This is a genomic window from Mesorhizobium sp. YL-MeA3-2017 (assembly GCF_030814575.1).
Taxonomy (GTDB): domain Bacteria; phylum Pseudomonadota; class Alphaproteobacteria; order Rhizobiales; family Rhizobiaceae; genus Mesorhizobium; species Mesorhizobium terrae.
The window spans coordinates 230434-287678 of the sequence record NZ_JAUSVH010000002.1 but is presented as its reverse complement, the minus strand read 5'-3'; the positions used below and the strand labels follow the sequence as shown (position 1 = coordinate 287678).

Here is a 57245-nt window from a genome sequence, read left to right as displayed (position 1 = left end):
CAGGCGCTGGAGAAGGTCGGCGGCATCGCCGAGGACCTGACCTGGGAGGTCTATCGCGACACGCTGATCGAGCAGGCCGAGCAGGGCGTCGACTACTTCACCATCCATGCCGGCGTGCGCCTTCACTACATCCCGCTGACCGTCGACCGCGTCACCGGCATTGTCTCCCGCGGCGGCTCGATCATGGCCAAATGGTGCCTGCACCACCACAAGGAGAGCTTTCTCTACGAGCATTTCGACGAGATCTGCGACATCGCCAGAGCCTATGACGTCTCCTTCTCGCTCGGCGACGGCCTTCGTCCGGGCTCGATCGCCGATGCCAACGACGCGGCGCAATTTGCCGAACTGGAAACGCTTGGTGAGTTGACGAAGATCGCCTGGGCCAAGGACTGCCAGGTGATGATCGAGGGCCCCGGCCATGTGCCGATGCATAAGATCAAGGAGAACATGGACAAGCAGCTCGCGGTCTGTGGCGAAGCGCCTTTCTATACGCTCGGGCCGCTGACCACGGACATCGCGCCGGGCTACGATCACATCACAAGCGGCATCGGCGCCGCCATGATCGGCTGGTTCGGCACGGCGATGCTTTGCTATGTCACGCCGAAGGAGCATCTCGGCCTGCCGGATCGCGACGACGTCAAGACCGGCGTCATCACCTACAGGATCGCCGCTCATGCCGCGGACCTCGCCAAGGGGCATCCGGCGGCCAAGGTCAGGGACGACGCGCTGTCGCGGGCCCGCTTCGAGTTCAGGTGGGAGGATCAGTTCAACCTCTCGCTCGATCCTCAGACGGCGCGCGCCTTCCATGACGAAACGCTTCCGAAGGAGGCGCACAAGGTGGCGCATTTCTGCTCCATGTGCGGCCCCAAGTTCTGCTCGATGCGGATCTCGCACGACATCCGCGCTGAAGCGCAGAAGGAAGGGCTCGCGGCCATGGCGGCGAAATATCGGGACGGGGGTGACCTCTACATGCCCGTCGATGGCACTGCAGAGCGCATGGACACGCCATGAAGGTGCTCATTCGCGGCGCGGGCGTTGCCGGGTTGACGCTCGCGCACGAGCTGGCAACGCGCGGCGCCACGGTGACGGTGGTCGAGAAACGCGAGGAGATCGCCGGCAATGCCTCCTGGCAGGCCGGCGGCATGCTCGCGCCCTGGTGCGAGCGGGAGAGCGCCGAAGAGGTGGTTCTCACGCTCGGGCTCGGCGCGGCCGACTGGTGGGATGCGGCATTGCCCGGCCATGTCTCGCGCAACGGTACGCTCGTTCTTGCGCCGGCCCGCGATGTCGGCGAGCTGGACCGGTTCGGCCGCCGCACGTCCGGCTTCAAACAGCTCGACACCAGCGGGATTGCAGCACTCGAGCCAGCGCTTGGGGGCCGGTTCGGGCGCGGGCTGTACTTTGCCCAGGAAGCGCATCTCGACCCGCGCAAGGCATTGCTTGCCCTTCGCGATAAGCTGCTCGATATGGGCGCGCGCCTCGAGTTCGGCGGCTGCGCGGCGTCCGCACCCGCGGATGTCGAAGTGGACTGCACCGGCATGGCCGACAGGCGCGCCGAGCTGCGCGGCGTGCGGGGCGAGATGCTCATCCTGCGAACAGATGAGATCTCGCTGGCCCGCCCGGTGCGCCTGCTTCATCCACGCATCCCGGCCTATGTCGTGCCGCGCGGGGAAAACCTGTTCATGGTCGGCGCGACAATGATCGAATGCGATGCAGCAGGCCCGATCACCGCGCGCTCGACCATGGAACTGCTGGGTGCGGCCTACGCGCTGCATCCGGCCTTCGGCGAAGCCGAACTGGTCGAAACAGGCGTAGGCGTGCGTCCCGCCTTCGCCGACAACCTGACGCGGGTCGAGCGCGACGGGCAGCACCTTAGCATCAACGGCCTTTATCGCCACGGTTTTCTGCTCTCGCCGGCCATGGCCCAACAGGCAGCCGACATGATCCTTACGAAATCCCGCAGCAAAGGAGTTTGCTCTTGAAGCTCATCGTTAACAGCCAGAGCCACGAGGTTGCGGCCGAGACGCTTGCCGCGCTGATGATCGAACTCGATTTTGAAGGTGGCTGGCTCGCCACGGCGCTGAACGGCGAGGTCGTTCCGGCCAGGGAACGCGACCGCTGCAGGCTTACAGAGGGGGATCGCATCGAGATCCTCTCGCCGATGCAGGGAGGTTGATCCGATGCTTGAACTCTACGGACAAAAACTGTCATCCCGCCTTCTGCTTGGCACCGCGCTTTACCCCTCGCCTGCCGTGATGGCCGAAGCCGTGAAGGCATCCGGCACCGAGATCGTCACCGTGTCGCTGCGCCGCGAGAGCGCCGGCGGCAAATCCGGCGGCCAGTTCTGGTCGATGATCCAGTCGCTTGGCGTTCGCGTCCTGCCCAACACCGCCGGCTGTCACTCGGTCAAGGAAGCGGTCACAACGGCGCGAATGGCGCGCGAGGTGTTCGGCACGGACTGGATCAAGCTCGAGGTGATAGGCAACAGCGATACGCTGCAACCAGATGTCTTCGGCTTGGTCGAAGCCGCAAGGACCCTCGCCGCCGAAGGCTTCGCGGTCTTCCCCTACACGACCGATGACCTCATCGTCGCCGAGCGACTGCTCGACGCCGGCTGCAGGCTGTTGATGCCCTGGTGCGCGCCGATCGGCTCCGCACGCGGCCCGCAGAACTCCGATGCGCTGCGAACCCTGCGCGGCCATTTCCCCGACATCCCCCTGATCGTGGACGCCGGCATCGGCAGGCCGTCGCATGCCGCCACCGTGACGGAGTTCGGCTACGATGCGGTGCTCCTCAACACCGCCGTCGCCAAGGCAGGCGATCCCGTCGCCATGGCCGCGGCCTTCGGCAAGGCGGTCGAAGCAGGCCGCGAGGCCTATCGCGCAGGCTTGCTCGAGCCGCGCGACATGGCTGTGCCCTCAACCCCCGTCATCGGAATGGCGGCATTCTCATGAAGCTCGATCCATTCTACCTGATCGTCGATTCCGCCGCCTGGATCGAGCGCCTGGTGCCGCTCGGCGTGAAGCTGGTGCAATTGCGCGTCAAGGACCAGGACGAAGCTTCGTTGCGAGAGCACATTCGTGCTTCGAAGGCGGTGTGCGGTCGGTATGGCTGCCAGCTCATCGTCAACGATTACTGGCGCCTCGCGATCGAGGAGGATTGCGATTTCGTCCATCTCGGTCAGGAAGATCTCGCCGAAGCCGATGTGAAGGCCATCCGCAAGGCCGGCCTGCGGCTCGGCCTGAGCACCCACGACGACGTCGAACTGGAAACCGCGCTTCACGCCGAACCGGACTATGTCGCGCTCGGCCCGATCTACCCGACCGTCCTCAAGCAGATGAAATGGGCCCCGCAGGGACTGGACCGCATCGCCGTCTGGAAGCGACGTCTCGGCGACCTTCCCCTCGTCGCCATTGGCGGGCTTACCGTGGAGCGCATTGCCGGTGTCTTTGCTCAAGGGGCCGACAGCGCCGCGGTCGTGACCGACATCACCCGCAATGCGCACCCCGAGGCACGTGCACTGGAATGGCTGGCGGCAACGGCGCAATGGCGATGAGCCCGCATGTGCTGATCGTCGCCGGCTCGGATTCGAGCGGCGGCGCCGGAATAGCCCGCGATGTGGAGACCGTCTCCGCCTTTGGACTGCGCAGTTGCCTCGCCGTCACGGCCGTTACCGTCCAGACGCACGCGGCCGTCGAGCACATCGAGCATATGCCGCCGCAGCTAATCGCCGCCCAGATGCGTGCTGCCTTTGCCGCGAACATGGTCGCGGCGGTCAAGATCGGCATGCTGGGGACGACGGCTGCGATGGAGGCGGTCGGCTCTGTCCTGACGAGCTACCCCAATGTGCCGGTGGTCCTTGACCCGGTAATGGCCTCCTCCTCGGGGCGAGTGCTGCTGCAGCACGACGCGATAGATGCGTTGATGAGCGACCTGATGCCGGTCTGTAGGCTAGTGACACCTAATCTCATCGAACTCGCCATGCTGACCGGACTGACACCGGCGCTGGATGAAGGCGGCGCCCGCCTTCAAGGGGAGGCGCTGTCGACGATGCTACGGACTGGGGTGTTGGCGAAAGGCGGGCATGCGCGAGAAGGCCTGCCCGCCGTGGATCTGCTTCTGCAACCCGACTGCCCGGTCCTGCGGTTTGAGGCACCCCGTTTGGGCGGAGAGGAAAGGGGGACCGGTTGCATGCTCTCCAGCGCCATATCCGCTTGCCTCGCGTTGAACGCGACGCTTGAAGCAAGTGTAGCTGCAGCCAAACAATACGTCTTCGATACCCTGTCCATGTCAACTCAATGGACGAGGCGTTCCGACTCCGGTTGAGCCCGACAATCTGCGCTCCCTTGCAGGCCTCTCCCATCCGGCGACTTTGCACAAGGCTCACATGCGAGGAGACGTTCTCGGTGGCCCATGTTTATCAGGGCAATTTTACTTGCACGCGTGCCAAACGACAGCTTTTGCCAAGCACCGAAACTATCAATCGCGGCGGGGCGAGTGCGCGCACGAGCAAAGCTGCTGATCAACCGATCTGCCCCGACAATTTCCAAACGCTTTGCCGAAGACGCCTCGTCTGGCGCCCTATATAGCCAATTCGCCTCCGTCGATGCGGAATGTGGATCCTGTCACGAACGCCGCGTCGCTCGAGGCAAGATAGGTGAACAATCCCGCTACTTCGGCAGGGGCACCCATGCGCTGCAGCGGCACCGCGTTCTTGAGGAACTCTGCCCTGACGTCGGTTGCCTTGCGCCCGATCATCGCGCTCATTACCTCAAGATCGTTGGCATTCATCACGGTGTCTATCTGCCCAGGAGCCACGGCGTTGGCGGTTATCCCGTATTCGGCGAGTTCAACGCTCAACGCTCGCATCAATGCCATGACGGCACCCTTGCTGGCGGCGTAGGCCGTCGATGGGGCATGCGCCTCGCCACGAAGGCCGGCGATCGAGGCGGTAGCAAGAAGCCGCCCCCCCTTGCCCGCTTCAATCATTGCGCGGGCCGCAGCCTGCAGTGTCATCATCACACCGACCAGATTAACGTCGATGACGCGCGTCCAGGAAGCGCGGGTCCCATCGACAAAACGCTCAATCTGCCCAACACCCGCATTGGCCACGCAAATATCGACGCCGCCGAAGTCCTTGGCCAGTTCGACGGCCTTGGCCAGGTCGTGCTCGTTGGTGACATCGCCCTTCACCCATTTCAGGCGTGGATCCTGAAGCGTTTGATCGATTATGCGATCAAGCGCCACGACCTTTGCGCCCTCGCGCAAGAAGCGCTCCACCGTCGCGCGACCAATCCCGTTGCCGGCACCGGTTATGATTGCGACCTTGTCACTGAGAATTCCCATGTCTTCCTCTTGGCATTGTGCCGAGCAGCTGCGGCAGGTGGTTGTCTTGCGGTGCGGCGTAGAAAGGGTGCTAGTTGCTTGACGGTTCCTGATCGTCATCCTCGACGAAGATGACATCCTCGGGGAGCCAGCTCATGAAGATGCGAGCACCCGCCGGCGGCGGTGCAAACGCATGAGGTCCGGCCGAGACCTGGATATTGAGGCCGTGATCGGTGAGCACATGGATGTCAAATTGCGAACCCGTGAAGACACAACGCTGTATGACGCCTGCCAGTTGATTTGCTGCGGCTGGAGCTTCCTGTTCGGAGATGGTTGCCCGTGCACGCGGCAGTACCGCAGCCATGCGGGGACTGCCGGCAAGCCAGGACGGCGCCGGTCCTTCGAGCGTGAGGTGAGGCGCTTCCAGGCGAAGCCGGTTGCCTGAGCGCTTCACCTGGCCTTCAACAACGGTGCCAACGTTGATGAACCTGGCAACATGCGTCGTGCGCGGACTGCGATAGAGGTCTTGCGGGGTGTCGATCTGCACGATGCGCCCGCGATCCATGATCGCGATGCGATCGGCGATGGCGCAGGCCTCCTCCTGGTCGTGGGTGACGTGGATGAATGTCGTTGCGGTTTCCTGCTTGAGGGCAACCAACTCGTCCTGCATCTGCCTGCGCAATTTCAGATCGAGCGCGCCGAGGGGCTCATCAAGCAAAAGCACGGACGGACGCGTTGCCAGTGCGCGCGCCAGCGCCGCGCGCTGCTGCTGGCCGCCTGACAATTCGGCGATCCTGCGTTTCTCCATTCCGGGGAGGCCAACCAGGTTCAGCACCTCTCGGGCACGCTGCTCGCGTTCTTTTCGACCGCGTCCGGCCATTTTGAGACCGAACTCGACATTCGTGCCGAGGCGCATGTGTGGAAACAGCGCGTAGCTTTGGAAAACCGTGTTGGTCGGGCGCTCATAGGGCGCCCTTCTGGTGACGTCCTGGCCGTCGATGGTGATCGAACCGCGGTCGGGCTCGACAAAGCCGCCGATGATGCGCAGGATCGTTGTCTTGCCGCAGCCGCTCGGGCCGAGCAACGCGAAGAGCTCTCCCCGCTCGACTTCGAACGAAACACCCCTCCCCTCATCGCCCAACGCAGGTCCTAGCTGCCCTGGATATCGCTTGGCCAGATCGGTGCACTGCAAGGCGGATGACATCACAAGGCTTCCTCTTTGCTTGAAGCAGGCTCAGGCAGCCGCATCTCAAGCGGCGTGATCGAGAGAGAACGGGCCGGCGGCACTGCTTTTGTCTTTGCGCTGCCCGATGTTGGATACGAATGCACCAACGACGAGCAGGATGAAGGAGACCGTGAGCAGCATGACGGCAACGGCGACGATCGCCGGTGTCACGCTGAACCGCAGTTGCCCGAAGATGTAGAGAGGCAACGTGCTGTCGGAGCCGGTCACGAGGGCCGTCAGGATGAATTCGTCGATCGATAGCGCAAAGGTGATGAGGGCGGCAGCCACAATACCTGGCAGCGCTTGCGGCACCGACACCAACAGGAACGCTTTTGTGGGCGTCGCGCCCAGATCCATGGCTGCGAGTTCAAAGTTGGGATCCAGTCCTTCGAGCCGGATCAGGACGAGAAGCGTGACAATGGGCAGACTGAGCACGGTGTGGCCAGCGACGATGGTCCACAGCCCGCGTTCGACCCCAAGCGCGTTTAGTCCGATGATAATGGCAAGACCCAGCAGCATTGGCGGAAGGAAGATCGGCAGGGAAACGATCGCCATGCTGATCTGGCGCCAACGGCCAGGGCTACGCGCAAGCTGGACAGCGGCCACAGTTCCAAGGACCAGGCTGATCCCGACGGCGGTTGTCGCGACGATCAGGCTGTTCTTCATGCTCTCGATCATCAGCGGATCCTGGAAGACGGCGACGAACCATTGGGTGGTGAACCCCAGGAAAGGAAAGCCGATGCTCGGGTTGGCGTTGAAAGCAAAGATGAACAGCAGCACGATCGGCGCGTAGAGAAAGCCAAGGAACAGGAGCGAATAGGCCCGCAGAAATGGCGCGCGTGCCGGCGTGAAAGCCCGAGAAAACGTCCCGACCTGGGCTGCCCCGCCTGTTGCCCAACGCAGCAACAAAAGCAGGCCGAAGACTACGGTCATCAGGATCAAGGCAAGTGCGGATCCAAGACCCCACTGGACCGATGAGCCAAACTGCAGTTGGATGATGTTGGAATAGAGGTAGCCGTCGGTGCCACCGATCAACTGCGGCGTCACATAGTCGCCCAGGATTATAATGGCGCCGAACACGAAGCCACCCAAAATACCAGTCCGTGCGATTGGCAGCGTCACGTGCAGGAGCCCTTGCCAAGGCCTGGCGCCGAGATCGGCCGCCGCTTCCAGAACGGTGGGGTTGGATCGTTCGAGCGCGATGAATGTGGTCAGGAATGCCAGCGGAAAAAGCAGGTAGACGAACGTGATGACGATCCCGGCCTTGTTCAGCCCAAAGATCCACAGTGGCTGGTCAATCAGACCGATTTGCATAAGCCCCTGGTTGATCAGACCGGTGTCGCCAAGCAGGTTCATCCAGGCGAAGACGCGGATCAGATAGCTGGTGAAGAACTGCAAGACTGCGAACAAGACCCAAATCAGTCGCTGGTGCGGGGGGACCTTGGTTGCGACGAAATAGGCAAAGGGAAACGTGACGCAGACCGTCACCGCCGATGCTAGCCCGGCAAACAACAGGCTAAGCAGGAGCACGCGCCAATAAACTGCGGCTGCGAAGAACCGGGCGTAGTTGCTCAGCGTCCATTGCGGTACGATTTGCTGATCAACTGTCGGCCAAAGGGAATAAACCGCCAGCACCGCCATCGGCAAAAAGACGCCGATGACGATCACCGCGACCGCTGGGAGGCTCAGCAGCGGACTTTCCAGTCCGCGTCGCATCCACTTGCGCCGGCGAGGCGCCGGGGGGACCTTGGCTGACTTCATTGGCACAAGATCCGCCGGGATATCGTGAGGCACCGAGAACACACTCAGCCTCCGACAACCTCGACATAGGCCTGCGTCCATTCGGACGGATTGGCCGGCGGTCCCTGAAACAGCAATTTCTGCACAGCATCGGGCTTGTCCGCGCCACGATCGAGTAGTTGCTGCGCGCCATCGCCGCCCTGGGCCAGAGTCCGCTCGGTCGCGGTCTTGCTGCACTGCGGGAATCCGTAGGTTGCGTAGAGGTATGTCTGAATCTCCGGGCTGTTCCAGACTTCAATGAATTTGAGCGCGCCCTTTCGATTCTTGGCGCCCTTGACCACCATGGGGCCGTCAATCCAGCCAAGACTGCCTTCTTCGGGGATGACGGCCTTGACCACTTCCTTGCCTGCAGCACGGTTGAGACGGGCTGCCAATGCAAGGCTGGATGTCTCGCCGATGAAGGCCTTGCCGGTGCGCAGGGCATCCATCAGGACCTCATCGCTAGGCGCGATCTGGAACGGCTTCAGCTTTGCCAGATGCTGGGCGGCCGCCTGAAGCTTGTCGCCTGTCATCGCGTAGATCTCGTTTCGCGGCACACCCAGGCTCAGTCCGCTGATCGCCAAGAAATCTTCCGGCCCATCGCGCATGATCACCTTGCCTCGTGGAAGCTTGGCGTCCCAAAGGGCATTCCAGGAAAATGGCTCGGAGGGCTTGAATTGCTCCAGGTTCCAGATGAGGCCTTCGGTGTCCCACATGTTGGGGAACAACATCAGCCTGTTGGGTTCGACCACGTAGGGAAACGACGTATCCTCGCGGAAGACGGGCCAAAGCTGGTCCCAGCCCGGGATCTCCTTGATATCGAGAGCCTCGATGAGCCCAGCCTTGTAATAGGTTGGCGAGAAGCCGCAATTGGCGAAGACAATATCGTAGGATCCCGCGCCGCCTGCCTTGACCTTAGTGAACATGTCCTGATCGGTCGCGGCCGGGACGCCGCGTACGTTGACGCCGGCCTTCTTCATGATGGCCACGATTTCCGGCGTGATGTAACTCGTCCAGCCAAGGACGACCACGTCCTCTTCGGCGGCGCGCACGGGAGAAGACGCCAGAGCAGTCATTCCCAGCGCGACGCTGGCCGTGCCGGCCAGAAAGCCACGGCGCGTCATTTCCGGCTGCGAGAAATTGATCGACCCATTGTAGGACTGCGGTTTCATGGCTTTCCCCTTGGCGTTGTTGCTTATTGTTCCGCTGTCGTTCCCCGCTGTGCTCAGCAGCTTCGTGGAACGTTCCACGACTATCCCGCTCCCTTTGGTAAGGTGTCAAGAGCGATTTTGCAAAAATGTTATCTAACGTTTGGTAGGCGCTTGCGCGGTTGACCGGCGCACAACAAGGCGAGGTGGCAAGAAGATGCTTGCCGGCGGCTTTCCGCCGGCTACGGCGGAAGGCCCATCGATGGCGGCGTCGACCACCAGCCTTGCCAGATCCTTCATCGGTTGCGCGATAGTCGTCAGCGCTATGCGGCTGTGGCTGGCGATGGTTATGTCATCGAAACCGACAAGCGACAGGCTCTCCGGTATCCGGATCCCGAGCGCGTCGGCGGCAGAGATGATCTCGAGCGCGACGCGGTCGAGCGCGGCGACCAGCGCGGTTGGACGGTTTCTTCTTCCCAAGAACTGCTTGAGGATTTCCTGGTAGTTGGGACTGGGCTCGCTGTTGCGAGCACCGACCTCGCGCAACAGATGCGCCTCCTCCACGCCAAGTCCGGCCACCCGCATGCCATGCTGGTACCCCTTGAACCGCGCCGCTTCCACGTTTGGGTCGTTTCCCAGCATGGCGCTCACGAACCCGATCTTCTTGTGACCCAGCGCCGCCAGATGCTCAACCGCCAGGCTGGTGCCGGCACTATCATCCACGGCGATGGACAGTTCCTTGGCCATCCGTATGCCGACGAACACCTTGCGAATCTCAGGGCCGACGAGCTCAAGCGCCTTTTTCCCAGGTGCGGACAAAAACATCATCGCAGCCACCCGATGCTCGACGAGGCTTCTCACCCGGCTGCTCTGGTGCTCCAATTGGCTGCCCGTGACCACCAGCAAAATGCTATGCATCCGCTTGGCGGCGTATGCTTCGATATATGTGGCAAGTTCGGCGTGGAAAGGGTTGGTCAGATCGTCCACCACCACGCCGAGCACCTTCGATCGCTGGCGCATGTATCTGGCGCCGGCGTTAGGCCTGTAGCCCAGTTCGTCGATCGCATCGAGGACGCGCTTGCGGATGGTTTCGTCAACGGTTCTTTTGCCCTGCAGCACGTTCGATACCGAGGACTTTGAAACTCCGGCGTAGGAAGCGACATCGATAATCGTGGGTGGCCTGCGCATTTTTTTGAAACAACCTTCTTCAGTATTGGCGCGATCCAGAGACCGCACGCGCCAGATTCCGATGTCACGATATCGGCAATCCAGACGATGTCGGCAAGCGCCCAACTCACGCCTCAGGCAAGGCTCGGGATTTCAGGGCCGCCACCTTTGCGCTGCCTGCAGCCGGTCGGCCGTACACCCCGTTCTGATAAATTTGCCTGATCTGGCCATATCACCGATGAGAATTTGACACCGCATGTTCACGGCCCGACGCTGGGGCGTCAAGGCGCGTGCAGATCGGATCAACGTCTTCATGCCTGATGGGAACTGGCTGACAGCGCTCGCCGGCCTCGGCTGCACCGGCAAGGAGTGCGATGCAGCGCTATCGCGACCGGCAGGAGGTTTGCCGGTGTCGCGCATGCTCGTTCTTGAGACCCATTGCTCCAGTTCCTGCATCGCGGTCCGCCAGCAAGCCTAGCTCCGACGGCCCTCCAGGTGTCCTGCCGCATGCAGTTGGGCGCTTGACAAGAATCTAACATTTGATCTTATATTAATGAGCGTTAATTAGGGGAACCGACATGACGGCGCATAGCCATAGCAGCCAAGTAACCAGGTTCGGTCGTGCCCTCATCCATCGGGCAGCACTGGCGACAGCAATGCTGTCGGCTACGTCCGCGATGTCTTGGGCCGATCCGGTCACGATCGGCTTCGCCACCGCTCAGTCAGGATGGATGCTTGCCTATGATGGCGATGCCAGGAACATGGCACAGTTGTGGGTAGAGGATCGCAACAAGGCCGGCGGCTTGCTCGGCCAGCCGATCAAAACGGTGTTGGCCGATACCAAATCGGATCGCGTCGAGGGCGCGCGCGCGGGCCAGTCGGTCGTCGATCAGGGCGCGAATATCGTCATCGTGTCGTGTGACTATGACCAGGGCTCGCCCGCGGCGGGCGCGGCCCAAAGGGCAAACCTGATTTCGGTCTTCCTTTGCGCGGAGGATCCCAAGGCCGGTGTGCAGGGCGTGGGCCCGAATTCATTCACCACTTCGGCGGCAGCCCATGTGCAAGGCGCGGTCGCGCTGCACTGGGCGGCTGAGAATCTCGGCGTCAAGCACCCCTACGTCCTGCTCGATACCGTGGCCGAGTACGACAAGTCGCTGTGCGCCGGCTTCCGCTGGGCGGCATCCCAGACCGACGGTGTCAAGATTGTCGGCGAAGATACCTTCAAGAACGACGACCCTTCAATTCAGTCGCAGATCACCCGCATCACTGCTTCGACCGACCAGCCTGACGCCATCATGCTGTGCAGCTTCACGCCAGGCGGCGCGAGCGCGATCCGGCAGATCCGGGCGGCGGGCATAAAGGCACCCATCCTGTCCGGCAGCGCCATGGACGGGACTTACTGGACTGATGCCGTTCCGGGTTTGAGCGACTTCTACGTCCCGGTCGCTGCTTCGGTGCATGGCGATGATCCCCGCCCCGAGGTTCAGGCCCTCAACGAGCGTTACAAGGCCCGCTACGGCACGCTCCCCGCGACGACCTATGCCTACCCGATCTACGCTTTCCTGGACCTTTGGGCGCGCGCGGTCGAAAAGGCCGGAACGGCTGACTCCGCCAAGGTCACCGACATCCTGAACACAATGCATGACGAACAGACCTTCATCGGGCCGCGCAGCTTCACGCCGGACCTGCACATCCAGCAGAACGCCAAGATGCAGATCCTTCAGTACAAGGACGGCAAGGTCAAAGTCATAAGCGACTACGCGCTTCCCCAGCCGGTGCCGCTCGACGTGCTTTTCGGCCAGAACTGACCTCCCTTTCTGGTCGGCGGGCCCCGGCAAGGCGGACGTCGGGGCCCGAACGATTTTTGATGGGTACGCGCGAGCAAGAGACACATGGCATACGTTATTTCGCTTGATACCGGCGGAACATTCACCGACGTGGTGGTTGTCGGCCCAGACGGCGCGCCTGTGATCGGCAAGGCGCTGACTACCCACGACCGGATCTTTTCCGGCATGCGGGAGGCGATTGCCGCCGCAGCCGCTGAGAAATCTCTTTCATTGGAGCAGTTGCTCGCCGAAACGACCCTGCTGGTCTACGGGACGACACGCGCCACCAATGCAATCGTGACGAAACGCGCTGCAAAAACTGCATTCGTCACAACCGCCGGCTTCCCGGACATCCTGGTTTTGAAGGAAGCCGGCAAATTTGACCCGCACGATTTCCGTACGCCTTATCCCGACCCCTACATCGCGCGCCGCCACACTTTCGAGGTGCGCGAGCGAATGAGCTCGGAAGCAACGGTCACCATACCCTTCGACGAAAGCCAGGCCCGGGCGGTAGTCGCCGAAATCGTGGCAAGGAAATTCGAGGCCGTGGCGGTCTGCTTCCTATGGTCGGTTGCAAATGGCGAGCATGAGCGGCGCTTCGGGCAGCTCCTGGACGAGCTTGCCCCCGGCCTGCCCTATACGTTGTCGCATGAGCTGATCCCCATCGTGCGGGAATACCGTCGCGCCTCGGCGACCGCGATAGATGCTTCGCTGAAGCCGTTGATGCAAAGCCACCTGCGGGGACTTGAGTCCGATCTTCGCAATGCCGGCTACAAAGGCGAAATCCTCGTTTCCACGACATCCGGTGGGTGCACGAACATTGACGCGATGGTCGCCAAGCCCATCTACACGATCGGCTCGGGTCCGGCGATGGCGCCGATTTCCGCCAGGGCATACGCGGCACAGGAACGGTTCGGAGACAATGTCATCGTGTGCGACACCGGTGGCACGACCTTCGACGTCGGCTTGGTGCGTGACGGAAGGCTGACGTTTACCCGCGAGACATGGCTTGGCCCGCAATACACCGGCGATCTGATGGGCATTTCGGCCGTCGACATGCGATCGGTCGGCGCCGGCGGTGGTTCGATCGCCTGGATCGACGAAGGCGGACTGATGCATGTGGGTCCGCAGTCGGCAGGATCAGAGCCCGGCCCGGCCTGCTATGGCCGCGGCGGCCTGTTGCCGACTGTCTCGGACGCTGCCGCGGTCCTGGGCTATTTCGATCCGAGCTACTTTCTTGGTGGGCGCATGAAGCTTGATGTCGCTGCGGCACGTCGCGCCCTCGAGACGATCTCGTCGCGCATCGGATTGAGCGTCGAGGAATGTTCCTTCCGTATCCTGACGCTTGCCAGCGAGCTGATGATCCGCGCCATCGGGGACATCACGATCAACGAGGGCCTCGATCCGCGTGAAAGCGCGATCGTGGCCGGCGGTGGCGCGGCGGGCATGAACATCATGCTGATTGCAAAAGAGCTTGGCTGCAAGAGAGTGATCCTGCCCAAGACCGCTTCGGCGCTCTCTGCTGCCGGTATGCAGTATGCCAACATCGTGGCCGAAGAGACCGCAAGCCTGGTCACCTCGACGGAAAATTTCGACCTGCCCGGTGTCGCTCGCGTCCTCGATTCCCTGACCACGAAATTGCTCCTGTTTGCGCAAGGCCTGGCGCAGAACAGGCCCCATCACGCGATCGAGTATATCGCGGAAGCCCGTTACGCTGGCCAGGTATGGGAGCTCGATACGCCGATCCCGTCGGGCCATCTCAAGGACCTGGCAGCCGTTATTGAACTGCAGGAGGAGTTTCACAGGACCCATGAACGCGTCTTCGCCGTCCGCGACGAGGGCAGCGCTGTCGAGTTCATTAACTGGAAAGCGCGGCTGAGCATTCCGCTGGCCGATCCTCCCTCGCCGATTGCCGATGTCGACATCGTCGATGCAGAGACGGCCAGCAAGGAGCCCGTTCCGAGACGGGACTGCTATTTCGGTGATGCGGCGTCGGTGGCCACTCCCATCTACAAGGCACGTAGCATCATGCCCGGCATGCGCATAGCCGGCCCGGCGATCGTTGAAGAGCCGACCACGACTCTGGTGGTGTATCCAGGCATGTCGGTGACGCTCAGCGCCGCTGGCAACTACCTGCTTGAGATTTGAGGGGCGGCTGAGATGGCAAGCACAGAAAAGACTTCATTCGATCCGTTCCTCACGGCGATCATTGCCAACCGGATGGACGCCATCATCCGCGAGATGACCAACACCATGCTGCGTGCGGCGCGTTCGGCCGTTATCAACAGCGCTCGCGATTTCAGCTGCTCCATCGTCACTGCCGACAACCAGTTGCTGGCGTCAGCAGAGGGGCTGCCGATCCACATTTTTGGCAGCGACCTTCTCACCTCGGCAATGCAGCAATTCCATCCAGGCGATATCCGGGAAGGCGACTGCTATCTGCACAATGACCCCTATAGCGGAAACAGTCACGCTGCCGACCACGCCTTCCTGGTGCCAGTGTTCGTCGAAGGCGAGCACATGTTCACGGCGGTCGCCAAGGCGCACCAGGCCGATATCGGCAATGCCTTGCCGACCACCTACATGGCCGGTGCCCAAGACCAGTATGCCGAGGGGGCCTTGATCTTTCCCGCGGTCCGCATTCAGCGCGACTATAAGACCAACGACGATATCGTGCGCATGTGCCGGGCCCGCATTAGGGTTCCCAACCAGTGGCATGGCGACTTTATCGCCGGCATCGGCTCTGCCCGCATCGCCGAACGCCGCCTGAAGGAACTGTGCACGAAATATGGCAAGGAGACGATCCGCGCCTTCATCGCCAACTGGCTCGACTATTCCGAAGAGTTGATGGTCAAGGCACTACGGTCGATGCCCGCGACGCGGCTTTCCAGCTCGGGCAGGCTCGACCCACTCTTGGAACTGTTGCCCAAAGGAGTGCCCCTAAACGTCTCGCTTGAGATCGATCCAGCCAACGCGATTGTGGATATCGACCTGCGAGACAACATCGATTCCGTTCCGGTCGGTCTCAATCTCAGCCTTGCCAGCGCCTCGGCTGCGGCCGTGGCAGGGGTGTTCAACTCGCTCAGCTTCTCGGTGCCCCGCAACGCCGGTTCATTTCGCCGCATCAAGTTGCAGTTTCGCGAAGGCTCCGTGATCGGAAAGCCGAAATTCCCGCACAGTTGCTCGGTTTCGACCACCAATCTTGCCGACAGGCTCATCAACACGGTGCAGGCCGCCTTTGCCGAGGTCAGTCCACAATGGGGGCTGGCGGAAGGCGGGGTCGGGGTCGGGCTAGGCTATGCCGTGGTTTCCGGAAACGACCACCGCTTCGGTGGCGAGCCCTATGTCAACCAGTTGGTTCTTGGTTCCGCGGGAGGGCCTGGCAGCCCGGTCGCGGACGGCTGGCCGACCTACGGCATCCCTGTCGTGGCAGGACTGATGTATCGAGACTCCGTTGAGATTGACGAACTCAAGCACCCGCTCCAGGTTCTATGCATTCGGCTGCGGACAGGGACGGCCGGTGCTGGCCAGTTCCGGGGCGGGGCGGCGCTGGAGATGGCCGTGACGCCGAAGGAACTCCCCATCCAGTTCATTTGGGCCTGCGATGGAGGGGAGACACCGCCAAAAGGTGTCCGCGGCGGCCAGGACGCCACGCGTGCGGCGCATTGGATCATTCGCGCGGATGGAACTGAGGAGTTGCTTCCAAGCCTCGTCATCATCAGCCTTCAAAAGGGCGAGATACTGAAGGGCTGCCATACGTCCGGTGGAGGCTATGGCAGGCCCCATGATCGTGACCCGGCACTGGTGCTCAAGGACGTCGTTGAACGCTACGAAACCCTCGAACGTGCGAAAGCCATCTACGGAGTGGCCTTGACCGGATCGATGTCGGACGAAACGCTGAGCGTCGATGTCGAGGCGACGGCAGCGCTCAGGAGGGCCTGTTGAGTGCATCTGGCGCGTTTTCGCAACAGCCTCTTCCATCCGGAGGCCGCTGTGAGCGTCTCTGACGGGATCAGACTTGCGACCGAAGCGGTGTCGGTGAGCTTTGAGGGGCTTCGGGCCCTTTCAGACGTGACGCTTTCGATCGGCAAGGGGGAAATCATCGGCCTGATCGGCCCCAACGGCGCCGGCAAGACGACACTGGTCAATTGCCTCACCGGTTTCCAGAAGCCTTCGGCAGGCCGCGTTACGCTCGGCATTCGCGACACCGCCCAGTGGAAGACAGCAAAGTTTCGCCAAGCCGGTATCGCGCGAACCTTCCAGGGCGGAAGGCTCTTCCGTGACATGACCGTGCAGCAGAACGTCGAGGTCACTGCGGTTGCCCTGGGCCTTTCACGCCGCGCCGCGGCCCACGAGGCCGCGTTGCTTCTGGACTGGATGGGCATCGGGCATTTGCGTGGTCAACTTGCAAGCACCCTTCCCTACACGGACGAGCGCAGGGTCGCCATTGCTCGCGGGCTCGTTCGTTCACCCGATTTCCTGCTGCTGGACGAACCGGCTGCGGGCATGTCGGATCACGAGTGCGAGGAGCTGATGTCGCTTGTGCGTTCTATTCCCAAGGATCATGGGTGCGGGGTTTTGTTGATCGAGCACAACGTCGCCGTGGTGCTGGGTCTGTGCGCTCGCATCCATGTCCTGGATGGAGGTCGCACGCTCGCCGAAGGCACGCCGGCGGATGTTCGCAGCAACAAGTCCGTGATCAGCGCCTATCTCGGCGCGGAGGCGGAATGATGGGCCAGGACCATATCCTGAGTGTCACGGATCTGCGCATTCAATATGGGCGTGTTCAGGTCTTACATGGCGTGTCCTTTGATGTGCCTGCCGGTGCGCTCCTCGCAATCGTGGGGCCAAACGGCGCTGGTAAGTCCTCCACGCTTTCGGCCATCGCAGGAGGAGTGGCCGGCGCCGGCGATGTCCGTTTCGACGGTCGATCAATCCTGGGCCTCAAACCTGAAGCGATCGCGCGCTCGGGGCTGAGCTTCGTGCCCGAAGGCCGTCATGTCTTTGGCAGCCTGAGTGTGGAGGAGAACCTGCGGATCGGCACATTCATGCGTGGCGACCGCCAGCGGTTGGAACAGGATCTCCAGCTTGTCTTGACCTATTTTCCGAAGCTGAAGGAGCGCATCCGCCAGGCAGGCGGAAAACTGTCCGGGGGCGAGCAGCAGATGCTGGTGATCGGGCGCGCGCTCATGACCCGACCCAAACTCATGCTCATTGACGAACCGAGCCTGGGCCTAGCCCCCCGTATTGTTGAGGAGGTCTACGCCATCTTGCAGAGATTGCGGTCCCAGGAAGGCGTCAGCATTCTTGTCAACGAGCAGAGCTCGCGCCGGGTGATGAGCTTCGCCGACGAAATCATCGTTCTGCGCGATGGTAGGGTGCAGTTGAAGGGCCAACCTTCCGACCTGGCGAAGAGCCATGCCTTGCATGACGCCTATTTCGGCACGGGAACGTTTGATCGCGATTCCGGGGAGGCAATTCCCTGACCTACTTTACCCAGACACTCATCGACGCGCTCAGCCTTGGAAGCCTCTACGCGCTTGCGGCCCTGGGGATCGGCCTGCTGTTCGGCATTATGCGGCTGATCAACTTTGCCCATGGCGAGTTCGTCACCATGTCGGCTTACGCGCTCATTGTCCCTTCGGCTGATGTTACCGCGAAGCTGTTCATCGGTGCCTGGAACTGGCCTGTGTTGATCTTGGCGATCCTGTCATTCGGAATTGCGATAGCACTCATTTCAAACTTGCTGGTCTTTCGACGTCTGCGCAATGCCGCGCCGCAGAACCTGATGGTGGTGTCCTTCGCGCTCGGCTACATCATCCAAAATATGCTGATGATGATCTACGGCGCGCGCCCAAAGGCCATTGGCCTGTGGTCGTCCCTGACGCAAGCTACCGAGATTGGCGGGATCCGCATCCCCCTCCTTCAGCCGGTGACGATTGGGGTGACCTTGCTGCTCCTGCTTGCGATCCTCCTTTTCATGCGCAGGACGTCCTACGGCATCCAGATGCGAGCCGCTGCCGAAGATTTCCGCATGGCCCGCTATCTGGGGGTACGCGCGGATTTCGTCATTGGGCTGTCCTTCGCGTTGAGCGGGCTTCTGGCGGGCGTCGTCGGCTTGCTCTACGTCGTGCAGACGGGTCTGTTGGCGCCCACCATGGGCGTCAACATCGTGACCTTCGCTTTTATCGCGACGGTGATAGGCGGCATGGGCAGCCTGCCTGGGGCAGTGCTGGGCGGGCTGCTTGTCGGGATCGCCACTTCACTGCTGCAGGCCTACCTGCCGGACAGCATCCGCACCTTCCGCGACGCCTTCGTCTTTCTGTTCGTGATCGTGCTGCTGCTGGTTCGCCCCTCCGGGATCATCCGCCTGAAGCAGTTTGAAGAAAGGGTCTGAGATGCAAGCTCGAGGCCAGCTCCCGGCGTTGATCGGGTCCAACGAACCGCGGGCCATCTGGGTTCAACTGCAGACGCCGGCGGTGCTTGTGATAATGCTGGGACTGATCGCGTTGGTGAGCAGCCACTTTGGCGGTTTATCGCAAACGCTGACCGAGATGATGGTCCGCGTGGTCCTCGTTGTCGGCCTTTACGTCTTCGTCGGCAATTCGGGCATCTTGTCGTTCGGTCATATCAGCTTCATGTCGATCGGCGCTTATGCCTTCGTGTGGTTGAGCTGCTGCACCTTGCCCATGCTGAAGCCCATGAACCTGCGCGGCCTGCCGGCATTCCTGCAGCACATCGCGTTGCCATCGCCAGTCGGCCTGCTCGGTGCGGCAGCGCTCGCCGGCGCGGTGGCAATCGTGGTTGGGGCCATCTTGATGAGGTTGTCGGGAACGGCAGCCTCCATTGCGACCTTCGCCTTCCTGGCTGGACAATACGCCTTCTACATGAACTGGAATGGCGTGACAGGCGGTACCGCGCTGCTGTCGAACTTGCCGGTTTTTGTCGGGCCCGCTGTCGGTACCGGCCTGGCGGCGTTGACCATCCTGGTTGCTTGGCTTCATCAGGAGTCGCGATACGGCTTCATGCTTCGAGCGGCGCGAGATGACCAAACGGCTGCGAAAGGATCCGGCGTCAACGTCTGGTTTGTTCGTACGGTGGCATTCGGCCTCAGCGGCCTGATCGTCGGGGTCGGCGGAGCGATGCATGCCGGCTTCCTGGGCATCGTAACGGTCGATGCGTTCTACCTGCCACTTACCTTCCTCACCTTGGCGATGTTGATAGTGGGCGGGTCAGGGAGTCTGTCGGGGGCGGTGATAGGCGTTGTGGCCCTCACCGCGGTGACCGAAATATTGAGGCGTTTCGAGGCCGGAGTTCCTGTCGGGAATATGGTATTGAGCCTGCCGGCCGGCCTTCAGGAAGTGGGGCTCGGCTTGATTATAATTCTTGTCATGATGTTTCGGCCGGCTGGGATCATGGGCGGGCGCGAACTCACCTTCGGCTCACTGTGGCCCGGACGCAGACTATCGCAGGGCGTTGGCTATCGGCGATCTTGAGGCGACCCTTGGCAGGGTCTCAGACGCCGGGGACGAGGCATAGGCGCGATCCTTGTCAGGCGCCGGCCATCGGACCAACCCTTCTCCCCGGCGGGTGTGACGTGCCGGTACAGCTCGATCTTCGCGCCATCTGCAGGACGTGTCTCGGCCGGCGGGGCTGACCGGCCGCGGAAAAGCGAGCGCGTCAGGTCTCGTCAAGCCGTTGGCGTGACACAATCTTTGGCGCCACGAGCATGTTTGTCCTATATAGGAACGAACGTTAGCACAGGCATGGATTCGCATGGCTGACAGTGAAGGCGAGAGAGGAAGTCCGGTGGCTGACAGCGAAGCGACCATTGACTTGAGGTCCAATCTGCCGCCGCGTGGAGCGCCGCGCTCGACCACCCGTGAGCGGTTGATCGAGGCCGCTATCGAATTGTTCGGCGCCAACGGCGTCAACGAGACGTCGATGCGTGACCTTGCCACCGAGGTCGGCATCAAGGCACCGGCTCTTTACAACCACTTCCGGTCGAAGGAAGAGATATTCATCGAGGCTATCTCGATCACTCTGGAAGACTTCCATTCCGCGGTCACCAGGCGTGACGATCCCAAGCTCTCGGGCATTGAGCGCCTGGAGAACATGGTGTCGCGGCATGTCATTTACCAGATCGACCACGCGCGGATCGCCAAGGCCAATGATCGCCTGATCGAATCCTCGGCCATGGATCGGCTCAGTCACGAGCAGCGCGAGGCAATCCGGTCAATGCTTCGCAAATACCTCGACACCATGACCGATATTTGTGCCCAGGTGGTTCGTGACGCAGGTCGCGAGCCCAAGGACGTTCGCCTGGTGGCGCTGGCGATCGGGTCGATGTGCGACAAAGTACTTTCCTGGTATCGGCCAAACGGCAAATACCCCAAACAGAAGATTGCCGCGCATTTTTGCCGGCTCGCCAAAAGCATGCTGGAGGCCGAGTAGCGCAATCCAGAAGCAGCGCGAAACGGATTTTGCGCCGCGAAGTCCATCAAGCAAAAGGCCACTGCCTTGCCTCGGGGCGCTGCAAGAGCGTTGGACCTGCTCAGGCAAGCAGGTCCCTGATCCTCATTCGCTCGCCCGCCATGCCATTTGCAAGGGTAGACAAGGTCAGGCCGCCACCGCCGACGCTCACATCGCGCAGGACCGAGAAGAAGTCCTTGGGCGAGACGATCTCGGGCGGGAATACACCTTTTCGATCGATACGGCCTTGCATCAGCAGGATCGCGCCGACGGCTGCTGGGATGCCTGTCGAATCGTCCATGCCACCATCGCTTCCGGAGGCAAAACGCAATCCGTTGCCATTTGTGTGGATATCGATGACCAGGCCACTGCCAATGCGCGCGGCGCCGGCGCGCTGGTCGCGATAATGCAAGAAAAGATCGACGGCCGCGTCAGTCAGCTTGCCCTTGGTCCTGCGTTCATCGGCGATATGCGCCAAACACCAGCCAGTAATCAAAGCCTCTTCGGGATTGAGGCCGCCGAAATTTGAAGCCCGTTTTACCGGCAAGTATCTTGGAACCGTTATCGGCTCGGGGTGGGCAAGCCGCACCAGCCGCTGACGGCCGACGGGGTCGGGAAAATCAATGTCGCGGAATTCAAGCTGGTCCCAGCCCGCGACATCATGCGTGCTGCCGTCGGGGTCCACGAGATTGAAGCAATGCCAGAAATGCCTCACCGCGGCATTGGTCATGTCGGCCAGATCAACGGTCCAGTAGATGTCGACGTCGTCCGCCGGCCCAAGCTTGTCGACGGCGGCCCTGATGAGGATGTTCGTTGTGCCTGGGGAGGATCCCATGCCGATCAGCGCGGAGATGCCGGCCGCCTCTGCTGCCGCGTTTCGGGTGAGCATCGGGATCGTGACGTCGGCATCGTCCGAAATGTCGAGATAGTTTGTCCTGTTGGCGATCGCCCGGTCGAGGATCGCGGTGCCCGTCCTGTAGTAGGGACCAGCCATGTTGACGACGAGATCGGTGTGCGAGAGCAATTCGTCGAGCTGGCCGGGGTCGGCCAGGGCATCCATCTGCTGGATGACGAACCCCATGGCTTCAGCCGCATCTTTGGTTTCGGGACGCCAGGCGCGGTCTATCGCCAGCCAGCTCTGCGTTGCCCCACCACGCGCCAGAGCCCGCAGCATGGCCTGCGCCTGCGAGCCGCCCGCGCCTATGACAACGGCCTTCCACTTCCTTGCCATCTGGTGGCCTCCTATTTCGGTTCCTTGTGGGATTCCAGGTAGCCGGCGCGGATCGCGCGGCGGTCGAGCTTGCCCGACGCCGTGCGCGGCAGATCGGTGCTGACGATGATGTCTTCCGGCACGGCGTAGCCCGGCAGCCGATGGCGCAGGAATTCACGAACCTCCGTAACGTCGACCGTCAGGTTCGGGCGCGGTTCAGCAGCCGCCATCACGCTGTTTTGAAGCACCTCGTGCGGCACAGCAAAAACCGCGGCTTGGGCTATCGAGGGAACCTCGGCCATCACCGCCTCGATGAAGGAGGGAAGGATCTTTTCGCCACCGCGGTTGATGACGTCATCGCGGCGTCCGACATGATAGAGCAGCCCTTTTTCCCGCCGTTCCGCCAGATCCCCGGTGCGCAGCCAGCGCCCGCTCAGTTTTTCGGCGGTGACGTCCGGTCGGCGCCAGTACTCGCGCATGCGCGTGTCGCCGGCGACCCAGATCTCGCCGACGGTGTGGTCGGCGACATCCTTACCGTCCTCTCCGACAAGGCGCAGTTCCACGCCTTGTGCCGGATATCCGATTGAATCGCCGTAAGTCAGGATCAACTCCGCCGGCAGTATCGTGCAGCAGGAGGTGAACTCCGTCAGTCCATAGCCGTGCCATAGCCGCAGGCCTGGCCAACGATTGTGCATTTCCAGCGACCAGGGCGCAGGCATCGGAGAACCGCCGAACAAGACGTCCTTGGCCGGACCATAGACGGCGTCGGCTCCCTCCGCCGTCATCATCATTCGGAGAACACTCGGCACCGCGGTCACAAAAGTCGTCGGCCTGCGACGACACGCGGCTATGGCATCTTGCGTGCGGTAGCGAAGCAGAAGGTCGGCACGGCCGCCGCAAAGCAACATCGTGCCGAGCTGGTCGACAAAGCCAGTGTTGTGGAAAAGCGGGGCAACAATGAGCGTTGATGACTGCTCATTTGCCCCGATGAGATCGACATACACTTGGGATGCTTTGCGCAGCCCATCATGACTGATCACCGCACCCTTGGGCGTGCCCGTGGTTCCTGACGTGAAGCTGATGACGGCGTCGTCCGCCGGATCAGGCATTCCGGGAAGAGCGGAGGCTTTATCAACGGAAGAAAACGGAGCCGCCACAGTGCCATTGATCGAGAATACCTGCAGGCCAAGGCAATCGCCGAACATGTGGCTGTGCGCATCGTCAGCCAGTGCAATTCGCGCATCCAGCAATGTCCCGAGGTCGCCCACCTGCGCGGGAGCCAACCGGTTGTTCATCGGAACGGAAATTGCGCCGACACGAAGGATCGCCAGATAGGCTACGACCCATTGCCACGTGTTGTCGCCGACGACGATGACACGTTCCTGGCGCGCCACTCCAAGCCTCACCAGACGCAAGGCGGCCGCCTCCACTTCCGCCTGGAGACGAGCATAGGACAGTTCCTCGTCCGCGGCCGTTAGCGCCACAGCTTGCGGGAGCAACTTGGCCCGCTCCACCAAGGCGTGGACGATGGTTGGATAAATCTGCTCGCTCACAACTTCATTCCAGATCAAGAACCGGTTCCGTCATTTAGGCACTGACCGATCAGATGACCGGCGCTGCTGCCCCCGTCGACCAGATAGACGCAGCCATTGGTATAGGCGGCCTCGCGAGAGGATAGATGAGCTATCACCGCAGCCACCTCCTGGGGCGCTGCAAAGCGGCCCATGGGAACGGCCTTCTCGAAGGCGGCGCGGGTTCCAGGAGGGGCTTTCGAGAAGATGCGCTGCGCCATCGGTGTGTCGACGAAACCGGGGCACACCACATTGGAGCGAATGCCTTCGCGCCCATGATCCAAGGCCATGGCCTTGACGAGGCCGATCACGCCATGCTTGGAGGCGCAATACGCGCCGTAGGCGACGGATCCCATAACACCCGCGTCCGAGCTGACGGCAACGAATGCCCCTCCGCCGCGACGCTGCAAGAGGGGCAGGGTTTGCCGCGCCAGCAGGAACGTTCCCTTCAGATTGACGTCAATGACATGGTCCCAAGCGGCCTCGGACATGCGCTGGATAAGGCCGCCGCGCGCGACGCCTGCCGCCGCAATCACGGTGTCGAGCCCCTCGCCTGAATGCGCGAAGGAGTCTATGGCGCTCGCCAAACTCTCCAGATTGCTCACATCGGCCGCAAGCGGCGTTGCAGTCCCCCCCGCCTCATCCACCAAGGCGACCGTCTCCTCGGCATTCTCGCGCGAAAGATCAAGGACACCGACATGCGCGCCACGAGCCGCGAGGACGAGCGAAACGGCACGCCCTATCCCCGAGCCTGCACCGCTGACTAACGCAATCTCGCGCGTGCTCATCGATCGGACCGCATCATTCCTTGGGCAGCGTCTCGGCGATGTAGAGATTGGCAAGCGTGCCGCAGTCGACCGGGACATCGATGCCGGTTATCCCGCTCGCCTCATCGCTGCCAAGAAACGCAACGGTGCGCGCAATCTCGTCGACCTCGACGAGCCGGCCGAGAGGAACGCGCGAGAAGCTCTCCCTCATATGGCGACGGGCAGCCTCGCCGACATGATCGTCTATCATGGCAGTCAGCGTCCAGCCGGGGCTGACCGAATTGACGCGGATGCGGTATGGCGCAAGCTCGACCGCCGCGGTCTTCGTCAGGTTGACGACGCCGGCTTTTGCCGCACCGTAAGCGGACTGCCGGCCATCGGTTCCGGCAGCGTCGATCGAGGCGACGTTGACGATGGCACCCCCGCCCGAGATCCGCATGCGCCGCGCTCCCCTTTGCAGGCTGAGGAAGACGCCCGTGAGGTTGATATCGAGGACCGAGCGCCAGCGTTCCAAGTCCATCCTCAGGAGGGTCTTATAGTGTGACACTCCCGCATTGTTGACCAGCAACGACAGTGGCCTTGCTGGATCGTCGAAGCGCGCCATCAGGCGCTCGACATCGTCCTCACTCGTCACGTCGGCGGCAACCGCCTCGATGATTCCAAGTGGTTCCAGCTTTGAAACGGCCGCCGCGAGATCCGCTTCGTTGCGGCCTGCGATCGTGACGGCATAACCTCGCGCCAGAAGGCAGGCCGCAATGCCAAAACCGATCCCCTTCGACCCACCGGTCACGACCGCGTTCAATGGCATGGCGCCCATTTCCCTCCAGCTCGTCAGCTCGTCCACGGATCCGATCGGCCTGACCTCCCGACTATGAGGCCAGCGTCATCAGCTTGCGATATTCGTCCGCGCCCATCAGGTCGCGCCCCAGAGCCGACGCGATACCGCTGATTTGACGGAATACCTCGACATTGCTCTGGATCTTGTCGTCCCGGTGCGGCCATTTCCATACCGTGTCTTCCATGCCGACACGAACGTGCACACCCAGAAGGATCGCAAGCGTTGCGAGGTAGCTGCTGGAGCGACCGCCCGTGCAGGCGACAATAACCGATTGAGGATCGATATGGCGAATGAGCCGGACCAGGCGCATGAAGCCATCAATCATTGTCTCGGGGCTGTAGGTCGGGCTGCAGCCGGGCAGGCCCGGCAGCACCAGCCAGTTCAAAGGACCCTGAATCAGTCCACTGTCGATCAGGTAGCGCCGGGCGTTGTCGATGTCAGCGTCGGAATAGACCGCGATCTGGGGCGTCAGGCCCTGGGCGAGCGCGCGGCGCGTCTTCTCGATCATGGCCGCCGGTGATTTCACAAACCGATTGTCACCAAGGATGATCGAGGTGGCGTTTACCGGGACGCCCTCCATGACGCCCAGCGACATCATCTCGCTCATCATCTTTTCCTCCTCGTCGTTGACCGCAACGAGGCAAGCATCGAGCGCGATATGGTTGTTCTGGCGCCGAAGATGGGTCAGCGTCTCCTTGAAGAGGCCGGTGTCCAGCACGTTATAACCGCGCCCGTCGCGGGCGTGGATGTGGATGATCTGCGCGCCGGCGTCGATACACTCTTGTGCCGAGCGGATGATCTCTTGCGAAGAGATTGGCTGATTGGGATTCTCGTCCTTGCGAAAGAACGCGCCGTTGATCGCCACCGACAGGATCAGCTTCTCGGGCTCGGCCCAGCGAGGCATCGGCTCGGCATCCGAAAAGGCAGTCTTATCGACCGACATGATCGCTGGCGCACCGTAGACTTGCCAGTTTGCCTGCACGCCTTCGCGGGCGACCCATTGGTTCACTCGCTCCCAGTTCACTGTGTTAGGCCTCCGAGCCATCGCAAGAACCTCCTTGTTTCTATGTGAACGATCGTTAATGAACACGACGCCGTCTGTCAAGCAGGAGCGCATTGCGGCGAACGCCATCAAAGCACCATACTTAAACGCACGTGCCGTTGCTCGACCATTGCCGGACTTGACGAAAGAGAAGGGTAACTTTATGAATTAACGTTCGTTTTAGGAGGCGTCATGAGCCGTGTCATTTTGCTTGTCGGAGCGGGACATATGGGGCGCAGTGCGCTCGGCATGCTTGCTCGCCAAATCCCAGACGCCCGCTTCAAGATCGTCGATCGATCTCCCGAAAGCCTCAAGCTTGCCGTTGCCGCGGACCCAGTCCGTATTGAAGGAGAATTGCGCGACATTTCGCGAGCTGGTCTCGACGCCGCGGGCGTGGATTTGGTCTTGAATTTCGCCGGCCCATTCTTCGTCGGGTCAGACGCGGCCGCTCGTGCGGCAATTGCGGCTGGCGCCGCTTACATCGACGTCTGCGACGATGCCGAGGGAACGCGGACAATCCTGGACCTTCACCAAGCCGCTTGCGAGCGGGGGGTGCCGGTGATCACCGGCGGCGGCAATTCGCCGGGGATCTCGAATTGGCTGGCTTGCGACATCCTCCAGTCCAACAAGAACGTGGACGGGATCCAGGTCGTGTGGATCACGCGTGAGCGCGATCCGGGCGGCTTGGCCGTGCTTCGTCATATGCTTCACATGACCGTGGCGCCCTGCCCGATCTGGCGCGAAGGGCGAATGGAGTATACCAAGGGATTCCAGCCTCAGACAGCCATGTCATTCGACGTCCCGGCCCCGTTTGGCAGGATCGAAGCCTACGATACGGCCCACCCCGAACCGCTGACGCTGGCGCGCTACAGACCTGATCTCAGGCTGATACAATGCAAAGGCTCGCTGTATCCGGCGTGGGCCAACCAGGCATTTTCGACGCTTGGCCGGATTGGCTTCGCTCATGACGATCTAACCGTCGAAATCGGCGGCCAGACGGTCCAGCCCATAGAGGTGCTTTGGAAGCTGCTATGGTCTCGGCATAATGCCAATCCATCTCGGGAGCGCCCCGCCTTTACCCAGATCAACGTCATCGGCCTCGAAGGTGACAGGCCGGTCGTTATGCACACAATCACGGATGACAGCGAGATGAGCCGTGGGACGGGGATAGGCATGGCCGCTGCAGCGCTTGCATTGCTCGAAGGCAATGTGCCGGCCGGGGCCAACGGCGTCGAGGCCATCCCGTTCGGACGCGGTCTCAACCATTTCAAAGCCCTTTCAGTTGCGGAAGGCGCGTTCGCAGACGGCATCGTTGTGACCCGGTTCTGAGCCGCGGGCTTTAGGAGACCCAAAATGACCTCTTCTTCGGCTGTGATTGTAACAGGCGCGGCGGGCGACATCGGACGTGGGCTCGCAAGGCGCTTTGCGATGGATCGCCGTGCCGTCGCGTTGCTGGATCGCACCGATGAGTCGCTTGCCGCGCTTGCCGACGAACTCAAAGCCTTGGGAGCGACCAGCGTTGGCGTCTATTTCGCCGACCAATGCGATCGAGGCGCCGTCGATGCAGCTGTAGCGCAGGCCCGATCCGATCTCGGCCCAATCGGGACACTGGTTGCCAACGCCGGATATGCTCGGCTTGCGAGCTTTCTAGACATGCCCGAGAAGGTCTGGGACCGACATGTCGATGTGAACCTGAGCGGGACCTTCCACACCTGCCAGTCCGTCGCTCGGGTAATGGCAGAGCAGCGAGCCGGTGGCAGTATCGTCGTCATCTCATCCTGTCTGGCACTTTACCATACCGATCAGACAGGCGCCTATAACGCGACCAAAGCCGCGTTGTTGATGCTCATCCGCACCATGGCGGCCGAACTCGGCGTCTATCGCATTCGCGCGAACGCGGTCCTTCCGGGAATCGTGGACACTGCCATGACCCGCCAGACGCTTGCCGAACCTGGGCGGCTGGAAGCAGTTCTTGCGGATACGCCGCTCGGTCGCATCGGCCAGACCGAAGATGTCGCCGAGGCAGTCTATTTTCTTGCCAGCGAAGCCGCGTGTTTCATAACCGGCGCGTCACTGCTTGTTGATGGCGGTGCCTCCATCTACGGCCAGCCTCAATGGGTGCGACAGGACCGTCGAACTCCCTTCGAACCGCGCTGGGACCTCGAACCGCGTGTACCGGCGGGGACTTAACAAGCCCGCGGCGGTCACCGGTCCTGGTTGCCCCGGCGCTGAAGGGCCGCCAACACCATTCGCTCCGACTGAAGCAGGTATGCTTCCAGTCGATCCACCGCCTCAAGAATCATGCCGGTCTCAATGAGGGTAACGAGCGAGGCGTTGAGTTCCACAAAAGGTTCGTGCAGATGAGCGTTGTTTTCGAGTTGGCCGAAGACGAGCCGCAGCTCCGCCAGGATCATTTCGAAGCAGGCATTCAATCTTGGGCTGTCTGCAAGCTCCACGATTGCCCTGTGAAATTCCATATTGAAGGTTCCCACGCGCCGCCAGTCGCCGTTTTTTTGAGCTTCCTTCGCCTCGGCGACCAGGGTGTTCATGCGCGCGACCGCTGGATGGCCGCGGCTGGCCGCCCGCAATGCGCCAAGCTCGATCACTCGACGCACCCGATAGATGTCGATGACGCAGACCTCGTCGGGGGCAGCGACGAAAACGCCGCGGTTGGGGATATGGGTCAGCAGGCTCTGGCTGGTAAGCAACCGGAAAACCTCGCGCAAGGTGTTGCGCGAGATGCCAAACAATGACGCGACGTGCTGCTCGGAAAGCTTTTCGCCAGGGGCAAGATCGCCATCGATCAGCATTTCCCTGATCCTGGACGCGACCTTTCCCGCGAGCGGCTGGTCGTCTGGTTCCACCATGTGTCTGGTCATTTCGGTTCCTGTCGGCCCGGCCCGCGATTACCGGGCCATGATTCTGCTCACTCGATATTGTTGAACAATCCATGGTATGATATTCAACAATAGTGAGGCATTGCAATCGTAGAGGTTGTCAGTTGGCAAGCATCGATCTCAACAGCGATCTGGGCGAAAGTTTCGGACCTTGGCGCATGGGGGACGATCTCGCCATGCTTGATATCGTCACCAGCGCAAACATCGCGTGCGGGTTTCATGCCGGCGACCCGGAAGGTATTCTCAAAGTGCTGCGCGAGGCCGCGAGCCGCGACATCTCGATCGGGGCGCATGTCGGCTACCGCGATCTCGTCGGATTTGGACGGCGCAACATGGATCCCTCAAGTGCCGAACTGATCGGCGACACGATCTACCAGATCGGCGCCTTGCAGGGCCTTGCGAGGGCGGCGGGAACGACAGTCCGTTACGTAAAGCCCCACGGTGCGCTCTACAACACCATAGCGAACGACACGCGCCAGGCGGCCGACGTGATCGCCGGGATAAAGGCTATTGATCCTTCCCTGACACTGATGGCTCTTGCTGGCGCGCCGATCGTCGACCAGGCAAGGGCCGCCGGACTGGCTGTCGTGTGCGAGGCGTTTGCCGACCGTGCCTATAATGCCGATGGCAGCCTTGTCAGCCGGCGGCTGCCGGGGTCGGTGATCCACGAGCCGAAAGCCGTCGCGGAGCGGATGCTGCGTCTGGTGACCGAGGGGCGCATGACTGCGATCGACGGCACTGATATAACACTGGAAGCCCAATCAATTTGTGTCCATGGCGACACGCCTGCTGCCATCTCGATCGCCCACATGCTCAAAGACGAGTTCGCGGCTCGCGGGGTCCAGCTGAAGGCGTTCACCAGCATGGATGGCGGCGCGAACCGTGGCTGAGCGCTTGCGCTTCCTGCCGGCGGGCAGCGAGTGTATCCTCGTCGAGCTCGAGGATCTGGAAACCACACTGACACTTCTGGATGGCCTGCTTGCCTCGCGGCCAGAGGGAGTAACAGACATTGTTCCGGCCGCCCGCACTGTCATGATCCGCTTTGATCCATTTGCCACGACCCGCAAGCGGGTCGCTGCCGCGGTCGGGCAGATCGATCTTTCGATGCGCAGGGTCCGCCAGGGCGATACGTTCGAAATACCTGTAAAATATGACGGCGAGGACCTGGCTGACGTTGCAGAGTATCTCGGGTGGACGGTCGAGGAAGTCATCCGCCGTCACACCGAGGCTACCTTCACCGTCGCTTTCACCGGCTTCGCACCAGGCTTTGCCTATATGACGTGCGATGATCCGGGTTTTGACGTGCCGCGAAGAAAAAGCCCGCGTGTCAGGATACCGGCGGGCTCTGTGGCACTCGCTGGCCGTTTTGGCGGCATCTATCCATCCGACAGTCCAGGGGGTTGGCAACTCCTGGGAACCACGCCCTTGCGCATGTGGGACACAACACGCGAACGCGCCGCTCTGCTCGCGCCCGGCGACAGGGTTCGATTCCATGAGGTGACGGACAACAGCACATTGTCGCGCGTCCAACGGCCACCTCCGCAAGAGCAAGCAGCGCCTCGCAGCGGCGGTCTGTTTGTAACACGCGCCGACCGTCCTGCTCTGTACCAGGATCTGGGTCGGCCGGGGCGGGCCGACCAGGGCGTATCGGAGGCCGGCGCGCTCGACCGCAGGGCGCTTCGCGAGGCCAATCTATGCGTTGGCAATGCGCCCGAAGCTGCTGCCGTTGAGATCACCTTCGGCGGCTTCGCCGTCAAGACCGACCGAGCCGTCACGGTTGCGGTGTCGGGAGCACGTGGCCCTCTCACCATTCGCACGGCGGCCGGTCGGCAAATTGATGCGCCTTTTGGTCACCCGTTTGCGCTCGATCCCGGTGACGAGCTTGCGATCGGTCCACCAAGCGAGGGCATGCGCAGCTATGTGGCGCTGCGCGGCGGCTTCGCCGTCGCTCCAGTCCTTGGCTCTGCGTCAACCGATACACTGGCAAAGATAGGTCCGGAGCCGATCGTGGCTGGACAGGTTCTGCCAGGCGCAAATCTGCCGACCGGAGCTGTCGATCCTGGCCGGCCTAAGCTGCAGCCCCTGCCACGCGCGAGCGATACCGTCACTCTCGATGTCGTGCTCGGTCCAAGAGCCGACTGGTTTACCCCAGAGGGGATAAACACTCTGCTTGCCCAGGATTGGCAGGTCACTGCGGAATCAAGCCGCATCGGCATGCGGCTTGCGGGTGTTGTGCCGCTCGAGCGCAGCGTCGCGGCGGAGCTTCCCTCGGAAGGGACGGCGACCGGCTCCATCCAGGTTCCGCATAGCGGCCAACCGGTGGTCTTCCTCGCCGACCATCCGCTGACCGGGGGCTACCCTGTCATCGGCGTGATCGCATCGTATCATCTGGACTTGGCTGGCCAGATCCCGATCGGCGCCCGCATTCGTTTTAAGCAAGTTGCGGTCGTTGATCCGCAGACAGAGGAAACAGATCGATGAAGAAGCTCCTCATCGCCAACCGCGGAGAAATCGCCATTCGCATTGCTCGCGCTGCCCGGGACTATGGCGCGATCTCGGTAGCAATCTACTCCGATGCGGATGCGAGTTCACTTCATGTGGAGCTTGCCGATGAGGCTTATGGGCTGGGCCCCGGTCGCCCGGCCGAGACTTACTTGAACATCGAAAAGATCCTCGACATTGCCCGCCGTTCCGGCGCGGACGCCGTCCATCCCGGTTACGGCTTTCTGTCGGAACGCGCTGAATTCGCCGCGGCGGTGATCGATGCCGGCCTCATCTGGGTGGGTCCGGCTCCAGATGTCATCACGGCCCTCGGCGACAAGGTCGAAGCCAGGCGCATTGCAGCCAAGGTCGGCGCCCCCCTCGTCAAGGGTTCTGATGGGCCCCTGGCCTCTGCGGCAGAAGCAGTCGCCTTTGCCAGGGAAGCGGGCCTTCCGCTCGCCATCAAGGCGGCGTTTGGTGGCGGTGGCCGCGGCATGAAAGTCGCGCGGCGGCTCGAGGAAGTCGGCGAACTCTTCGAATCAGCCGTGCGTGAGGCAACGGAGGCTTTCGGTCGCGGCGAATGCTATGCGGAGCAATTTCTCGACCGACCACGTCATATTGAGGCACAGATCATAGCCGACAGCCACGGCAACACCGTTGTGCTCGGCACCCGCGACTGCTCGCTGCAACGACGAAACCAGAAGCTTGTCGAAGAGGCCCCTGCCCCCTTCATAAGCTACGAACAGCGCGCCCGTATCCACGACGCCGCCCGGGCGATCTGCGCGGAAGCCGGCTACAGCGGCGCCGGCACGGTCGAGTTCCTGCTCTCGCAGAACGGCGTCATCTCGTTCCTGGAAGTCAACACTCGCCTTCAGGTTGAGCACCCTGTCACCGAAGAAACTACCGGCATCGACATTGTGATTGAGCAGTTGCGGATTGCCGATGGCAAACCGCTGTCAGTCAAGCAGACGCCTGAACCGCGAGGTCATGCAATTGAATTTCGCATCAATGCCGAAGACCCCGGCAGGGGTTTCTTGCCTACTCCGGGTCTGATCACGCGCTTTCGAGCTCCATCTGGCCCGAACGTGCGTGTCGATGCGGGTGTTGAATCGGGCTCGGAGATCCCTGGCCTCTACGACTCGATGATGGCCAAGCTGATCGTGACCGGCGCAACCCGCGAGCAGGCGCTGACGCATGCCCGCCGGGCGCTGGCCGAATTCGTCATCGAAGGGGTTGCCTCGGTTTTGCCTTTTCATCGCGCCGTGCTGGAGGAGCGTGATTTCACGGGCGAAGACGGATTTGGCGTATTCACCAATTGGATCGAGACGCAATTTCGAGGTGTGGATCCGGCCGCCAGGGTCGACCCGGTTGAAGGCGGCTTTTTGAGAAGCTTCGTTGAGATTGACGGCCGGCGCCACACTTTAGGTCTTCCGGCCGCCCTCTTTTCCGGCTTGCGCGCATCGCCAATGTCGACGGCGCCAGTGCCTGCAGCCGGGGATGGCTCCGTAATCGCACCGATTCCCGGCACTTTGCAGCAGTGGCTGGTTGAGGACGAGGCTGAAGTCGCCGAGGGCGACGTTGTCGCAGTTATGGAAGCGATGAAGATGGAAACGCGCGTCGTCGCGCCGAAGTCAGGCCGGATAAGTCTGAGGGTCGAGGCTGGCACGTCGGTGGGCCTCGGTGCCGAACTTGCGGCGATCGGTTGAGAATAGGCCGGATATGTCGCTTTCAACACGCGTCTGGGCCACTTTCATGCCGAAAGAGCGCACGAACGTCCGCTAGACCTCCCTTCCAGCCGGACTCTGAAAGTTACGGCTCAGTCATAGAAGCTGGGGCGCGTCATGAGGGAGAGCCTGACTCTCGATTGCATTTCCAAGGCCGCGACGACCTGCTCTGCAATTGAGGTCGTGACGTAGCCGTCCCAGGCGTTTGCCCCATCTGACGCCCGCCCGCCTGCGGCGGCCGCCACCCACGCTTTCATCTGGTTGGCATAGGCAGTGCGAAAGCGTGGCACCCAATTGTCGGGGAAGCCAAACTCATGTCTTCCGGAAGCGTTGGTCAGCGTCGTAATCGGTACTGCGGTTTCGATCGTGCCATCGCGCCCGACCAGTTGTGCATGAACATGATAGCCGTAGCGGCAGTTCATAAACACTTCAGTCGAAACAATCTCTCCTCGATCTGTTTCCATCGTGACCAGCAACGGATCGCCGCCAACGCCGCAGTGAGCCTGGGCTGAGATCATTTCGGCGCCCAGCAGCCAGCGGCTTATGTCGATCTCGTGGACGAAGGCATTGGTCACCGACATCGCGCCGGTAAACCACTCAGGGACGACAGCATTGCGGTGTACATTGTGAAGGATGACGGGATCTCCGATGCCTCCGCTTTCCCGAACGCGTCTCATGTCCACGTAGGGCGGATCAAAGCGCCGCATGTAGCCGACTTGAACGAGCTTGCGTCCCTTGGCGACCTCAGCTTCCACGACCTCGATCGCCTCGGCTGCCGTGACCGCAAGAGGCTTTTCGCAAAGCACCGGCTTGCCGGCCTCGATACAGGCCAGTGCGAGTTCCTTGTGCGTGGAATCTGGCGCAGCGATAACGACGGCGTCGACCTTGTCGGAAAAGATCAGCGCGTGCGGATCGCTAAACACTTGGCTTTGACCGCGGCCAGCAGCACGAGCGCGGCTTTCGTCCGCATCGCAGATGGCGGCAAGACGAGCGCCCGGCGTATCCTCACACAGGATGCGGGCATGCTCGGTTCCCATTATGCCGGCGCCTATAACCCCGACCGCCAGGTTCATCTGTGTATCCTTTCAGCGAACATCTCAAAGCCGCGCTAAGGCTAAGCGAGGAAAATGCTTTTTGAAAAAGGCACTTTGCGACAGGTCAATCCGGGCGGGTGTCGGATCGATCAGTGCAGCGCCCTCAGACAGCATCCGGCACTAATGCCGGGGCAAAGAGAGCGGCTGCGGTGATGATTATCCATCAACCGCAGCCGCCGCGATCCACCCGTCTTGGGAGGGTGAAGCTAATTGTGGCGTCGGCATGTAGATCAGCCGAAGAAGGCCATCAGTTCCCTCGCAAGCGCCTCAGGTTGTTCCTCAGCCAGATAATGGCCGCATGATTCTATGGCTGTTCCGCGGACATTGCTCGCAATCTTCTGCAGTTGCGCGACAAGGTCCGGCATCGACCCCTGGTCGGCACGCACGGCAAGGACCGGCATTTCCAGCTTTCCCCTCGCGCTTAGTTCGCGGTTTTGTTCCGCCGATAACGAGACGGCGCGGTAGTAGGAAAGCCCACCCTTCAGTCCGCTGCGGAGGAAGGTGCGCAAATATTCTTCGTGGTCGGCGCCAGAGAAGATCTGCGGGTTGGCCGCTTTGCGCTCCAGGAACCAGCGCAGATAGATGTGCTCACGACCTTCAATCAAAGCTTCCGGCAGGTCGGGCACGTTGTGGAAGGCAACGTGCCAGGTACGCCAGGCAACTTCCGCGGACCACGGCAGTGCATCAGGCAGACTGATGCCAGGTATGCCTGTGTCGAGAATAGCCAGACCTTTCACACTCGCTCCGTACAATGCGGCGTACGGGTACGCGACCCAGGCACCGATGTCGTGCGCGACCAGGAAATGGCTATCGACCCCGAGCTTCTCGAACAGTTTGCGAACCGTCTTCGCAATGCCTTCGGTGTCACAGCCTGCTCGCGGGCGGTCCGAATCTCCCTGTCCTGGAAGATCAGGCGCGATGATCCTGTAGCGCTCGCCGAGCACTGGCAGGATCTTGCGCCATGCGTACCAGCTCTGCGGGAAGCCGGCGAACAGGACCAGCACCTCGCCGTCGGGACGACCTCCGGTTACATGATGAATCCTGATGCCGTCGACGGTGGTGAACCCCCGCTGGAAGCCGGCAACTCCGCTGGCCGGCCATTCCCTAGCAACCATGTCAGCCTCCTACTCTGTTGCTTGCGTCAGTGAAGCCGCTTGTACTTGGTCAGCGTAACCGACTGGATCCATTGGCCAGCCTTGGCGCCGAATGCCTTCATGGCGTCGGTATTGTTGTGGACGTTGAGTGCGTCTTCATCTTCCCAGATCTCGTAGAAGAGAAACTGTCCGGGATTGTCGATCGATTCATGCAGGTCGTACTGAACGTAGCCTGGCTCCTTGGGGGCTGCTTCCACGAGCGTCATCAGACCCTGGCGCAACAGATCTTCGCTACCTTTGTTGGCATTGACCAAGGCAACGACTACGAGCTTTTCCTTCATCGATTTTCCTTTCGCATTCTGAACGCTTGGCGTTCGACCCGAGCGCGGAAACGACCGTGCTCGTTGGCGCCCATGTTATCGTTTACATCCATGGAAAACATGGTCGATTTTCTTGCAGAAGTCGACCTCTTTCCGTTCCCTGTTGACTAAAAAGCTTGGTTTCTTGTCAGAACGGGTCCCTGGCCGCGGTTAGCCAGCCGCCGTCCATCACGTAGGCGCTGCCGTGGACATAATCGGCGTCGTCGCTTCCCAGGAACGCGGCCAACCTGGCGATCTCTTCCGGCTTGCACCAGCGACGCGCTGGCACCTTGCTAATCGCAAGATCCATGTCCGGGGAGTTCGACGTCGTATGCTCTGGCATGGCCATGGGCGTGGCGGTCGCACCGGGACAGATGGCGTTGATCCTTATGCCACGCGCGCCGTATTCGAAGGTCATCTGGCGCGTCAATCCAATGACGCCATGCTTGGAAGCAGTGTAGGCCGAGCCACCGCCGGCGGCGCTGAAACCAGACGTGGAGGAGGTGTTGATGATGGCGCCTTTGCCCTGCTTCAGCATTTGCGGGATAACAGCGCGCGACATCAAGAACGGCCCGGTCAGGTTGACTGCCATGACGCGATTCCACTCTTCAAGGCTCACTTCATGGGCGGGCGCATGGCCGTCGAGCACGCCGGCATTGTTGCATAGCAGGTCAATTCGGCCCCAGCGTGCGATGATGGCGTCTACTGCAGTCTGTACGCTTCGCTCATCGCTTACGTCGACCTGATGCGGGAAAGCCGCCGGCGGGCCGTCCAGCCTCTTCACAGTTTCGATAGCGCGGTCAAGATTGATGTCCAGGGCCGCCACGTAAGCTCCCCTGGACAAGAATTCTCCGACCATGGCGCGGCCCATCCCGGACCCGGCACCCGTAATGACGACCACTTTGTTGTTATAGTTGTTCACGCCGTTTACCTTCCTCATTTCGGCTGACTTACTGCTAATTGGAACCTTTGAGATTCCTTTGTCGGCTTCCTCACGCCGCCTTTACGTTCTTCAGGATTTCGCTGTTGACGGTTGAAGCGGCTTCCATCTGGGGCATGTGACCGGCGCCTGGGATGACGGTGAGCTTTGCATTGGCTGGCAGGTCGGCGGCCTGAGGCAGCGGCACGATCTGGTCCTGGTCGCCCCAGATGAGCAGCACCGGGCATTTGAGGCTGGCGAGTTGGCCGGCGATCGACTGGCGCTGGCCATTGTCGTCGGCGATGATGTCGGCGATGGCCGTCAGCGCCTCGGGCACGCCCTCCAGGCGCTTGAAGCGCAGCGTGCCTTCGACCATGTCGCTGGTGATCTTGGAGGGATCGGCAAACAGGCGCTCCAGCACGCCCTGGAGCGGACGCCGGCGCTCGGCGCCGATGAAGTCGGTGAGGAAGTCGCGGCTCATCGTCTTGCCAAGGCCGATCGGCGCAATCAGTGTCAGCGATGCGACCCGGCCCGGCTGGTTGGCCGCGATGGCCGCCGCGACCGCGCCGCCGAAGGAGTGCGCCACCAGATGGATCCTGCCGGGCGCCACCGATTGCAGCGCCCCCTCGACGGCGGCCACGATCCTGGCCAGGAGGTCATCGCCGCCGGCGAGCGGCGAAGAGCCGCCATGGCCGGGAAGATCGAGTGCGATGGTCTGGTGCGTCTCGGAGACGGCCGCCTGGTTGAACAGCCAGGTCGACAGGTCGCCGCCGAAGCCATGCAGGAAGACGACCGCTTCCTCGCCCGCCAGTCCCGCCTCCAGCAGGTTGACGACGCCCTCGCCCACGGCAATGGCGCGCGGCGCCACAGCGCCCGCCTGGCCATCCCCGGCCGCGCCGAGGCGGTCGGCATAGGAGGCGATGAAGGCGTCGATCTCGTCTTGCGTGGCGCTCTCGTCGGCGATGACGCCGGCAAGCGCGCCGACCGGCGCGGTCGTTCCCTCCTTCAGCACGATCTGCCGCAGGATGCCGCTTGCCGCCGCCTCCACGACATTGGTGACCTTGGTGGTCTCGATCTCGAGCAGTTCCTGGCCATGGGCGACGCTGTCGCCTTCCTTGGCCATCCATTGGGTGATGGTGCCCTCGGTCATCGTCATGCCCCATTTGGGCACGGTCACGGCCTCGATCAGCGACATGGTCTTGTTACCTCCTGGCGATCGCAGTCGCCGCCTTCGCCACGGCCGCGGCCGTGGGGATGTAGGCGTCTTCAAGATTGGGGGCGTAAGGCACCGGCGAATGCGGCGCGGTGACCAGCTTGATCGGCGCCTTCAGCGCATCGAAGCACTTGTCGGCGAGCAGCGCCGAGATGTCGGTGGCCACGCTGCAGCGCGGGTTGGCCTCGTCGACGATGACGACGCGTCCGATCTTGTCGGTGAAGTCCATGAGCGTGTCCTCATCGAGCGGCGAGGTGGTGCGCGGATCGATCACGCAGGCCGAGATGCCCTCGCCGGCGAGCTGGCGGGCGGCCTCCTCGGCAACCGAGACCATGCGGCCGATAGCGATGATCAGCACGTCCTTGCCGTCGCGCGCCACGCGCGCCTCCGCGAAGGGAATGGTATAGGCGCCGTCCGGCACCTCCCCCATCGTGTCGTAGAGCATCTTGTGCTCCAGGAAGATGACCGGATCGTCATCGCGGATCGCCTGCAGCAGGAGCCCCTTGGCGTCGTAGGGGGTGGATGGAATGACGACCTTGAGGCCGGGGATGTGGGTGAAGATGGAATGCAGCGCCTGGGTGTGCTGCGAGCCCGACCGGCTGCCGGCGCCATAGGTGGCGCGAATGACCAGCGGGGTCTTGGCGCGGCCGCCGAACATGTAGCGGAACTTGGCCGCCTGGTTCATGATCTGGTCGAGGCACACGCCGGCAAAGTCGACGAACATGATCTCGGCGATCGGCCGCAGCCCGGTGAGCGCGGCACCCGCGGCAGCGCCGATGAAGGCCGCCTCGCTGATGGGGGTATCGCGGATGCGCTCGGGGCCAAAGGCGCCAAGCAGTCCCTTGGTCACCCCGAAGGCGCCGCCCCAGGCATCCTTGACGCCGTTGGCGCCGGCGCCGCCGGTCAGGTCCTCGCCCATCATGATGACGCGCGGGTCGCGCGCCATCTCGAAATGCAGCGCCTCGTTGAGCGCCTGCCGGAAAGATTTTTGTGCCATTGTCCGTCAGCCCTCACAGATACTTCACATAGACGTCGCTGGTCAGCGCCGACAGCGGCGGAAACGGCGCTGCCCTGGCCGCGCTGACGGCCTGGTCGATCGCCGCCTCGACCTCCGTGTCGACCGCGTCGAGCTCGGCTTCTTCCAGCAGCGACACTTCGTTCATCCGCCGGCGGAAGTTGACCAGGCAGTCGCGCTCCTGGCGCATGGCCTTCTTCTCTTCGGGCGTGCGGTAGGTGTCGGGATCGCCGCTGTAGTGGCCGTAGTAGCGCGGCACGTGCACATGCAGCATCGTCGGGCCGCCGCCGGCGCGCGCCCGCTCGATCGCCTCGCCCGCCGCGCCGTAGACGGCAAACACATCCGTCCCGTCCACCTCGATGCTGGGGATGTCGTAGCTTTCAGCGCGCCTGGTGAAGCTGCCGGCCGACACCAGCGCATTGGCCGTCGCCTCGCCAAAGCCGTTATCCTCGATGACGAAGACGATCGGCAGGTTCCAGATCTTGGCCAGGTTGAAGCTCTCCGACATCACCCCTTCGTTCATGGCGCCGTCGCCGGCAAAGGCCACCGCGACCTGCCTGGAGCCCAGCAGCTTCATGCTCAGCGCCGCCCCGCAGGTGATCGGCGCCCCGGCCGCGACGATGCCGTTCGCCCCAAGCATCCCCTTGCGCAGGTCCGCGATGTGCTGCGAGCCGCCCTTGCCGCCGCAGGTGCCGCTGGCGCGGCCGAACAGCTCCGCCATCATGCCGTCGATGTCGACGCCCTTGGCGATCGAGTGGCCATGGCCGCGATGGGTGGAGGAGATGTAGTCGCCGTCCTGCAGCTGAAAACAGACACCGACGGCGCTTGCCTCCTGGCCGGCATAGAGATGGGTGCTGCCCGGAATGTCGCCGGTCCCCATCTCGTCCATCACCCGTTCCTCGAACCGGCGGATCGTCCGCATCGTCCGATACACCTTCAGAAGTTCGTCATGCGATAATTGCAACGCCGACATTGGTTCCTCACCGATAGTTGTTCTGTAAACGATCTCAAGCCCTGGTCTTTCGCGACCGTCGATACTGATCGATGGCGTTGGCCAGCACGATGATGGCGCCCTTGGTAAAGCTTGTTTTCATTTACGCTCTCCTCCCGCCTATTCATGGCTATCCATGGTCAGGGGTGCCTCCCTGCTGCTATTTATTCTATCTATGCCGAGTGACGTATCTTCAATTCGAATGGCAAGATCGTGCTTTGCTGCCGCCCATTTCCACTCGGGCCGTCTATCAGCGCCGCAACCGCAGGCCCGAAATCAAAAGCAGGGACTTTGACGGTCGTCAGCCAGGGAGCGAGCCATTCGTTCAGTCGATTGTCGTCAAACCCGAAGATGACAAGGTCTTCGGGAACCCGGACGTTCAGTTCCGCGGCGGCTCGATAGACGCCGTAGGCAATCATGTCATTGCCGCAGAAGACCGAGTAGCGGCGGCTTCGGTCAGCGAGAAAGTTCAAAGCCTGGTGGTAGCCGGCTTCCATCTTGTAGGAACTCTCGAACTGAAGAACGCTCGGTCTTCCGAGCCCTTCAAGGAAACCGTCCAGACGCTCAATGCTACCCGAGAACGGCCGCGGGCCGTGGATTGCAACATAGTTCTTGTAGCCTTGCCGGGAGAAATACCGCCCGACCGCAACGCCTGCGGCGAAATTATCTATTCCAACATATGGCGCCGTAATATCCTTGGCCGGGCGACGATTGACAAAGATCAGGTTGTTGTGGCGCAGAGCCATCTCGCGAAGTCGCGGCGTATCGATTGCGCCTTGAAGGATGACAGCGCGCGCGCGCAATCCCTCCGCATCGGCGAGCAGACGATCTTGCTGGTCCGCATTCTCGGAGGCATTGGCGAGCACCATCGAGAGCCCGATGCCGTTGAGCGATTGCTCGACGGACGCCGCTACGTCGGCAGTAAACGGATTGGTCGCATCCGGCACCAGCATCATCACGACATTGCTGCGCGCCAGGCGCAAGGAACGCCCGATCTCGGAAGGCGTGTAGCCAAGGGCCTGGGCCGCAGTGCGCACGCTCGCCACTGTTTCGGGCGCGATAACGCTCTCCTTGCCGGAGAAGAAGCGCGACACCGTGGCCGTCGACACGCCTGACAGGCGCGCCACGTCGCGGATGGTAGCGGGCTTCTTGGTCATCTCTACGCACTCGACCTCATGGCAATCCCAAACTGCTCTACACGGCCGATCGGGCAGCAAAGTCACTGCGGCAGGCAGCTCATCCAGGGACTAGACATGGGCTGACGATACGCTGTCGCCGCTCGGGCTGGGCGACCTGTTGGCGGCATCAACAAGCGGCTTCAGATACTCCAGGGACACACGTGCAACCCAGTCGGGCTCGATCCCGCGCTGGTGGAAGCCGCACTCCATCGACAGGTAGCCGTCGAAGCCGGTCTCGTGCAAAGCCTGGATAAGCGCTGGAAAGTCACCGCGCCCCCTGCCCGGCGGAAGGCGATTGTTGTCAGAGGCATGGATGTGGACCAGATCCTTGCCCATGGCATAAACATAGTCGCTCATCACTTCCTTTTCGGTGATGACATGATGGCTATCGAACATGAGACGTACGTTCGACTCGCCGACGTCTTTCATCATGTCGATCGTGTTGTCGCATGTGTTGACGATATTGCTGTCTTCGGGCGTGGGTTCAATTACGATTTCGACCCCAAGGTCGCTCGAGAACCTCGCTATCTCGCGAATTGCGGCCGCGGCCCAGTCCCATGCCTGTCTGTAGGTCGTGCCGAAGATATACCACCCCGGAAGACAGATCAGTCGCTTGCCGCCCCAATCGGCCGTGAGCTGGGCCATCTCCTTATAGTGCTCGATTGCCCAGCGACGTTCCTCCGGTATCGGCGAGGCTACGTTGTTGCCTGGACCGCCGCCATGGGCCGGCAGCATTGCGGCCAGGGCCATGTCGTAATCCTTGAGCATCTGCGCGATATCCTTCCGGCGCTGCTTGCTTAGCGTCGGGGGAAACACGTGCGGGCTGGCCGCGCCGATCTCGATCGCGTCATAGCCGATCTTCTTGACGCGCTTTATGGTCTCTTCAAGCGTGTAGGCTGGCAGCCAGGTGGGATTGCTCGCATAGGGCCACGTGTGCATGGCAAGCTTGATCGTCATTTGATGTCCTTCATCTCCGAGCCGCTCGCGCATTTCCGCGCAGGCGGAGGCTTCGCTGAACCTTGAATGCTGGGCCGCCTACCGCGGCACCTTTTCCCAGGCACCGCTTTCACCCGAGGCGAGGATTGCCTCTGCTATGCGCTCGATTTGCACGCCATCTTCGAAGTTCGGCGCGGCTGGCTTCTTTTCCGCGATGGCCTTGAGGAAGTTGTACCACTCGATCGACTTGATATCGATGTAACCCTGGCCCATGCCGGCGACCGGCCAAAGCAGATCGCCATAAGGCTGGTTGGGCCCGGAATAGATAGTGCGGAAACCAAAGGCATCCTTGGGGTCATCGGCAAACGCAACCCGCAGCTCATTGAGACGCTGGTAGTCGAACGCGATCGTGCCGCGCGTACCTACGATTTCAAAGCCGAGCTGGTTATGGTGGCCATAGGCATTGCGGGTGACTTCGATGGTGCCGAAGACGCCGTTGGTGAACTTGATCATTGTCAGCGCATGATCATCAACATCCACCTTGCCCATTTCCTTGGAAGCCTCGCCCCGCTGGCCGAAGAAATGACCGGCCGGCAGGGGGCGCTCCGGCACAAAGGTCTTCACGATCGAGTTGACCTCGTCAACCTCGCCGACGAGCAGGCGCGCTGCATCGATGACATGGGTACCAATGTCGCCAAGCGTACCTGAACCGGCCTTTGCCTTGTTGAAGCGCCAGGATAGAGGCGCCATGGGATCCGCACCCCAGTCCTGAAGATAGTAGCCGCGGAAGGTCAGCAACTTGCCGATGCGGCCCTCCTCGATCAGTCGCTTGGCCATCTGGAGCGCAGGAGTGTGCCGATAGTTGTAGGACACCATCGTTACAACGCCGGTCTTCTTGGCAGCCGCCAACATTTCTTCTGCCTCGGCCACACTCATCGCCATCGGCTTCTCGCACATGACGTGCTTGCCAGCTTTGGCTGCCGCGATGGCGATCGCGGCATGTGTGTCATTCGGCGTGCAGATATCCACGATGTCGATGTCTGGACGCTCTACGACCTCGCGCCAGTTGGTGCTGTACTCGGAAAATCCGTAATTCTTGGCGGCGTCCTTGGCGAGCTTTTCCTCGACGTCCACGATCACCCGGCGCTCGATCTCCACTGGCGCCCCAAAGAGCATCGGCACCACCGCGGTGGCGATCGAATGTGCCTTTCCCATGAAACCTGTGCCGATCAACGCAACGTTTAGCTTTTCCACGCAAGTCCCCTGTCTGTCCTGGCGCGATCGCCTGCAGCGATCCATTTTTGAACCACGCGTCCACCACGGCAATCAGGCGCCGATCGAGGACGTGTAAACGTATACATCACACGCCATCAGCTATGTCAACGATTACATTTGCTGCACTGCGATGACGCGCCTGTTGGTTCGGATACCGGTGAAAGCTGCCGAAATCGGGCACACGATGCTCGACACTGGACAGCCGAAATGACCCGTCAGACCGCAGCCACGGGCGTTCTGAGAGGCGGACGCGTCAGAAAGGAACGAGACCGCTCATGTGCCTTGGGCCAAGCGTTCAGCGGCGTCGCCGCGCGGCCGAGCGCTAGGTGGGCGCCGTAGGTGTCATGCTCGTCTTTGTTGAGCACGCAAAACTATCCGTACGCGCCTGCGCATCATTGATAGTTGATCTCGATCCGTCTCTTTTCGACAAGGGACTGGCGGGCGGCGTCCAATACGACCGCGGCGTCGTAGGCGTCGGCGAGCGTCGACAACGGCTGCCGGCGTTTTCCCAAACATTCATTCAGGAAATATCTCTGGACGTGAAGGAAACTATCCCAGTAGGTGGCATCGTCCCAAAATGGCAGCGCGGGCTCACCGAATTTCGTGACATCCCAAGGGATAACACCACTTCCTTCCATGCCGATGATCTTGAAATAACATGACCATGGCTCGCGGCTTCGGTCGTCCGCAGAGAAACTGCCCCACAGATTTGCTATTTTGCCGTCCGAATACTCGGCCGTGATCATAAGCTGGTCATGCGCGGCTGGATCAGGAAAATGAACGTTCGTGCCGGTTGCGTAGACGTGGGCGGGGCGACCGAGGAAGTAAAGCATGCAATAAGCATGATGAATCATAAGCTCGCGCATCGTCAAGTCTGGCGCGCCGATGGAGGCATCATGCCGCTTGTTGTAGATTGCCCAGAAATTGACGATTTTGCCGAGACGACCGCTCTCTATATGGCCATGCAAACGGCGCATTGTCTCAGCATAAATATAGTTGTGCGAAGGCATGCAAACGCGAGAATTGGCGTCGGCAATCGCGGCAAGTTCACGGATCTGCGAAGCCTTTTCGCAAATTGGCTTCTCCAGCAGGACATGCTTGCCTGCCTCCAAAGCTTGCTTTGCATATTCTAAGTGGGATGCGGTGCTCGTTGTCACAAGCACGGCATCGACATGCGTGTCCTCCAATAGATCAGCCACGCTTGCGTATGCCATACCACCGAACTGGCTGCAAAACTCCTCGCCTCTCGAAGATGAGCGGTTCCAACCGCCGGCGAACAATTCGGGGTCGATCTGTTTCATTGCCTGAACGTGAAGCTCGGCCACACGTCCGAGCCCGATGATTCCCATCTTCATTTAGGGGTCCTTTGATTTGTGCCCGTGGCTGAAGGAGTCCCCGCTGAGCTACGCTGGAATTTCGACCGGGCGCGCTTCCGCCCGAGACTTGGTTGCGGCGTCGGCGATCAATTGTGCCCTCAAACCATCCTGGGCGTCGGGCTTGGGTTTTTGCCCTGCCAGAACCGCCTCGACGAAATGCTGCAGTTCAGCAAGGTATGCCGCGCCAAATCGCTCGAGGAAAAAGGCCTCGGCCTTCGCAACCGTGAAGCCTCTGCTCGTTGCGCTCTCGACGGAGTTTTCCAACACATTGGCAGCGCGCAGCATGCCTTTGGAGCCATGGACTTCAAGCCGCTTGTCATAGCCATAGGTCGTTCGGCGGGAGTTGCTGATCTGGCAAATTCGTCCCGACGCAGTCGTCAGAATGACTGCGGCGGTGTCGACATCGCCCACTTCGGCGATTGCTGGATCAATCAAGGTTGATCCGACAGCAAAGACCCTTGTCGGTTCCTCTCCGAGCACAAAACGCGCCATGTCGAGGTCATGGATCATCATGTCGCGAAACAGCCCCCCCGAGCCTTTGAGATAAGAAACCGGTGGAGGACCCGGGTCACGCGAAACGATGGAAACCGTTTCGACATCACCGATTTCGCCATCAGCTATCCGGCGTTGGATGGCGCCAAAATGCGGGTCGAAGCGCTGATTGAAAGCCGTCATGAAAGGAACGCCGGCATCCTCTACGGTCTTGATGCAAACACGCACTTTGTCAGATGAAAGATCTATCGGCTTTTCGCAGAAGATTGCCTTGCGGCCATTCGCGGCAAGGTCGATCATCTCATAGTGAGTATTGGTCGACGTCGCTATAATGACGGCGTCGATGTCAGTTGCAGAAACGATGTCCGACACGTCGCGCGTTTGGACGCCGAAACGATCCCCGCATGCGCGCGCCGCTTCAATTGAAACATCCGCGACAGCGACAAGTCGGGCGTTGGTTATGCGTTGAATGGAGTTGGCATGGACCTGCCCGATCCTTCCGCAGCCCAGAATTCCAAACCGGACCATCAATCCTCCCACACGCCCTGAGCGCCAAGTCTTCGCCTATTCATTATTGCCAATGGCTTGGTTGCCGCAGGGAGCTTCCTTGCCTAAGCTTCCGACGTGGACGCAGTGTTAACGTTTACTTCCTTGATGTCAACGTTGTCATTTAAACAGAACGACAATCCCAGTATCGGGTCGTTGACGCGGGCGTGCGGCGGCATTCAAATATGGTTTCAAGGAGATTCCCGCGTTGGTGCGAAACCGCTTTTTCGAACCCACCTCAGCGCCATTCGAATGTCTAGATGCCGCAGCCGGCGTCTAAGAGACCAAGGCAAAATTCCGGAACAACGGCATGTCCAAGCCACCTACAGTCCACGACGTTGCGCGGCTTTCGGGCGTCTCCACCGCTACGGTCTCTCGTTACTTTGGAGGCAAGGCAAACGCCCTGGCGCCGGAAACGCTCGAAGTCGTGCGTAAGGCCGCGGAGACGCTCGGTTATACGCCATCTGAAATCGGCCGCTCCCTCAGGCTGGCGCGCAGCCGGGTCGTCGTCATGATGGTGCCGGATGCAGCCAATACGTTCACGACCGATGTCGCCGCCTCCGTTGAGCAAGCGCTAAAAAAATACGAACTGTCCATGGTGTTGGCTAATTCTGCGGAGGACCCCGATCAGCAAGACCGCCTTTTGACGGACGCGCACGGACTTCGGGCACGCGCAATCATCTTGCAGGGCGCTATCGACACGCCCCCACTCCGTGCAATGGCTGTACGGCAGGAAAACATTATTTTCGTCAATCGCCGCCCCCCAAATGGAATCGTTGCCCCCTACGTGGGCGTCGACAACCACGCCGCGGGTCTGGCGGTTGGCCGCTACTTCGCCAAACAGGGCTACGAAAACTGCGTGGCGATTTCGGGACCACATCACTATTCCGGCAGTAGCGAGCGGCTCGAGGGATTCCTAGCGGGCCTAGGGAAAAAGAAGCCAGTGTCCCTGCTTGAAAGTCCTTTCACCATGGAAGGTGGTTACCAGCATGGCAAGAAGTTGCTCGCCGGCCGCCGTCGGCACTACTCCGTTTTTTGTGGCAACGACATGATAGCCTACGGCCTGCACCGAGCCGCAATGGAGCGCGGCCTCGACGTGCCTAACGACCTGGCTATTTTTGGATTTGATGACAACAGGATGAATGACTGGCTAGCGCCGTGGCTTTCCACCGTGCAGGTGTCGGCGGCAGATTTTGGACCGGCGATCGCCGATCTCATTGGCTCACCCTCGCTAGAAGACAAGGGCGCAAGTTTCATTTTGCCATTTCAACTGAAGCTTCGAACATCTGCTTAGCACGCCGTCCTTCGGGGCTTCCGTTTCAAGAGCCAGATCGCGCTGTCGCGTGCAGCAGCTGTTCACATCGCGACAGTGCTTTTGCTCTTGAGGCGTTCATCGAGGTAAGGCGTGCCCGGCAGGGTCAGCGCTCGCAACCTGCAACTAGATGCATATCCTGTGTAGTCCGAGGGCCTGGGCAAATGCTGGCCCGTCAAGTCGAATGTCCGGGTAGCCGCCAAGCTGATGGGGCTCGATGCCAGCGAACCCCATCAGTTTGACACTAGTCACTCAAAGGGCGGGCACGATCTCATGCTTTGGCTCGCGGGCATCGCGATAGCCGCCAATGCCTGAGGGGATCACGACCAGCCGCATCACGACATAGTATGCGACCGCTGCCAGGACCATGGTCGGAATGCCGGCACCCAGATATCCTGCATAGGCATTCATCGAGGCGGCCACGGGATCATACATCCAAAGGTACAGCCCGATGGATCCAAGCGAGATGACAATCGCGACCCAGTTCACGCCACCCCAGAACCAGTAGATGTTGCGGGAGTCACGTGAAAACAGATGCTCGGGTTCGAGTCGCTCCTTGCGCAGCAGGAAGTAGTCGACGAGCGTGATCCCAGTAATGCCCACGAACATCACGCCGTTGATCGACAGCCAACTCATCACCGAGGCAATGACCCACTCGGTGCGGAACGCGACATAGATGCCGGGGAGCAGGATCAATCCGAGAAGAAGGTCCCAGCGCAGTCTTGTCAGCGGCCGGATCTGCTGGATGGAAACGCCAGAAAGATAGATCATGATGATCATGGTCGCGACATTGGCAAGCAGAACAAACGACATGATGACCGTGCCAAACACCGGGCCGCCAAGCTTGATCATCCAGATGGTGGGGTCGGGTGTTCCGGCGGACACGGCTGCGAGGGCCGCGACCATCGAGATCACGGCAGCCCCCAAGACGCCTACACCCATTACGGATGGGCCCATGATGTGGCGTCGCTTGCCGACAAGGCGCGTCAGTCCGCCCATGACGGGCCACCAGGTCAAAGAATTCGATACGCCAAATTCCACCGCGAGGGCGAACCCTTGCGTCTTCGTCTTGACCAAGGCCTGATCGACCGGAACATCAATGGCGAAGACCGCGGGACCAAACTGGTAGAGAAGGATGCCGAGCATGATGACGGTCACAATCATGTGCCCGGGCGCGATATAGTTGCTCAGACGCTCGAAAAGCCAAGGCCCGCGGCTTGCGATGAGCCAAACCAGCAAAAGCGCGGCCAGTGCCAACACGATCACCATGCCCTCGACAGGTCGGTCGGTGGATTGCTCAACGGTCTGGACAACATTTGCTGCGCCGCGCGCCGTAAGGGCAACCACTACATACGTCCAACCGACGAGGGTCGCCAGAAGGCCGAACAGTGGTAACAGCACCCCGTAAGTGCCAAATGACGACTTGGCCGCGTCGATTGTGTCCACGCCATATTTGTAAGAAGGGACGGCGGATGCCAGCGTCACGGCGGCCATCCCGATCAGCAAGCCGGCCAGGTAGCCCAGAATGCCTATGCGCGTATCCCCGACATAAGGGAGATAGCCTCCGATCAGGAACGCCCAAGTGGCGGCACTGAAAGCACAGCAAGTCCAAGTGAATGATGAGTAGCTGTTGTAGATTCGTTCGTGGCTGCGAAGCGGCAGCCTGCCAGCCAGAGCCTCGCTTACAACGCGGGCCTGCACTCCCTTGACATCGCCGCTCATAGCGCACCTCTGCCGATGACGACCAGCGTTCCAATCCAGATTGCCGCACCGACCGCCGCCCAGAACAGTCCTTCGATGATGATGGGCCTTGATGTGGCGAAGCAGTCCGACGATGCGTGCGGCTCCATGCGCAGGCTCTGGAGCCGCACCGCCAGTTCCTTGTCGAGTTCGCGGGAGAGATCTCCTGATGCTCCGCCGGCTCCAGCCCCGGCGAGACCTGATAGCTCGGTCATTGCTTGTGTTTCCCCTTGCTGCACCAATTTGCTTTGCCGCAGAGCGCTGGGTGCTTGGCTCCGCAACTTACCAAAAAGCTAACATTAACATTTCACTTTTGTCCACATGATTCGTTGTCATTTTCCACAAAACTTCACATCCAGAAGCGAAATTGGCGACACGTCGGCACGGGCATCCATATTGGAAGCCGCGCGAAGGCTGCGCTTGTCCGAGGTGATGTGGAGCAAGGCGAAAGCTCAATCACCGCCGACAAGGTCTAAAATGCCGGGGATTTTATCCGCATCGACAAGTCTCGTGCGATCGGGACGATGTCTTTGGATCTCGGGCCAGGAGCTTGTCGAAGCCGCCTCCGGACCCTTTCGGTCGCTCGGTCGCTTTTTGCCTGCTCAATTAGGGAATGCGGCTTCCTTCCACCATGATAGAAGCATTCAGGTCCGCAATTGTGCGCTTCGCCCAAGCCAGCAAACGCCTTCGGGCATGACGATCGGTCCATGCAAAGTTCATTGGGGTGACTGAGGCATACCCGTCGGACAGTGCTCGCACATCGCTACCGGCTTCCCCTTCGAAGATAGGGTCCTGCTCCGCATGGGTAGCGAACAGAAGCCATCCGCGACCTTCGTCGGTCTCAACGACTGGGATGGACGAGCGTTGCCAAATCCTGCGGTCGAGCGAAGCCAAGACAATGGACTTCGCCGGCTTTGCCGGCGCATTGAAATTGAGCACCGAGCGTGAAGGAAGACGGTCCCGGTCTTCGACCATTCGTTCGACCAGGCGGGCCATCAAGGCTGCACCGGCTTCGAAATCATACCCTTCAAGATCAACCAGTCGAAAGCGGCCGTCCCGCGATTGCTGGGAGGCGGCAAGCGAAGGAAAGCCCAACATGGCGCCTTCGATGGCAGAGCCTAGCGTGCTTGAGTAAGTGGCGTCGTCACCAAGATTGGCGCCCTCGTTTATTCCAGAGACCACGGCCTCCACATCGTCGGTCAGCCCCGCAAAAACGGCCACCCGAACGCAATCCGTAGGCGTGCCGTTTGTCGAATAGACAGGATTTGCATCATCCCCACCCACCCGCGTTAAGATGATCGGCTTGCGGAATGAAGCTGATCTGGCCGTTCCGCTCCGCGGCCCGTCAGGGGCTACTGTGACCACCGACATGCCCGCAGCGACAAGTGCCTCGCGCGCGGCGGCTACGCCGGGCGAAAGATAGCCGTCGTCATTCGTGAGCAGGATTTTCACGTCAGATTCCTTTGCTGGGAGCGGACTTTATGCTGCCTCGGGCAGCAGGGATGGACGATCCGGCAGACATATCTCGGCTTGCGGGACAGTAACCGGCTTTCCAAGCAGCGCCCATTCGGCGGCCAGAGCGCCCAAAACAACGCCGCTGGTAATGCCGACCCCGCCTAGTCCCGCGACGACAAGCACGGAAGGATCCGCCTTATAGGGTCCGACCTGAAACAGTCCATCCGCGCTCAACGGATAGAGTCCGAACCATCCCGGGCGAAATCCCAGATCATCGACGTGCAGGCGATCGCTGACCATTTGAGCAACTTTGAGAAAGTTGTCGTCGCCGTCTGGCGGGCTGAAATTGTCGGGATCGTTGACCGCCAGGCCTGGCACCGAGTCATATGTATGCAACCCCGCGATCAGCGAGTCCGGCCCGTCCTGACGGAAATAGATCCCTTCGGCCGCCTGTCCTGGCATATAAAAATTGCACATCGGGACCGCGTAGCCGAGATCGCGCGGGAGCTTCACCCGCACCACCTCGTGAACTTCTGGATTCACGGCGACAGGATGCCCCAATATGCGGCCGACCTGTGGCGCCCACGCGCCGGCAGCGTTGATCACAATATCTGCTTCGACCTCGCCGCCGCCGGTTGACAGGATGTGCACGGAGCCGTCCTTCCGGTAGGCCTTGAGTTGGGTGTTAACGAGAAAGCGAACACCTTTCTCGCGGGCCTCGTCAACCATTGCCGAGCACAGCAGATGACCATCAAGGTGGCCGTCGTTAGGACCATAAAGGGCCGCCGTGACGTCTTCGATAACGAGATCGGGCACCAACTTCTTTATCTCGGCCCTGGAAAGGATTTGCGCATCGCTTGCCCCCAGGGACCTTTGGAAGGTTAACGAATGTTCGAAAGCGCCCACGTCTGCGTCCTGGGTCGCAAACCGCAGGTTGCCAATGCGGGCAAGCGGCAGCCCCCGCTCGCGCTCAAAACGGAACAGCAGCTCGCGTTCGCGCACCCTGATCTCGATGTCGAGCGGACGAAGGGTCTGGGCGTTAAAGACACCCGCTGATCGTCCGGAAGATCCGGATGCCGGTGTGGACTTGTCGATGACAACGACATTTTTCGCGCCCAGTTCGGCTGCGCGGCGGGCGGCACCGCAGCCGGCAACCCCAGCTCCGATGATTGCAATGCGCGCATTCATGCCGGCTCTCCTCCAGTTTCTGAATTTGCAATTTGCCTCGCCCGCCAGTCGACGGGCGCAATTGATATGAAAACCATTGCCCCATCGCCCTGGTATTCGACCGCGGTCCCTTCAGGAATCCACAGGACGTCGCCTGGGCCCAATTCGTGCACTTTGCCCTCAGAGTTCAGGCGAAACTTGCCTGAGATCCCCGCGATCAGCTCATCATAGCGGACGGTCCATCGCACCGAGCGGCCGTCGAAGCGTGCAAGGTAGGCTCCCATGGTGGTCGAGTCGCTCGGCCCTATAAGTCGGCTGATAGATGCAGTGCCCGGCCCGTCGCCGTATGGCGAGAAGGTGACCTTGCCTGCCTCGAACTTGCGAATCCCGTCCAGGGCCATTTCCAAATCTCATTCCTCAATCGCCGAACCGACCGGCAATGCTTTTCGCTGCATCCTAGTCGCGCGCCGACCTTCATCGCGAAGGCGTATGGTCGGCCGAAACCCTCGGCGGCGATTTAAAATCACCACCGGGCATTTGACGCGCGTGGGCTATTTGCCGTTGAGACTGCACGGCCAAATTCGCAGCGTCACCTCTCTGCTGGATTTGCCATGCGTACACCTATCCCTGTTGCTGTTTGCTCAAAGCCAACTCAGGCTCGTTCCTGTACCCTTGCGTTCGTGCGAGGACCGCGAGGTGACGACTTGTCGGATGCTCCAGACTTATCCGCACTGATGAATTGGATTTCGTGGGCTGCAAAACTGGCCGCCAAGGGCGCCTCGGGGGACCTGTCGGAGACGATCGTATCGATCTCCTCGAACGAGGCGCATTTGAAAAGACAGCGTTTCCCGAACTTGCTGGAATCGATCAGCGCAATCGCCTTGCTGCCGGCTTCGATCATGGCCTGCCAACAGGCCACTTCGTCTGCCGTGTCACTAGTAAGTCCGATCGAGGCCTCGACCGCGCCAACCGAGAAGAACGTCTTTTCGGCAGAGTAGCGCCTGATGTTTTCGACCGCGACGACGCCAACCGTCGATCCTAGATAATCGTCCAGTCTGCCACCCACGGCATGAACCTCGTTTTCGCCGCGAGAACCCAAAATCCGTGCAGCGTCCACGGAATTGGTGATGACCCTGAGGTTACGGTGATCGCGCAGCGCCAAGGCTAGATAACACGTGGTGCTTCCCCCTCCGATCATGATCGTATCGCCGTTGTTGACCAGGGCAGCAGCCGCGGCAGCTATTTTGCGCTTCAGATCTGCATTGAGATTGAGGCAATGCTGAAAGGCGGCTTCGCGCAGAACGTCGGGAAGCGTGGCGCCACCGCGCACGATCTCCACCACGCCCTCATCGGCCATTCTCTTCAGGTCACGACGAACGGTCTCGCTGGATATCTCGAGTTCGTTCGCCAAATCGAGCAAATTTACCCGCCCAGAGACACGCAGGATGTCGAAAATACGGTTTCGCCTTAGTTCACTCATGAGTTCGTCCCTGTGGTTAAGGTGCCTCGCTTATGGCTCAAATTAACAACGATGCGCACCTCTCGCCACATCATTCATCAAATACGGAGGAAACCGGCCGTCATCGCAGAAGCGCCTCCTTCAGGCGGCGCTTCGCGACCATCCGGCAACGGCCTTGATTTCGAGATACTCCTCAATGCCCCAGCGACCCCCCTCGCGGCCGATCCCCGAATGCTTGTATCCGCCGAAGGGGCTGCCGGGTCCACGCGAGGCGCCGTTCAACCTGACCACGCCGGCGCGGATTTTGCGGGCAACCCGCTGTGCGCGCGCCGAATCCCCGGTCTGAATGTAGGAGCTCAGACCATAGACCGTGTCGTTGGCGAGGCGAATTGCCTCCTCCTCATTGTCAAAAGGCATGATTGCAAGGACTGGTCCGAAGACCTCTTCACGTGCAATTCTCATGTCATTCTCGACATCTGCGAAGATGGTCGGCCGCGTAAAATAGCCCTTGTCGAAATCTGCCGGTCTGCCCGGTCCTCCCGCGACCAGTCGCGCGCCTTCGCCAAGTGCAGCAAAGATCAGCTCTTGAACTTTATCGAATTGGGCCTTGGAAACGAGCGGTCCGATATGGTTGCCTTCTTTTCGAGGGTCGTCGGGCTGCATTTCGGCTGCGACGGCGCGCGCCGCCTCGATGGCCTGCTCGTAGGCCGACCTTTCGACCAACATGCGGGTCGGTGCGTCGCAGGACTGCCCGGTGTTGGTGAAGCAACTGCGAGCGCAGCGCGCCGCCGCTGCAGCGACATCGAGGTCGTCGAAAATGATATAGGGACTCTTGCCGCCGAGCTCGAGCGCAACACGTTTGAAGCTGTCGGCAGCAGCTCGAGAGACGGCCGCACCAGCTCGGGACGAACCGGTGAAGGAGATCATGTCGACATCGGCATGCCGCGCCAGTGCTTCACCGGCTGTCGGCCCGTCACCATTGACCAGATTGAAGACACCTGCGGGATAGCCGGCCCGATCGATGAATTCGGCAAACAGCATCGAGGATAGTGGCGCGATTTCCGACGGCTTCAAGACCACGGTACATCCGGCCGTCATGGCGGGCGCTGCCTTGAGGCAGACCTGGTTCATTGGCCAGTTCCAGGGCGTGATCAATCCGCAAACCCCAATAGGTTCGCGGATAATGCGATCATCGGGTGCCTGGCTGCTGAGCACATCCTCGAATCGAAAGTTCTCGAACTCGCCCAGGAATATTCTCAAATGTGACAAGCCTGAAGCGGCCTGAGCCGTTCTTGCCAGAGTAAGGGGGGCGCCCATCTCCGACGAGATGACCGAAGCCATTTCGTCAATCCTTGCGCTGTAGATCTCGACCAGCCGCCTAAGCAGTTCAATGCGGTCTTGAACTGCCACGTCACTCCATTGCGAAAACGCGCGGCGCGCGGAAGAAACGGCGTGGTCTATATCTGCCGCGCTCCCTAGCGAAATCTGCGCCAGGGGAAGCTCACTGGAAGGGTCGACAACATCGAGCAGTCGCCTCTCCTGCGGGTCTACCCAACGGCCATCAATGTAGAACTTCGTGCTTTGCATGATTGAAATCCAGTTGCCGAGCTATGCGCTTCATTAGAATTTGGACGGCGGACTCAGCCAGGCAGCGATTCGTATACGTGCAGCGTCGCAAGTGTTCCGCAGTCGACTGGCACATCGATGCCGGTGATGCCTGACGCCCGGCTTGAGGCCAGAAAGCCTACGGCCTCAGCGACTTCCTTGATCTTGACGAGACGACGCATGGGGACGCGCTCAAATCGGGTGAGCATGTAGTTCAGCGCCTCGGCGGAGACGAACTCTTCGATCATTTTTGTATGGGTCCAGCCGGGACTCACCGAATTGACCCTGATGTTGTGGGCGGCGAGGTCTTTCGCGGCATTCTTGGTGAACCCCACAACTGCAGCTTTGGCCGCCACGTAGGATGACTGCGGACCATCCCAGCCATTGGCATCGATTGAGGCTATGTTGATGACGGCGCCGCCACCTGTGTCCTTCATTCGTCGCGCGGCCCGTTGCGTCATCAAGAATGTGCCATTGAGGTCAGTTGCGATCACCTCCAGCCACTTTTCGTATCTCACATCGAGGAATTCGGCCTGATCAACAATACCCGCATTATTGACCAGTACATCCATCTTGCCGTGCCGGGTCCCAATTTCGCTCAGCACACGCTCGACATCGGCCTCATCAGAAACGCTGCCCAGATGGACTGAAACGGCCGCCGCTCCGGCGGCTTCAACTCTGGCAACCGTTTCCTTCAGAGACTTAGCGGTGCGCCCCATTAGGGCAAGTGAGGCGCCTTCGCTGGCCAGATGCTCGGCGATGCCTTGGCCGATCCCCTGCCCCGCCCCGGTGACGACTGCCAGCAACCCATTCAGCATTCCCATCTGCAACAATCCTTAAGCTGGAGCAATCGCGATCTAGAACAAAGCACCAGGCCGCACGACCGCGGCGCGGGCCGCCACCTCATTGAGCGGCGTGGCGGCAAGGAATTCTTTTGCCAATTCCATGTTTACGTCACTGTGGTGCTTGTAGCTCCAGCCGGTGAGAAGCGTTGCCCGGTCGCTCATGCGCGGTTCGGCCATGGCGGCCCAGGACACCTCGCGAAGCGCATTTACGAAGCGCAGGATGCCGACACGGGCTCGCTGGCCGTCGTCGAGGTCCGGATCGTAAAGTTTTAGAAAGTGTTCGGTTTCGTTCGGCGTCATTTCGGCCTGCGACGTTGCCCCGGCCAGATCAAGCGCCGTCAGCGAGTAACCGCAGTAGTCGAAATCAACGAACTTGACCCCTTGCTCACACATAAGAAAGTTCTGCGGGACCAGATCGCCGTGGATGAAACCCATTGGTGGATTCGAACGAACAAGCACGGCTTCCAATGCCTGAGCGGCCATCCAACATTCGTCAAAACCTTCCGGAAGCGATCCGTTGACGACTTCGACGCCGCGCAGAAAAACACGAATATCTTCAAAGACGTCAAACCGCCGGCGACCAGGATCAGCCTTATGCAATTTGCGCATAGCTTCGACCATTTGGGCTGCGTAATCCTTTTCGCGGATTGTGGCCGGTCTCAGCGTTTCGCCCACGATGAACTCGGAAATGAAGTCGCCAGTTGGGGAATAGGCGTAGATCGAAGGAGCGACGCCTAACCGCGACGCTTCCACCTGGCCGTGAATTGCATCAACCAGCGCAGCATTGTTGAAGTGCTCGGCACCGGGATCACGAAGCTTTACGGCCCATTGCTTTTGACCGTCGGCAACCACCAGATTTATATTGTTTGCACCGCCGGCCAGCGGATAGACATCAAGCACCTTGTCTTTGCCGATGCAGTCCCACTCTTCCAGGCAAGCGATGGCCTTCTGGCGTATCGCATCGGTCACATCATCCGAGAACTTGTAGCTATTCACCAAACCTCCCTCTCGCGACCTGTTCCCCTGGCCGTCGGACGCAGCCTTCTCGTTGGTCGAGACAGGGAATGCGCGCCATCGGCCTTAGCGGCCTTTTGTTGGCAGCGCCCATTTTGCATGTGATATTTTGACTGTCAATCCCCATGTTTTTGACAAATCTTGCCATTTCGAGATTCAGCAGCGCCGCCAGCCTTCCAAGCAGTAACCACGGCATGAAGGCTGAAAATGCGCGACCGCGCTGGGGCTTTTGCAACTGAACTTAGGCCGCTCGCCATTTCTGTTCGGCAGTCGGCCGGAACGCCGAGGCTAGCAGTTGCCGTCGTCTTATGGTGGTTCTACTCAGCCCGTTATTCGGCTACAGCACCAGTTTCCGGACGAAGAAGGCGAACGTGCAACGATAAGACACCGCGCCTTGGAGCCCGGCTACGTTTTGCTCGACGGCCACGAAGTAGTTTTGGCATAGGTGGGCATCGAAGGCTTGCGGTCTGCAGAGACGCCAGAGTCCGTGGACGGATCATGCCGCGGCTATGGCTTCGCCTTCCGCGCGTCATGTCCGCCACTGTATGCGTTACGCTTGTCGCGTCCTTCCTGCGTCATTCAGTGGGCAGCCGACCGCCGCGATGACAAGCCCCCTCGTCCACACTGGCTAAGAGCGTACCGGTGACGGTCAAGAAATGGGCTGCTTGCCCGGCGCTTGCGGCAGGGTGAA

The 57245-nt window shown here is 61.0% G+C and carries 53 protein-coding genes (1 of these 53 running past the window's edge); 20 read left to right on the top strand and 33 right to left on the bottom strand.

The features are described 5' to 3' along the window. The 6 genes from thiC to QFZ88_RS27415 form a co-directional block, all read left to right on the top strand. Positions 1-1011 (top strand): phosphomethylpyrimidine synthase ThiC (gene thiC / locus QFZ88_RS27440; protein ID WP_307420812.1); only part of this gene is annotated, 1011 nt, incomplete at its 5' end. Then, a complete protein-coding gene (locus QFZ88_RS27435; RefSeq protein WP_065997112.1) occupies positions 1008-1979 on the top strand; it encodes an FAD-dependent oxidoreductase in 972 nt (323 codons plus the stop codon). The genes thiC and QFZ88_RS27435, both read left to right, overlap by 4 nt. Further along, a complete protein-coding gene (gene thiS, locus QFZ88_RS27430; protein ID WP_065997114.1) occupies positions 1976-2173 on the top strand; it encodes a sulfur carrier protein ThiS in 198 nt (65 codons plus the stop codon). Before QFZ88_RS27435 ends, thiS begins: the two co-directional genes overlap by 4 nt. Before the next feature lie 4 nt (positions 2174-2177). Then, complete coding sequence (locus QFZ88_RS27425) at positions 2178-2951, top strand: thiazole synthase (RefSeq protein WP_065997118.1); 774 nt, start codon at positions 2178-2180, stop codon at positions 2949-2951. Then, positions 2948-3553, top strand: coding sequence for a thiamine phosphate synthase (locus QFZ88_RS27420; RefSeq protein WP_065997120.1), 606 nt, complete (start codon positions 2948-2950; stop codon positions 3551-3553). The genes QFZ88_RS27425 and QFZ88_RS27420 overlap by 4 nt, the downstream gene beginning before the upstream one ends. Continuing rightward, positions 3523-4323 carry a hydroxymethylpyrimidine/phosphomethylpyrimidine kinase gene (locus QFZ88_RS27415; protein WP_065997122.1) on the top strand — a complete coding sequence of 267 codons (801 nt, stop codon included), beginning with the start codon at positions 3523-3525 and terminating at the stop codon, positions 4321-4323. Before QFZ88_RS27420 ends, QFZ88_RS27415 begins: the two co-directional genes overlap by 31 nt. A 255-nt stretch (positions 4324-4578) precedes the next feature. On the opposite strand, the gene QFZ88_RS27410 is transcribed toward QFZ88_RS27415, so the two are convergent. The 5 genes from QFZ88_RS27410 to QFZ88_RS27390 all read right to left on the bottom strand — a co-directional run bounded on the left by QFZ88_RS27410 (position 4579) and on the right by QFZ88_RS27390 (position 10710). Then, positions 4579-5343, bottom strand: a complete 765-nt coding sequence (locus tag QFZ88_RS27410) for an SDR family NAD(P)-dependent oxidoreductase (RefSeq protein ID WP_065997124.1) — start codon at positions 5341-5343, stop codon at positions 4579-4581. Positions 5344-5413: 70 nt separating this feature from the next. Continuing rightward, on the bottom strand, positions 5414-6526 hold the full coding sequence (locus QFZ88_RS27405; protein WP_065997126.1) for an ABC transporter ATP-binding protein: 1113 nt from the start codon (positions 6524-6526) through the stop codon (positions 5414-5416). A 45-nt stretch (positions 6527-6571) separates the two neighbouring features. Then, positions 6572-8308 carry an ABC transporter permease subunit gene (locus tag QFZ88_RS27400; protein ID WP_245317454.1) on the bottom strand — a complete coding sequence of 579 codons (1737 nt, stop codon included), beginning with the start codon at positions 8306-8308 and terminating at the stop codon, positions 6572-6574. Positions 8309-8352: 44 nt separating this feature from the next. Continuing rightward, entirely contained in the window at positions 8353-9498 is a 1146-nt protein-coding gene (locus QFZ88_RS27395) for an ABC transporter substrate-binding protein (protein WP_307420808.1), read from the bottom strand. A gap of 132 nt (positions 9499-9630) precedes the next feature. Continuing rightward, positions 9631-10710, bottom strand: coding sequence for a LacI family DNA-binding transcriptional regulator (locus tag QFZ88_RS27390; protein ID WP_245317455.1), 1080 nt, complete (start codon positions 10708-10710; stop codon positions 9631-9633). Positions 10711-11219: 509 nt separating this feature from the next. Between QFZ88_RS27390 and QFZ88_RS27385 the strand changes: the two genes are divergently transcribed. From QFZ88_RS27385 to QFZ88_RS27350, 8 genes are all read left to right on the top strand, one after another. After that, complete coding sequence (locus QFZ88_RS27385; RefSeq protein ID WP_373426419.1) at positions 11220-12449, top strand: ABC transporter substrate-binding protein; 1230 nt, start codon at positions 11220-11222, stop codon at positions 12447-12449. A gap of 84 nt (positions 12450-12533) precedes the next feature. Continuing rightward, positions 12534-14615: a hydantoinase/oxoprolinase family protein gene (locus QFZ88_RS27380; protein ID WP_065997136.1), complete on the top strand. Its 2082-nt coding sequence runs from the start codon at positions 12534-12536 to the stop codon at positions 14613-14615. Positions 14616-14627: 12 nt separating this feature from the next. Continuing rightward, on the top strand, positions 14628-16412 hold the full coding sequence (locus QFZ88_RS27375) for a hydantoinase B/oxoprolinase family protein (protein WP_065997137.1): 1785 nt from the start codon (positions 14628-14630) through the stop codon (positions 16410-16412). Further along, positions 16413-17198: an ABC transporter ATP-binding protein gene (locus QFZ88_RS27370; protein WP_353844572.1), complete on the top strand. Its 786-nt coding sequence runs from the start codon at positions 16413-16415 to the stop codon at positions 17196-17198. Next, positions 17195-17953: an ABC transporter ATP-binding protein gene (locus QFZ88_RS27365; protein WP_245317456.1), complete on the top strand. Its 759-nt coding sequence runs from the start codon at positions 17195-17197 to the stop codon at positions 17951-17953. The genes QFZ88_RS27370 and QFZ88_RS27365 overlap by 4 nt, the downstream gene beginning before the upstream one ends. Continuing rightward, complete coding sequence (locus QFZ88_RS27360; protein ID WP_065997138.1) at positions 17950-18864, top strand: branched-chain amino acid ABC transporter permease; 915 nt, start codon at positions 17950-17952, stop codon at positions 18862-18864. Before QFZ88_RS27365 ends, QFZ88_RS27360 begins: the two co-directional genes overlap by 4 nt. 94 nt (positions 18865-18958) lie before the next feature. After that, a complete protein-coding gene (locus QFZ88_RS27355; protein ID WP_190234590.1) occupies positions 18959-19963 on the top strand; it encodes a branched-chain amino acid ABC transporter permease in 1005 nt (334 codons plus the stop codon). Between the two features lie 313 nt (positions 19964-20276). Further along, the gene (locus tag QFZ88_RS27350; RefSeq protein WP_190234591.1) at positions 20277-20921 is read left to right on the top strand and encodes a TetR/AcrR family transcriptional regulator; all 645 of its coding nucleotides are present in this window, start codon (positions 20277-20279) and stop codon (positions 20919-20921) included. 100 nt (positions 20922-21021) lie between these two features. Here QFZ88_RS27350 and QFZ88_RS27345 read toward each other — a convergent pair whose 3' ends face one another. The 5 genes from QFZ88_RS27345 to QFZ88_RS27325 form a co-directional block, all read right to left on the bottom strand. Continuing rightward, a complete protein-coding gene (locus QFZ88_RS27345) occupies positions 21022-22170 on the bottom strand; it encodes a saccharopine dehydrogenase NADP-binding domain-containing protein (protein WP_065997139.1) in 1149 nt (382 codons plus the stop codon). Positions 22171-22181: 11 nt separating this feature from the next. Continuing rightward, the gene (locus QFZ88_RS27340; protein ID WP_065997141.1) at positions 22182-23720 is read right to left on the bottom strand and encodes a class I adenylate-forming enzyme family protein; all 1539 of its coding nucleotides are present in this window, start codon (positions 23718-23720) and stop codon (positions 22182-22184) included. After that, the gene (locus tag QFZ88_RS27335) at positions 23717-24508 is read right to left on the bottom strand and encodes an SDR family NAD(P)-dependent oxidoreductase (protein WP_065997143.1); all 792 of its coding nucleotides are present in this window, start codon (positions 24506-24508) and stop codon (positions 23717-23719) included. Before QFZ88_RS27335 ends, QFZ88_RS27340 begins: the two co-directional genes overlap by 4 nt. Positions 24509-24521: 13 nt before the next feature. Beyond that, positions 24522-25295 carry an SDR family NAD(P)-dependent oxidoreductase gene (locus tag QFZ88_RS27330; protein WP_179654246.1) on the bottom strand — a complete coding sequence of 258 codons (774 nt, stop codon included), beginning with the start codon at positions 25293-25295 and terminating at the stop codon, positions 24522-24524. 61 nt (positions 25296-25356) lie between these two features. Further along, positions 25357-26349: a 3-keto-5-aminohexanoate cleavage protein gene (locus QFZ88_RS27325; protein ID WP_245317457.1), complete on the bottom strand. Its 993-nt coding sequence runs from the start codon at positions 26347-26349 to the stop codon at positions 25357-25359. Positions 26350-26559: 210 nt separating this feature from the next. Here QFZ88_RS27325 and QFZ88_RS27320 point away from each other — a divergent pair, with 210 nt between their 5' ends. Then, positions 26560-27696, top strand: coding sequence for a saccharopine dehydrogenase family protein (locus tag QFZ88_RS27320; RefSeq protein ID WP_065997147.1), 1137 nt, complete (start codon positions 26560-26562; stop codon positions 27694-27696). Positions 27697-27720: 24 nt separating this feature from the next. Further along, positions 27721-28557 carry an SDR family NAD(P)-dependent oxidoreductase gene (locus QFZ88_RS27315; RefSeq protein WP_065997148.1) on the top strand — a complete coding sequence of 279 codons (837 nt, stop codon included), beginning with the start codon at positions 27721-27723 and terminating at the stop codon, positions 28555-28557. A gap of 14 nt (positions 28558-28571) precedes the next feature. Here QFZ88_RS27315 and QFZ88_RS27310 read toward each other — a convergent pair whose 3' ends face one another. Further along, the gene (locus QFZ88_RS27310; RefSeq protein ID WP_083237657.1) at positions 28572-29246 is read right to left on the bottom strand and encodes a GntR family transcriptional regulator; all 675 of its coding nucleotides are present in this window, start codon (positions 29244-29246) and stop codon (positions 28572-28574) included. 122 nt (positions 29247-29368) lie between these two features. Between QFZ88_RS27310 and QFZ88_RS27305 the strand changes: the two genes are divergently transcribed. From QFZ88_RS27305 to QFZ88_RS27295, 3 genes are read left to right on the top strand one after another with little or no spacing between them, the layout of a single operon-like run. Further along, the gene (locus QFZ88_RS27305; protein WP_065997150.1) at positions 29369-30154 is read left to right on the top strand and encodes a LamB/YcsF family protein; all 786 of its coding nucleotides are present in this window, start codon (positions 29369-29371) and stop codon (positions 30152-30154) included. After that, on the top strand, positions 30147-31745 hold the full coding sequence (locus QFZ88_RS27300; protein ID WP_065997413.1) for an urea amidolyase family protein: 1599 nt from the start codon (positions 30147-30149) through the stop codon (positions 31743-31745). Before QFZ88_RS27305 ends, QFZ88_RS27300 begins: the two co-directional genes overlap by 8 nt. Further along, a complete protein-coding gene (locus QFZ88_RS27295) occupies positions 31742-33451 on the top strand; it encodes an acetyl/propionyl/methylcrotonyl-CoA carboxylase subunit alpha (protein ID WP_065997151.1) in 1710 nt (569 codons plus the stop codon). Before QFZ88_RS27300 ends, QFZ88_RS27295 begins: the two co-directional genes overlap by 4 nt. A 110-nt stretch (positions 33452-33561) precedes the next feature. Here QFZ88_RS27295 and QFZ88_RS27290 read toward each other — a convergent pair whose 3' ends face one another. From QFZ88_RS27290 to iolG, 12 genes are all read right to left on the bottom strand, one after another. Beyond that, complete coding sequence (locus QFZ88_RS27290; RefSeq protein WP_065997153.1) at positions 33562-34542, bottom strand: Gfo/Idh/MocA family protein; 981 nt, start codon at positions 34540-34542, stop codon at positions 33562-33564. Between the two features lie 251 nt (positions 34543-34793). Next, complete coding sequence (locus QFZ88_RS27285) at positions 34794-35678, bottom strand: alpha/beta fold hydrolase (RefSeq protein ID WP_065997155.1); 885 nt, start codon at positions 35676-35678, stop codon at positions 34794-34796. Positions 35679-35704: 26 nt separating this feature from the next. Beyond that, complete coding sequence (locus tag QFZ88_RS27280) at positions 35705-35998, bottom strand: putative quinol monooxygenase (protein ID WP_065997157.1); 294 nt, start codon at positions 35996-35998, stop codon at positions 35705-35707. 166 nt (positions 35999-36164) lie between these two features. Next, positions 36165-36938, bottom strand: a complete 774-nt coding sequence (locus QFZ88_RS27275; RefSeq protein ID WP_065997414.1) for an SDR family NAD(P)-dependent oxidoreductase — start codon at positions 36936-36938, stop codon at positions 36165-36167. A gap of 70 nt (positions 36939-37008) precedes the next feature. Continuing rightward, complete coding sequence (locus QFZ88_RS27270; protein WP_179654248.1) at positions 37009-38130, bottom strand: acetoin dehydrogenase dihydrolipoyllysine-residue acetyltransferase subunit; 1122 nt, start codon at positions 38128-38130, stop codon at positions 37009-37011. A gap of 7 nt (positions 38131-38137) precedes the next feature. Further along, positions 38138-39145 (bottom strand): alpha-ketoacid dehydrogenase subunit beta, encoded by a 1008-nt coding sequence (locus QFZ88_RS27265; protein ID WP_065997161.1) that lies wholly within the window; start codon positions 39143-39145, stop codon positions 38138-38140. A gap of 13 nt (positions 39146-39158) precedes the next feature. After that, positions 39159-40136, bottom strand: a complete 978-nt coding sequence (locus tag QFZ88_RS27260) for a thiamine pyrophosphate-dependent dehydrogenase E1 component subunit alpha (protein WP_083237658.1) — start codon at positions 40134-40136, stop codon at positions 39159-39161. A gap of 191 nt (positions 40137-40327) precedes the next feature. After that, entirely contained in the window at positions 40328-41311 is a 984-nt protein-coding gene (locus QFZ88_RS27255; protein WP_065997163.1) for a LacI family DNA-binding transcriptional regulator, read from the bottom strand. Positions 41312-41401: 90 nt separating this feature from the next. Beyond that, a complete protein-coding gene (locus tag QFZ88_RS27250; protein ID WP_065997165.1) occupies positions 41402-42289 on the bottom strand; it encodes a sugar phosphate isomerase/epimerase family protein in 888 nt (295 codons plus the stop codon). A gap of 78 nt (positions 42290-42367) precedes the next feature. Continuing rightward, positions 42368-43522: a Gfo/Idh/MocA family protein gene (locus tag QFZ88_RS27245; protein ID WP_065997167.1), complete on the bottom strand. Its 1155-nt coding sequence runs from the start codon at positions 43520-43522 to the stop codon at positions 42368-42370. A gap of 413 nt (positions 43523-43935) precedes the next feature. Continuing rightward, complete coding sequence (locus QFZ88_RS27240; RefSeq protein ID WP_065997169.1) at positions 43936-44898, bottom strand: Gfo/Idh/MocA family protein; 963 nt, start codon at positions 44896-44898, stop codon at positions 43936-43938. A 48-nt stretch (positions 44899-44946) separates the two neighbouring features. Next, complete coding sequence (gene iolG, locus QFZ88_RS27235; protein WP_065997171.1) at positions 44947-45939, bottom strand: inositol 2-dehydrogenase; 993 nt, start codon at positions 45937-45939, stop codon at positions 44947-44949. Positions 45940-46267: 328 nt separating this feature from the next. On the opposite strand from iolG, the gene QFZ88_RS27230 reads away from it, so the two are divergent. Beyond that, positions 46268-47251, top strand: coding sequence for a LacI family DNA-binding transcriptional regulator (locus tag QFZ88_RS27230; protein ID WP_065997174.1), 984 nt, complete (start codon positions 46268-46270; stop codon positions 47249-47251). A gap of 270 nt (positions 47252-47521) precedes the next feature. Here QFZ88_RS27230 and QFZ88_RS27225 read toward each other — a convergent pair whose 3' ends face one another. From QFZ88_RS27225 to QFZ88_RS27180, 10 genes are all read right to left on the bottom strand, one after another. After that, positions 47522-48991, bottom strand: a complete 1470-nt coding sequence (locus QFZ88_RS27225) for a cytosine permease (RefSeq protein ID WP_083237659.1) — start codon at positions 48989-48991, stop codon at positions 47522-47524. Next, positions 48988-49224: a hypothetical protein gene (locus QFZ88_RS27220; protein ID WP_065997175.1), complete on the bottom strand. Its 237-nt coding sequence runs from the start codon at positions 49222-49224 to the stop codon at positions 48988-48990. The genes QFZ88_RS27225 and QFZ88_RS27220 overlap by 4 nt, the downstream gene beginning before the upstream one ends. Before the next feature lie 391 nt (positions 49225-49615). Further along, positions 49616-50461, bottom strand: a complete 846-nt coding sequence (gene surE / locus QFZ88_RS27215; protein ID WP_065997176.1) for a 5'/3'-nucleotidase SurE — start codon at positions 50459-50461, stop codon at positions 49616-49618. 27 nt (positions 50462-50488) lie between these two features. Next, positions 50489-51652: an NAD(P)/FAD-dependent oxidoreductase gene (locus tag QFZ88_RS27210; protein ID WP_065997178.1), complete on the bottom strand. Its 1164-nt coding sequence runs from the start codon at positions 51650-51652 to the stop codon at positions 50489-50491. After that, positions 51649-52032, bottom strand: coding sequence for a cupin domain-containing protein (locus QFZ88_RS27205; protein ID WP_065997180.1), 384 nt, complete (start codon positions 52030-52032; stop codon positions 51649-51651). The genes QFZ88_RS27210 and QFZ88_RS27205 overlap by 4 nt, the downstream gene beginning before the upstream one ends. Before the next feature lie 251 nt (positions 52033-52283). Further along, the gene (locus QFZ88_RS27200; protein WP_083237660.1) at positions 52284-53111 is read right to left on the bottom strand and encodes a DeoR/GlpR family DNA-binding transcription regulator; all 828 of its coding nucleotides are present in this window, start codon (positions 53109-53111) and stop codon (positions 52284-52286) included. A gap of 120 nt (positions 53112-53231) precedes the next feature. Next, positions 53232-54677 (bottom strand): aldehyde dehydrogenase family protein, encoded by a 1446-nt coding sequence (locus QFZ88_RS27195; protein WP_065997182.1) that lies wholly within the window; start codon positions 54675-54677, stop codon positions 53232-53234. Between the two features lie 53 nt (positions 54678-54730). After that, positions 54731-55519: an SDR family NAD(P)-dependent oxidoreductase gene (locus QFZ88_RS27190; RefSeq protein WP_065997186.1), complete on the bottom strand. Its 789-nt coding sequence runs from the start codon at positions 55517-55519 to the stop codon at positions 54731-54733. A gap of 33 nt (positions 55520-55552) precedes the next feature. Further along, positions 55553-56536, bottom strand: coding sequence for a phosphotransferase (locus tag QFZ88_RS27185; protein ID WP_179654250.1), 984 nt, complete (start codon positions 56534-56536; stop codon positions 55553-55555). Between the two features lie 667 nt (positions 56537-57203). Then, positions 57204-57245, bottom strand: the end of a protein-coding gene (locus tag QFZ88_RS27180) for a branched-chain amino acid ABC transporter permease (RefSeq protein WP_065997190.1). Its footprint extends 987 nt past the window's final position; only the last 42 of its 1029 coding nucleotides appear in the window; its start codon lies off the right edge, out of view; its stop codon occupies positions 57204-57206.

Coding starts and splice junctions, on each gene's coding strand:
- QFZ88_RS27435 (WP_065997112.1), top strand. CDS start 1,008: ATGAAGGTGCTCATTCGCGGCGCGGGCGTTGCCGGGTTGACGCTCGCG.
- QFZ88_RS27425 (WP_065997118.1), top strand. CDS start 2,178: ATGCTTGAACTCTACGGACAAAAACTGTCATCCCGCCTTCTGCTTGGC.
- QFZ88_RS27420 (WP_065997120.1), top strand. CDS start 2,948: ATGAAGCTCGATCCATTCTACCTGATCGTCGATTCCGCCGCCTGGATC.
- QFZ88_RS27415 (WP_065997122.1), top strand. CDS start 3,523: ATGGCTGGCGGCAACGGCGCAATGGCGATGAGCCCGCATGTGCTGATC.
- QFZ88_RS27410 (WP_065997124.1), bottom strand. CDS start 5,343: ATGGGAATTCTCAGTGACAAGGTCGCAATCATAACCGGTGCCGGCAAC.
- QFZ88_RS27405 (WP_065997126.1), bottom strand. CDS start 6,526: ATGTCATCCGCCTTGCAGTGCACCGATCTGGCCAAGCGATATCCAGGG.
- QFZ88_RS27400 (WP_245317454.1), bottom strand. CDS start 8,308: ATGAAGTCAGCCAAGGTCCCCCCGGCGCCTCGCCGGCGCAAGTGGATG.
- QFZ88_RS27395 (WP_307420808.1), bottom strand. CDS start 9,498: ATGAAACCGCAGTCCTACAATGGGTCGATCAATTTCTCGCAGCCGGAA.
- QFZ88_RS27385 (WP_373426419.1), top strand. CDS start 11,220: ATGACGGCGCATAGCCATAGCAGCCAAGTAACCAGGTTCGGTCGTGCC.
- QFZ88_RS27380 (WP_065997136.1), top strand. CDS start 12,534: ATGGCATACGTTATTTCGCTTGATACCGGCGGAACATTCACCGACGTG.
- QFZ88_RS27375 (WP_065997137.1), top strand. CDS start 14,628: ATGGCAAGCACAGAAAAGACTTCATTCGATCCGTTCCTCACGGCGATC.
- QFZ88_RS27365 (WP_245317456.1), top strand. CDS start 17,195: ATGATGGGCCAGGACCATATCCTGAGTGTCACGGATCTGCGCATTCAA.
- QFZ88_RS27355 (WP_190234590.1), top strand. CDS start 18,959: ATGCTGGGACTGATCGCGTTGGTGAGCAGCCACTTTGGCGGTTTATCG.
- QFZ88_RS27345 (WP_065997139.1), bottom strand. CDS start 22,170: ATGGCAAGGAAGTGGAAGGCCGTTGTCATAGGCGCGGGCGGCTCGCAG.
- QFZ88_RS27335 (WP_065997143.1), bottom strand. CDS start 24,508: ATGAGCACGCGCGAGATTGCGTTAGTCAGCGGTGCAGGCTCGGGGATA.
- QFZ88_RS27330 (WP_179654246.1), bottom strand. CDS start 25,295: ATGCCATTGAACGCGGTCGTGACCGGTGGGTCGAAGGGGATCGGTTTT.
- QFZ88_RS27320 (WP_065997147.1), top strand. CDS start 26,560: ATGAGCCGTGTCATTTTGCTTGTCGGAGCGGGACATATGGGGCGCAGT.
- QFZ88_RS27315 (WP_065997148.1), top strand. CDS start 27,721: ATGACCTCTTCTTCGGCTGTGATTGTAACAGGCGCGGCGGGCGACATC.
- QFZ88_RS27310 (WP_083237657.1), bottom strand. CDS start 29,246: ATGACCAGACACATGGTGGAACCAGACGACCAGCCGCTCGCGGGAAAG.
- QFZ88_RS27295 (WP_065997151.1), top strand. CDS start 31,742: ATGAAGAAGCTCCTCATCGCCAACCGCGGAGAAATCGCCATTCGCATT.
- QFZ88_RS27290 (WP_065997153.1), bottom strand. CDS start 34,542: ATGAACCTGGCGGTCGGGGTTATAGGCGCCGGCATAATGGGAACCGAG.
- QFZ88_RS27285 (WP_065997155.1), bottom strand. CDS start 35,678: ATGGTTGCTAGGGAATGGCCGGCCAGCGGAGTTGCCGGCTTCCAGCGG.
- QFZ88_RS27280 (WP_065997157.1), bottom strand. CDS start 35,998: ATGAAGGAAAAGCTCGTAGTCGTTGCCTTGGTCAATGCCAACAAAGGT.
- QFZ88_RS27270 (WP_179654248.1), bottom strand. CDS start 38,130: ATGTCGCTGATCGAGGCCGTGACCGTGCCCAAATGGGGCATGACGATG.
- QFZ88_RS27265 (WP_065997161.1), bottom strand. CDS start 39,145: ATGGCACAAAAATCTTTCCGGCAGGCGCTCAACGAGGCGCTGCATTTC.
- QFZ88_RS27260 (WP_083237658.1), bottom strand. CDS start 40,136: ATGTCGGCGTTGCAATTATCGCATGACGAACTTCTGAAGGTGTATCGG.
- QFZ88_RS27255 (WP_065997163.1), bottom strand. CDS start 41,311: ATGACCAAGAAGCCCGCTACCATCCGCGACGTGGCGCGCCTGTCAGGC.
- QFZ88_RS27250 (WP_065997165.1), bottom strand. CDS start 42,289: ATGACGATCAAGCTTGCCATGCACACGTGGCCCTATGCGAGCAATCCC.
- QFZ88_RS27240 (WP_065997169.1), bottom strand. CDS start 44,898: ATGAAGATGGGAATCATCGGGCTCGGACGTGTGGCCGAGCTTCACGTT.
- iolG (WP_065997171.1), bottom strand. CDS start 45,939: ATGGTCCGGTTTGGAATTCTGGGCTGCGGAAGGATCGGGCAGGTCCAT.
- QFZ88_RS27230 (WP_065997174.1), top strand. CDS start 46,268: ATGTCCAAGCCACCTACAGTCCACGACGTTGCGCGGCTTTCGGGCGTC.
- QFZ88_RS27225 (WP_083237659.1), bottom strand. CDS start 48,991: ATGAGCGGCGATGTCAAGGGAGTGCAGGCCCGCGTTGTAAGCGAGGCT.
- QFZ88_RS27220 (WP_065997175.1), bottom strand. CDS start 49,224: ATGACCGAGCTATCAGGTCTCGCCGGGGCTGGAGCCGGCGGAGCATCA.
- QFZ88_RS27210 (WP_065997178.1), bottom strand. CDS start 51,652: ATGAATGCGCGCATTGCAATCATCGGAGCTGGGGTTGCCGGCTGCGGT.
- QFZ88_RS27205 (WP_065997180.1), bottom strand. CDS start 52,032: ATGGCCCTGGACGGGATTCGCAAGTTCGAGGCAGGCAAGGTCACCTTC.
- QFZ88_RS27200 (WP_083237660.1), bottom strand. CDS start 53,111: ATGAGTGAACTAAGGCGAAACCGTATTTTCGACATCCTGCGTGTCTCT.
- QFZ88_RS27195 (WP_065997182.1), bottom strand. CDS start 54,677: ATGCAAAGCACGAAGTTCTACATTGATGGCCGTTGGGTAGACCCGCAG.
- QFZ88_RS27190 (WP_065997186.1), bottom strand. CDS start 55,519: ATGGGAATGCTGAATGGGTTGCTGGCAGTCGTCACCGGGGCGGGGCAG.